Source organism: Bradyrhizobium sp. (genome assembly GCF_049519115.1).
GTDB lineage: Bacteria > Pseudomonadota > Alphaproteobacteria > Rhizobiales > Xanthobacteraceae > Bradyrhizobium.
Map to the genome: position 1 here is coordinate 1 of NZ_JBEKRB010000025.1, position 57671 is coordinate 57671.

Below are 57671 nucleotides of genomic sequence, written 5' to 3' on the forward strand. Positions count from 1 at the left end.
GAAGGCGCCGCGATGAAGGTCTGAGAAACATTGACTAAATTCCGTAATCTACCGGGATCTGATCAGTCCTGGCGGATCCAGGTGGACGAACCGACAGTGGCCATGGCCTAAAGCACCGAAAACTAGAAGGGTGTCGTCTTCCTGAGCCCTTGCCCGCCGCAAGCGGGATATTGGTGCAGCCGTTGCGAACGGCGGCCGAATGTGAGGTTGATCGTGCTCGTAAACCGAGCCGCGTCATGCAGTCGAGCTCAGACCTTGGATACCGAAATAGTCTCAGGAGCCTTACTCATGTGCACTTGAACCCCTCCCTTGACTCAATGCTTCCCATGTGAGGCCATTAGGGGGTCGAAACAGGCCAGTACCCCTTCCCAAGGTACTGGCCCAGGGGGCCAGTACCCCCTCACAAAAAAAGAACATATTGCGAACAAGGAACAAATGGTGTACATTTGCTTCCAACGCCGATTCCGCCCCGCAACGTTTGTCCCGCTCGCGAATCCTCGCCATAAGGAGCACCACTATGTCCGCTACTGCCCTGCGTATCGTCGAAGGATCCTCCATGGATAAGAGTAAGGCCCTGTCCGCTGCGCTGTCCCAGATCGAGCGGCAGTTCGGCAAGGGCTCGGTGATGAAGCTGGGCAAGAACGACCGCTCGATGGATGTCGAGACGATATCGTCCGGTTCGCTCGGGCTCGACATTGCGCTTGGCGTCGGCGGCCTGCCGAAGGGGCGGGTGGTTGAAATCTACGGGCCGGAATCCTCAGGCAAGACCACACTGGCGCTGCACACGGTGGCGGAGGGCCAGAAAAAGGGCGGCATCTGCGCCTTCATCGATGCCGAACACGCGCTCGATCCGGTCTATGCCCGCAAGCTCGGCGTCAATATCGACGAGCTCCTGATCTCGCAGCCCGACACCGGCGAGCAGGCGCTGGAAATCTGCGACACGCTGGTGCGATCCGGCGCGGTCGACGTGCTGGTGATCGACTCGGTGGCGGCGCTGGTGCCGAAGGCCGAACTCGAAGGCGAAATGGGCGATGCGTTGCCCGGCCTGCAGGCGCGGTTGATGAGCCAGGCGCTGCGCAAGCTCACCGCCTCGATCAACAAGTCCAACACAATGGTGATCTTCATCAACCAGATCCGGATGAAGATCGGTGTGATGTACGGTTCGCCGGAAACCACCACCGGCGGCAATGCGCTGAAATTCTACGCTTCGGTCCGTCTCGACATCCGCCGCATCGGCGCCATCAAGGAGCGCGACGAGGTGGTCGGCAACACCACCCGCGTCAAGGTGGTGAAGAACAAGCTCGCGCCGCCCTTCAAGCAGGTCGAGTTCGACATCATGTATGGCGAGGGCGTCTCCAAGATGGGCGAAATCCTCGACCTCGGCGTCAAGGCCGGCATCGTCGAAAAGTCCGGCGCCTGGTTCTCCTATGATAGCCAGCGGCTCGGCCAGGGCCGCGAAAACTCGAAAGCGTTCCTCAAGGCCAACCCCGATATGACCGCCAAGATCGAAGTCGCGATCCGCCAGAACTCAGGCCTGATAGCCGAGCAGATTTTGGCCGGTACGCCCGAGCGCGACGCCGACGGCGAGGAGCCGGCGGAGGAGTAACTTATCTTGTCCCGGATGCGGTGCACTACGAAGTAGTGCGCCGCTGATCCGGGACCCAGGTCTTCAATCAAAAATCTGATGTGGTGCTGCGCAGAGTTTGAGGCGTGGCTGGCGTGGACACGCCGTCCTTTGTTTACATGCTCGCGAGCAAACGGAACGGGACGCTATATGTTGGCGTCACCAATGATCTAGCGCGGCGAGTAGCACAGCATAAGGCCAAACTTGTTCCCGGGTTTACGCGCCAATACGGCGTCGACCTTCTCGTCTATTTCGAAATTTTCGATTCCACTCTTCAGGCTCGCGCGCGTGAACATTCATTGAAGCGCTGGCGTCGGAACTGGAAGATCGCTCTCATAGAGAAGCTAAACGCTGATTGGCGCGATTTGAGCGAAGAATTAAGCTTCTAGACTAGTAGAACGCGGAGATCGTGTCCCGGACGCGGCGCGGGTGTAGTGCGCTGCTGATCCGGGGCCCATTTTTTGATGTGACGTGGGTCCCGGCTCTGCGCAGCGGCATTGCATGCCGCATCGCGTCCGGGACACGAAGTTCTTTCTACTCCGCAGCCTCTGCATACGCGCTGACCGGCGGGCAGGAACAGACGAGGTTGCGGTCGCCATAGACGTTGTCGATCCGACCCACGGGGCACCAGTATTTGTCGCTGCGTGAGGTGCCAGCCGGGAAGCAGCCTTCGATGCGGCTATAGGAGCGGGCCCACCCATCATCCGCAATGTCATGCACCGTGTGGGGCGCGTGGCGGAGGGCCGAAGCCTCGACCGTGAGGCGCCCGGCTTCAACCTCGGAGATTTCGCGCCGGATCGCGATCATCGCCTCGCAAAACCGATCGAGCTCGGCCTTGGATTCGGATTCCGTCGGCTCGATCATCAAGGTGCCCGGCACCGGAAAACTCATGGTCGGCGCGTGGAAGCCGTAGTCGATCAGGCGTTTGGCGATGTCGTCGACGGTGACGCCGGCCGAAGTCTTCAGCGGCCGCGGATCGATGATGCATTCATGCGCAACGCGGCCCTTGGCGTTGCGGTAAAGCACCGGGAAATGGGCTTCCAGCCTGGCTGCGATGTAATTGGCGTTGAGGATGGCTACTTCGGTCGCGCGGGTCAGGCCTTCGCCGCCCATCATCAGAATGTAAATGTAGGAAATCGTGAGGATCGAGGCCGAACCGTAAGGCGCGGCTGACACCGGACCGACCGCGCTTTTCCCGTTTGCGGGATGACAAATCTGGGGATGACTTGGCAGGAACGGTTTGAGATGCGCCTTCACGCCGATCGGCCCCATGCCGGGTCCGCCGCCGCCATGCGGAATGCAGAACGTCTTGTGCAAATTGAGATGGCTGACATCGGCGCCGTATTCGCCGGGCCGCGCAAGGCCCACTTGTGCATTCAGGTTGGCGCCGTCGAGATAGACCTGCCCGCCATGGCTATGCACGATGTCGCAGATCTCGCGAATATGCTCCTCGAACACGCCATGGGTCGAGGGATAGGTGATCATCACGGCCGCGAGATTCTTCGAATGCTGCGCGGCCTTGGCGCGCAAGTCCGCCACATCGACATCGCCGCGCGCATCGCACGCCACCACCACGACCTCCATGCCGGCCATGTGGGCGGAGGCCGGATTGGTGCCGTGGGCAGACGAAGGGATCAGGCAGACGTTGCGATGACTTTCTCCCTGTGAGGCATGATAGCCGCGGATCGCGAGCAGTCCGGCATATTCGCCCTGCGCGCCGGAATTCGGCTGCAGCGAGATCGCGTCATAGCCGGTGATGTCTGCGAGCCATTCCTCCAATCGTGCAAACAACGCGTGATAACCTTGCGCCTGTTCGCGCGGCGCGAACGGATGCAGAGAGCCGAATTCGGCCCAGGTCAGCGGCATCATTTCGGTCGTGGCGTTCAGCTTCATGGTACAGGAACCGAGCGGAATCATCGCGCGGTCGAGCGCGAGATCGCGATCGCTCAGCTTGCGCATGTAGCGCAACAGTTCGGTCTCCGAGCGATAAGCGTGAAACACCGGATGGGTGAGGAAGGCGCTCGACCGCGCGAGCCCAATCGGGATAGTGTCACTGGCCTCGTGCGCGATCTCGGCATAGACGAGCTTGCCGCCGAAGGCGCGCCACACGGCCTCAACCGTCTCCACTGTCGTGGTCTCGTCGAGCGCGATGCCGAGCACGCCGTCAAGACTACCTTGGCCGATCCGCAAATTGATTTTTTCGGCGACCGCTCGCGCCACAATCTCGTTTTGTTTGACGCCGGCGTCGACCGACACCGTGTCGAAAAACGCCTTGGATTGCAGCTTGAAGCCGAGCTTGCGCAATCCCGCCGCCAATACAGCGGCGCGGCGATGCACAGTGCGCGCGATGTGAGTCAGTCCTTCCGGCCCGTGATAGACCGCATACATCGAGGCGATGATCGCGAGCAGCACCTGCGCCGTGCAGATGTTGGAGGTCGCCTTTTCGCGGCGGATGTGCTGTTCGCGGGTTTGCAGCGCCAGCCGATAGGCCGGTTGGCCGCGCGAATCCACCGACAGCCCCACCAGCCGCCCGGGCAGCGATCGTTTCAGCGCATCGCGCACCGCCATATAGGCCGCATGCGGGCCGCCATAGCCCATCGGCACGCCAAAGCGTTGCGCCGAGCCGATCGCGATGTCCGCGCCGAGTTCACTCGGAGCGGCCAACAGCGTCAGCGCCAACGGATCGGCGGCGACAATGGCGAGCGCACCCTTGGCGTGAAGCGCTGCAATCGCCGGACGCAGATCGCGAACCGCGCCCGAAGAGCCCGGATATTGCAACAGGCCGCCGAACACGTCTGCGCCATCGAGATCGGTTGCGGGATTGCCGACGATGAGCTTCCATCCCAACGGTTCGGCGCGGGTGCGGAGCACAGCGAGCGTCTGCGGATGCACGTCCGCATCGACAAAGAACGATTTGATTTGGCTTTGAGCGGCGCGCTCGGCGAGCGCCATGGCTTCTGCAGCCGCGGTTGCCTCATCGAGCAGCGAGGCATTGGCGACGTCAAGCCCGGTGAGATCGGCGATCATGGTCTGGAAGTTGAACAAGGCTTCCAGCCGGCCCTGACTGATTTCAGGCTGATAGGGCGTATAGGCCGTGTACCAGGCCGGGTTCTCCAGGATGTTGCGCTGGATCACCGCAGGGAGGATCGTGCCGGAATAGCCTTGGCCGATCAGCGAAGTGAAGACCTGATTCCTCAACGCCAACTCGCGCATATGGGCGAGTGCCTCGGTTTCGCTCAACGGGGTGCCTAAATCGAGCGGAGCTTGTTGCCGGATCGAGGCGGGCAGTGTCTCCGCCATTAGCGCTGAAAGGCTTGTGCTGCCTAAGGTCTGGAGCATCGCGGATACGTCGCGCGGCGCGGGGCCGATATGGCGCCGCGCGAAGGTCGTGGCGGGCTCGGCTAAAGGCTTGAGTGGCGCGGTCATCGGCATTCCTTCGCTATTAGGCGATGTGTTTCTGGTAGGCGGCTTCATCCATCAGGCCGCCTAGTTCGCTTCTGTCCGCAATCTTCAGCTTGAAGAACCAGGCCTTGCCGGCGGCGTCGGAATTGACCAGCGCGGGCTCGCCCGCGAGTTCGTTATTGACCTCCAGCACCTCGCCCGAAATCGGCGCATAGACGTCGGAGGCGGCCTTGACCGATTCCACCACGGCGGCGGCCTCCGCCTTCTTCAACGTGCGGCCGACCTTCGGCAGTTCGACGAATACGACGTCGCCGAGCTGGGATTGCGCGTAGTCCGTCACCCCGATGGTGGCGACGTCGCCTTCGATGCGGAGCCATTCGTGGTCGGTGGTGTAAAGCGTCGTCATGAAAGGTCCTCAGCGTTTATAGGTGTTGGGAACAAACGGCATTGGAGCTGTGCGCACGCCCAAGCGCTGGCCGCGCACTTCGGCGAATACCAGTTGATCGGGGGCGGCGAGGGACGACGGCAAATATCCCATCGCGACCGGCGCATTGAGGCTCACCCCGAAGCCGCCGGAAGTGACAGTGCCGATCGGCTGGGTTGATGTTTCATCGGCGAATAACGATGCGCCTTCGCGCACCGGCGCGCGGCCTTCGGGCTTCAAGCCGACCCGGCGGCGCGGCGCGCCGTGTTCGAACTGGCCAAGGATCGCGTCCGCGCCCGGAAATCCGCCGGGCCGCGCGCCGCCTTTGCGGCGGCTCTTTTGAATCGACCATTCCAGCGCGCCCTCGACCGGTGTCGTCGCGAGATCGAGATCGTGGCCGTAGAGACACAGCCCGGCCTCGAGCCTCAGGCTGTCGCGCGCCCCAAGCCCGATCGGCAATACATCGGTGTTCGCCAGCAATTCCCCGGCAAACCCTTCGGCGGCCTCTGCGGGTACGGAAATCTCAAAGCCGTCCTCGCCGGTATAGCCGGAGCGGGAAACGAAGCAGTCGATGCCGGCAAGCCGCCGCGGCCCGGCGTCCATGAATTTCATTGCCGGAATTGTGCCGTCGAACTCCGCGAGCACGGATTCTGCTTTCGGCCCCTGCAGGGCGATCAGCGCGCGCTGACGCAAAGGCTCGACGATGCAGACATCGGAGAGATGCTCCTTCAGAAGCGCTTCGTCCTCGGCCTTGCAGGCGGCGTTGACCACCAGAAACAGATGGTCACCAAAATTCGCCACCATCAGGTCGTCGAGAATGCCGCCGGCTTCATTGGTGAACAGGGCGTAACGCTGCCGCCCGGGGCTAAGCGCCAGAATGTCCTGCGGCACCAGCCATTCCAGGGCGTGGGCGGCGTCCTCGATCCGGCCCGACTTCGGCCGAAGCGCGATCTGGCCCATATGCGAGACGTCGAACAGGCCGGCGCAGTTGCGGGTGTGGAGGTGCTCTTTCAAGACCCCGGTTCCGTATTGTACCGGCATGTCGTAGCCGGCAAACGGCACCATTTTGCCGCCACGCGCGACGTGCAGCGCATAGAGCGGCGTTCGCTTCAGGGAAGGCGGGGAGATCGCAGCATCGGTCGCAAGCATCACAGAGCCCTCGCGGACTTGCCGAGGGATGATTCCCTCCAAATCCGAAAAAGCCCCATCTGTCGCTGTGCCTGAGAGTATTATCCCGTCGGCGGACACGCCGGGTTCAAACCGAAGTGCCTCTTTCCAGATGCATCAATGTCACGAGGGTCCTTTTGCCTGAGAGTTTCCGGGGCGGTTGCTCCTTCGGCGCCGGCCTTTCGGCCGATCTCTCCCGACGTGACTCAGCTTAGATAAGCGAAAAACGAAGGCTAGCCAAGCCTGTCAACGCAAGCGCGAGCGGCAATCAACGTCAAATGGTAGGCAATAGCCCCAAGCCTCTGATGCATTTGCACTGTTTCTGGACAGGGCTGGCCCCCTTGTCTAAAAGCGTTCTCGCCGAGTTCCCGAACCTATCTGCGATTGGACCCTATGAGCGGCGTTAACGAAATCAGGTCGACTTTCCTCAAGTTCTTTGCCGATAACGGCCACGAAATCGTGCCGTCGTCGCCGCTCGTGCCGCGCAACGACCCGACCCTGATGTTCACCAATGCCGGCATGGTGCAGTTCAAGAACGTCTTCACCGGCGTCGAGAAGCGGCCCTATCGGCGCGCCACCACTTCGCAGAAGTGCGTGCGCGCCGGCGGCAAGCACAACGACCTCGACAATGTCGGCTATACCGCGCGCCATCTCACCTTCTTCGAGATGCTCGGTAACTTCTCGTTCGGCGATTACTTCAAGGAACGCGCGATCGAACTCGCCTGGAATCTGATCACCAAAGAGTTCGGGCTGAAGAAGGACAAGCTGCTCGTCACCGTCTATCACAACGACGACGAAGCGTTCGGACTCTGGAAGAAAATTGCCGGCTTCTCCGAAGACCGCATCATCCGGATCGCGACCTCGGACAATTTCTGGCAGATGGGCGACACCGGTCCGTGCGGGCCGTGCTCGGAGATTTTCATCGACCGCGGCGAGCATATCTGGGGCGGCCCGCCGGGCAGCCCGGAAGAGGATGGCGACCGCTTCCTTGAATTCTGGAATCTCGTCTTCATGCAGTTCGAGCAGCTCGAGGGTGGGGTGCGTAATCCGCTGCCGCGCCCCTCGATCGACACCGGCATGGGTCTCGAGCGCATGGCCTGCATCCTGCAGGACGTCGAGAGCGTGTTCGAGACCGACACGTTTCGCCAACTGATCGATGCCACGGCATCCGTGCTTGGGCAGGGTCCAAAAGAAGCGACGATCGCCTCGTTCCGCGTCATCGCCGATCACCTGCGCGCCTCGTCGTTCCTGATTGCCGACGGTGTGCTGCCCTCGAACGAAGGCCGCGGCTACGTGCTGCGCCGGATCATGCGCCGCGCGATGCGGCATGCGCAGCTCTTGGGCGCGCGCGAGCCGCTGATGCATCGGCTGGTCTGGGCGCTGGTGCGGGAAATGGGTCAGGCTTATCCGGACCTGGTGCGCGCCGAAAAGCTGATCGAGGAAACGCTGCGGCTGGAGGAGGCCCGCTTCCGCAAGACGCTCGAACGGGGATTGGCGATCCTCGACGAGAAGAGCGCAGGTCTGAAAAAAGGCGATATGTTCGACGGCGACACGGCGTTTACGCTCTACGACACCTATGGCTTTCCGCTCGATCTCACCCAGGACGCGCTGAAGTCGCGCGGCATCAGCGTCGATCAGGCGTCGTTCACCGACGCGATGGATCGCCAGCGCCAGAAAGCACGTGCGGCCTGGGCGGGAAGCGGCGATACCGCGAGCGAAGCCATCTGGTTTCCGTTGCGCGAAAAACTCGGCGCCACCGAATTCCTCGGCTATGAGACCGAAACCGCCGAGGGCGTGGTCGGCGCGCTGGTGAAGGACGGCGCGGCGGTGGGCCAGCTCAAGTCGGGCGAGAGCGGCGCTATCGTGCTGAACCAGACGCCGTTCTACGCGGAATCCGGCGGCCAGGTCGGCGACACCGGCATGATGACCGGCGACGGCGTCAAGTTCCGCGTCACCGATACCCAGAAGATGGCCGGCGATCTCTTTGTCCATCTCGGCACTGTCGAACAGGGCACGCTGAAAGCCGGCACGGCGTTGCAGCTCGATGTTGATCATTCGCGGCGCGCCTCGATCCGCGCGCATCACTCGGCGACGCATGTGCTGCACGAGGCGTTGCGCCAAGTGCTTGGCGACCACATCGCGCAGCGCGGTTCGCTGGTCGCCCCGGATCGGCTGCGCTTCGATTTCGTTCACCAGAAGCCGATCACTCCGGAAGAACTCGCCCGCGTCGAGGACATCGCCAACGACGTAGTGCTGGAAAACGACGAAGTCACGACGCGGCTGATGGGGGTTGATGAGGCCCGCGAAGCCGGCGCCCGCGCGCTGTTCGGCGAAAAATATGGCGACGAGGTTCGCGTGGTCTCGATGGGCAAGACCGCGCGCGAGCATGGCGCCAACGCGCTCGGCTGGTCGGTCGAATTGTGCGGCGGCACCCATGTCAGGCGCACCGGCGATATCGGCTTGATCTCGATCACGGGTGAAAGCGCGGTGTCCTCAGGCGTGCGGCGCATCGAGGCCCTGACCGGAAACTATGCCCGCAAACATGCCAACGACATGATACAACTCGCCAAGACCGCGGCCTCCGAGCTGCGCACGCCGCTGGAAGAAATGCCGGCGCGGATAAACGCGTTGATGGACGAGCGCAAGAAGCTCGAACGCGAGTTGTCGGATGCGCGCAAGAAGCTCGCGATGGGCGGCGGCGCGTCGGCCTCGAACGGATCGGGGGCTGTGGGCGTGCGCGAGGTCGGCAACGTCAAGCTGATGGCGCGCGCGGTCGAAGGCATTGAGATGAAAGACCTCAAGAGCCTCGCCGACGACGGCAAGAAACAACTCGGCTCCGGCGTCGTCGCGATTGTCGGCGTCACGGAGGATGGCAAGGCCGGTGTCGTCGTCGGCGTCACCGCCGATCTTACGTCGCGCTATAACGCGGTCGATCTCGTGCGCGTCGCGTCTGAGGCGCTCGGCGGCAAGGGCGGCGGCGGCCGGCCCGACATGGCGCAGGCCGGTGGCCCCGACGGTGCCAAGGCCGACGCGGCGCTGGCGGCGATCGAAAAGGCGATGTCGGGGGCGTGAGGCGCGTGCGTTCCCCGGACGCAGCGCAGTGCGCACTCCGCGTTCACGCGGATCTATATGCTTCAAGCGCGGTGCGCTGCTGATCCGGGGTCCATAACTTCAGGATTTGGGTGGGTCCCGCATCTGCGGCGCAACGTTCGCTGCGCTGCGCGCGGGACACGAGAGCGTCACCCCTTCTTCAGAAACACATAATCCGCCGAGTAGGGCGCCGACTTGAAGGCGCCTGCCTTGTCGCAAGGGCCTGCGAAACTGCCGCCCTTGGTGTCGATCCGCTGCACGGTGGTGACGCCGGTCAGGACGCCGCTGCCGCGTGAGGAGACCACTTGCAGCTTCAGCCAGGCGATATCGTCGGCCGTTGCGCCCGGCGCGTTACCGATGACCTTGCCGACCACGGCGCTGCCGTCGATGTGTTCCCAGTTCGGTCCGGCGTAATGCCGGCCGACGGTTTTGCCGTCGACAAAGAGCGTCGCAATCGGTTCGCGGAATGCCCAGGCGAGCTTGCCGTCGGCGCCCGCCTTGCAATCGTAGACCTGCGCGCCTTCGGCGTGGAGCGTGATCACCACGCTCTCTCCCGGCGCCGCGATGGCCTCGGGAAGCGGGGTTTGTGCCTTCGCGCTCACGCTAGATGCCAGAAGAAGGGTGAGGGCGGCGCGCGCAAGAAACGACATGTCATACTCCAATTGGGCTCCATCCATTCGTCATTGCGAGCAGTTGAACGCCGAACAATCCAATGTTTTTCAACATTTGATCTGGGTTGCTTCGCTATCGCTCGCAACGACGTGAAGAGCACCTATGCCATCGCCTTGGTGAGGTTTTCCGCGACCTTGTCGAGGAAGCCGGTGGTCGAGAGCCAGCGCTGATCGGCGCCGACCAGGAGCGCGAGATCCTTGGTCATCGCGCCGGACTCGACGGTGTCGACGCAAACCTTCTCGAGCGTGGAGGCAAACTTCGCGAGCTTCTCGTTGTTGTCGAGCTTGGCGCGGTGGGCGAGGCCACGCGTCCAGGCAAAGATCGAGGCAATCGAGTTGGTCGAGGTTTCCTTGCCCTTCTGGTGTTCGCGGTAGTGCCGCGTCACGGTGCCGTGGGCGGCTTCGGCTTCCACCGTCTTACCGTCGGGCGTGAGCAGCACCGAGGTCATCAGGCCGAGCGAGCCGTAGCCCTGCGCCACCGTGTCGGACTGCACGTCGCCGTCGTAGTTCTTGCATGCCCAGACATAGCCGCCGGACCATTTCAGCGCGGCTGCCACCATGTCATCGATCAGCCGGTGTTCATAGGTGAGGCCCTTGGCGTCGAAGTCCTTCTTGAATTCGCGGTCGAACACGTCCTGGAAGATGTCCTTGAAGCGGCCGTCATAGACCTTGAGAATGGTGTTCTTGGTCGACAGGTACACCGGGTAGTTGCGCATCAAACCGTAATTCAACGAGGCGCGCGCGAAATCGATGATGGAGTCGTCGAGATTGTACATCTGCATGGCAACGCCGGCGCCCGGCGTCTTGAAGACTTCCCTCTCGATCACGGTGCCGTCTTCGCCGACGAACTTCATCGACAGCGTGCCCTTGCCGGGAAACTTGATGTCGGTGGCACGGTACTGGTCGCCATAGGCGTGACGGCCGATGATGATCGGCTTGGTCCAGCCCGGAACCAGCCGCGGCACGTTCTTGCAGATGATCGGTTCGCGGAAGATGCAGCCGCCGAGGATGTTGCGGATGGTGCCGTTCGGCGACTTCCACATTTCTTTCAGGTTGAATTCCTTTACCCGCGCTTCGTCCGGGGTGATGGTCGCGCATTTGACGCCGACGCCGACCTTCTTGATGGCGTTCGCGGCATCGACCGTGACCTGGTCGTTGGTCTGGTCGCGGTATTCCATCCCGAGGTCGAAATACATCAGGTCGATATCGAGGAACGGGTGAATCAGCGTGTCCTTGATGTACTGCCAGATGATCCGGGTCATCTCGTCGCCATCGAGTTCGACGACGGGGTTGGTCACCTTGATTTTTGCCATGGGAGGTCGGCCTTTTTGGATAGAGCGCCTTGAAATGGTGCGCGGAAACCGGATGGATTGATCCACGGGGCTATAGCACCGCCGCCGTCCGGGCGAAAGCCGAGGGGCTATGCAGTTTCAGCCCATCTTTTTGGCTTTCCGGTTTGGCGCGGAAGCGGGCTCCTTTCCCAGCGGTAACTCGGGGGAAGGACTGGGCGTGTCCCGCACGCGGCGCGACGCCATAAGCGCGTTTACGCGCGTCTTGGACGCGCTATGGCGTTGCGCCGCAGATGCGGACCCATTTTGCCGCGTAGGTCCCGGTTCTGCACAGCGTCGTTGGCACGCCGCAGTGCGCCCGGGACACGCAAGCCGGGCCAGGTAGCCGTCAAAACGCCGCCTGCGTGGCGGTGCCGGCCACCACATACCAAGTCACGAAGAGGCCGCAGATCAGGGCACCCGGCAAGCTCGACCCCGTCCGCCGCCAGGTGAACGTGGCGATCACAGCGCAGATCGCCAAGAGCGGCACGAACTGGATCGCCACGATCGTGGAGAGCGGCACGAAGCCGGGGTCCGGGATCGGATTGAACAGTTTTCCCGACAGCCACATCGTCAGGTATTGGGCGCCGACCAGCACGATGAAGCCGAGCGTCAATGCCAGAATGTTGGTTAGGTAAAGCGCCCCGCGCGAGGCACCGAGCGAGGAGAAATTGCGGTGCAGGACATGCAGCGCGATCACAAAAAACACCGTGAAAGGCAGGAGATAGATAAGGAAGATCAGGAATTGCTTCGCGCTCATCAGTTTCAAAGCGACGATCCAGAAGCGGAAGTCGATCTTGAAGGCGAGGTCGGAGAGCCAAAGGGCCACATAGCCCACCGCGACCGTCACCAGCGCAATTAGGATCGATGGCCCGATGATTCCGCTGCGCCTCGCTCGTTTTGGCGCAAAAGGCATCAGCGCCAATGCTGTCAGGCCGTTGATGATCGCCCAGACCAGAATCTGGTTGGTGATGCCTTGGGGCAGAAAGCGGGAGGCCGGGACGAAGGTGCCGCCGAGCGCGAAGGCCGGCGCCGGGATAAAGGCCGATAGCAGCAAGGCTGTGACCCAGCGGCCGCCCCGGCTGGTTTGGGCGGCCGTTTGCGGAGGCTGAGAACCGTCGGCGATCGTGGGCTGCCTCAGATGGGAAAAAAACGGCGCTTCAAGCAGCCCATCGAATACCCCGAGCAAGAGGACGACAAAGCCTGCCAGCGCGATCAGTGTGCCGAGTTCTTTCTGCAACCAGATCTGGTCATCGGAGGGGCGCGGCGTGCCGCCCTTCAAGGTGCGCGCAAAACAGTCGAGGCTGTAGCCGATGGCCTCATGCGACATGTGCTCGGCGGGATGGGTGATCGCGGGCGTATAAAGCACCCGCGCGGTGCCCTGCGCCGGATCGCCATACTCCTTGCCGGGCTCGACCGGTCCTTGCGTGCCGAACAGCGCCCACAGTTTCGGGCTTTGAGTGACGTCGCGGGCGTGTTCGACGCCCCACATCAACTCTGGGAATTCCTCAAACTGGGCAAACACCAGCGCGACATTGCGCGGCCAGGACGTGCCTTCGGCGGCAAACGGTTTGCCGGTGGAAGAGCCTTCCAGCACCATGGATTTATAGTCGTTGGGCATGGCGGTTGCGGCGGCCAGCACCGTCCAGCCGCCCATCGAATGGCCCTCAAGTCCGATATTGTCCTTGTCGACGAACGCGAGGCTGCGCAGGTAAGCGAGCCCGTCGGGCCCGCCAAAACCGTTGGCGAAGGCAGGTCCGTCGCTATAGCCGTGCCCGGTCTGGTCGAGCGCCAGCACCACATAGCCGCGGCGGGCGAATTCGATCGCAAAGCCGTCCTGGGTTTCGCGCGAGTTGATATAGCCGCGGACTGCGAGGATGCCGGGCGCGGCGCGCTGAGCGGTCGCATTTGCAGGCACGTAGAGCAGGGGCCTCATGGTGATGCCGTTGGCGCCCGGAAATCGCACATCGCGGATTTGAATGCCGCCGGAAGTCTGCGTCAGCCAGGCGAGCACGCCGCCGGCCAAAATCAGAATCAGCCCGATAATCGCCAGAGTCCATCTGCGATCCATGGTAGCCCTCCCTGTGTCGCCCCATATCGCCTCGGTCGTTCAAAGCCGGGTGCGTTTTTATTTCGGAAGAAAGCCTATCCGAAAGCAAAGGGCGCGCAAGCGGAGGTTGCGGTGCTCAACATGTCGGTTCAGACAAACGGCGGAATCGGCCGACTCAAGAAATTTCGTCAAACGGAATGTGAAGCGATCTGGACTCTCTCGATCCATCATTCCGGGGCGCGAGTGAAACGAGTGATCTAGGTGCGCAGTTGTGCATCTGAGAATCCATTGTGCCGCACGAATGGTGCAGGAATGGATTCCAGGCCTGCGCCTCCGCGCAAAATAGCTTCGCTATTTTGTCGCGACGGCGCATCCTGGAATGACAGATCGAGCAGTTGATCGCCCGACAGGATTTTGCGCCGCCTACGACCGAAACAATGCGAAGTAGATAACATACAGCCAGCCCAAAATTCCGTCGATGATTGCCCAGAGTATCGAATGGTTGTTGGCGTACGATATCGCAATGGCAAGTGCGCTACCAAAGCCCACGCCATACTTCGCACCCTCGACTCGAATTCCGTAGTAGCGATTATCGTTCATGTTGCTGGACTCTCTGCTAGGGCACAAACTCATAAATTTCGGTCATGTCCGCTTCGCTCCAATAACGACCATTTTTGTGCTGGCGCAGCAAACGACGCGAAGGCCAAGAGCCGACATGATGCGAGCACGATAGCTCGCGCTGCGGAGGGCACAGCTGAGCCCAGAAAGCAAGCTACCCCCGGCAAAAACGACAGCTATCTCTCGCGCCATTGAGCCGGTAATTTCACGACTTATAATGGCAATTAAGTGCCGGTGGAGGTTAGGCAACACTGCCCGCGATGACCGATTTTGCATGGGTCGATACTGGTGGCGAACACCGAGTTCTCCAGCCGCTGTGGGATGACGGCGAGCGCCTTTATTGCAGAACGTGGCGGAATAACGCGGAGGGTGTTCAGCAGGCGCTTATGGCCGTGTTGCCCGCTACTGAACAGCCCGCTCCCACCACCTTCAGTCGGCTAGCCCACGAATTCGCGCTCAAAGACTATCTGGACGGCGCCTGGGCGGCGCGACCGCTTGAACTCGTGCGCAGTCGCGGTCGAACTCTGCTCCTGCTTGAGTCTCAAAGTACCAGCACGCTGGATTCGTTGCTTGGCGAACCCCTGGACTTGGGAACGTTTCTGCGGCTGGCCCCAGCGATCACTCACGCCGTCGGCCGGTTACATGAGCGCGGTCTGGTCCACAAAGACATAAAACCCGCCAACATTCTTCTCGACCCCGTCACCGAGCAAGTCTGGTTGACCGGTTTCGGCATCGCCTCCCGACTTCCTCGCGAGCGTCAGGCACCCGGATCTCCCGAGACCATCGCCGGCACGCTCGCCTACATGGCGCCCGAACAGACCGGACGGATGAATCGGTCGGTTGATTCCCGTAGCGACCTCTACGCCCTTGGCGTCACCCTTTATCAAATGCTGATAGGAGAGCTGCCATTCACCGCGTCCGATCCCATGGAATGGGTCCATTGCCACATCGCCAGGACCCCGGTGCCGCCGCAGGAGCGGTTCAGGAACATCCCGGCGCCGATCTCTCAGATCGTCATGAAGCTCGTCGCCAAGACTGCCGAGGAGCGCTACCAGACCGCGGCCGGCGTCGAGCGTGATCTTCGACGGTGCCGCACGGAATGGGAAATGGTGGGCCGAATCGGCGACTTTCCGCTCGCGGAATACGACGCGCCGGATCGGCTCCTGATTCCCGAGAAACTATACGGCCGCTCGCGTGAGGTCGCCGCGCTCCTCAGCTCATTCAATCAAGTCGTCGCCACTGGCATGCCGGAACTTGTCCTCGTTTCCGGATATTCCGGCATCGGCAAGTCCTCGGTCGTGAATGAGCTTCACAAGGCCCTGGTTGCGCCGCGCGGCCTCTTCGCCTCCGGCAAATTCGATCAGTACAAGCGCGACATCCCATACGCCACGGTGGCGCAAGCCTTTCAAAGTCTCATCCGGCAGATTTTGAGCAAGAGCGAAGCTGAGCTTCAAGCCTGGCGGGACGCGCTTCGTGAGGCCCTCGGCCCGAATGGACTCCTGATTGTCGACCTCATCCCCGAGCTCGAACTCGTCATCGGCAAACAGCCGCCGGTCTTCGACCTGTCGCCGCAAGATGCGCAGCGCCGTTTCCAGACGACGCTACGGCGATTCATCGCCGTCTTCGCGCGTCCGGAACACCCACTGACGCTCTTCCTCGACGATCTGCAATGGCTCGATGCCGCCACGCTCGATCTGCTCGAAGATCTTCTGACGCAAGGGGATATCAGGCATTTGCTGCTGATCGGCGCCTATCGCGACAACGAGGTCGACGCAGCGCACCCGCTGATGCGCAAGCTCAATGCGATTCGTCGAGCAGGCGCGGCGGTGCAGGATATCGTGTTGGCGCCTTTGACCTCTGACGACCTCACACAGTTCATCTCGGATTCCCTACGCTGTCAGGCCGAACCCGCAATGCCGCTCGTCAGGTTGGTGTACGAAAAGACCGGCGGCAATCCATATTTTGCTATTCAGTTTCTGTCCGCGCTCGCGGATGAAGCGCTGCTGGTCTTCGATGACGCGGATACGCGATGGATTTACGACCTCGGTCGCATCCAGGCCAAACGCTACACCGACAACGTCGCCGATCTCATGGTCAGCAAGCTCAATCGCCTCCCGGGTGAAACGCAGGCGGCACTTCGCCAGCTTGCCTGCGTCGGCGCCAGTGCTGCGTTCGCCCTGCTTGGAGCGGTTTCCCAGACATCGCAGGAAGAGCTTCATGAAAGCCTCTGGGAGGCTGTTCGATCCGGGCTCGTGCTGCGCTCGGAGAACGCCTATGCGTTTCAGCATGACCGTGTCCAAGAGGCGGCCTATTCGCTCATTCCCGAGGACACACGCGCCGGAGCCCATCTCCGGACCGGGCGATTGCTCCTGGCAGATACGCCACCCGAAAAACGCGATGAAATCATTTTCGATATCGTCAATCAGTTTAACCGTGGCGCCGAACTCATTACTTCAGAGAGTGAGCGCATCGAGCTGGCTGAGCTCAATCTCGCCGCAGGCAAGCGGGCCAAAGCTTCCACAGCTTACGCCTCCGCACTCCAGTATTTCGTCGCAGGCGAAATACCTTTGACAAACGAATGTTGGGAGCGTCGCCACGAACTCATCTTCGAGTTGGAATTGAATCGCGCCGAATGCGAATTTTTGACCGGCCAATTATCCGTCGCGGACGACCGACTAGGTGCATTATCGAATCGCGCGGCGACAATGGTCGAACAGGCCAGTGTCGTGTGCTTGCACGCGGATCTCTGCACACTCATGGACCGCAGTGACCGTGCAGTCGCCGTGTGTCTCAACTACCTCAGGCAAGTTGGTGTCGATTGGTCACCTCATCCGAAAGATGAGGAAGCGCGAGACGAATACGAGCGCGTGCGGTCCCTGCTGGGGGGCCGCACAATCGAGGTTCTCATCGATTCACCGTTGATGCAGGACCCCGCATCCCTGGCGACCATCGAGGTTCTGAGTAAGCTCATGGTGCCAGCCCAGTTTACCGATGCAAACCTGACCTGGCTGACGAGCTGCAAGGCCGTCAGTCTGAGCCTCGAGCGCGGAAACTGCGACGCATCATGTTTTGCCTACGTCACGCTCGGGAGCCAGACCGGACAACGCTTCAATGACTACGACGCCGGATTTCGTTTCGCCAAAGTCGGCTACGAGCTCATCGAACGACGCGGGCTCAAACGGTTCGAGGCCGGGACGTCTCTTCGCTTTGCAGCAGTCGTGGCATGGATGAAACACGTGCGAGATTGCCGCGATCCGCTGCGCCGCGCTTTCGAAACAGCAAGCCGGATCGGGGACCTCACAATTGGAGCCTATGCGTGCAACCGTCTGAACACGATATTTCTTTTCGCCGGCGAGCCGCTACCTGAGGCGGAGAGCGAAGCCCAACATTCCCTGGCGTTTGCGCAGGCCGCGAGGTTTGGACTTGTCATCGCTATCGTCACCGGGCAGCTGGCGCTGATTCGAATGCTCCGCGGAATGACGCTGAAATTCGGTTGCTTTGACGACGGGCGCGTCAATGAGCTTGTTATCGAATCCCATTTGTCAAGCAGCCCGGCCTTGACCTTCGCTGCGTTTTGTTACTGGGTCCGGAAATTGCAGGCCCGCTACCTTGCGGGCGATTATGGGGCGGCCATGGACGCCGCCTCGAAGGTGCAACCGCTGCTCTGGACCTCATCGTACTTGTTGGAAGAAGCCGAATATCACTTTTACAGCGCACTCTCCCACGCGGCTTCCCACGAACTCGCGGAGCCTCACGAGCGCCAGCCGCATCTGGACGCTTTGGCCTCGCATCACAGGAAACTGCAGAGTTGGACAGACAACTGTCCGGAGAATTTCGAGAACCGTGCCGCTCTGGTCGGCGCCGAGATCGCCCGTTTGGATGGCCGGACGCTCGATGCCGAGCGCCTCTACGAGCAGGCAATCCGCTCATCACGCGCAAACGGCTTCGTCCACAACGAGGCCATCGCCTATGAGCGCGCTTCCGCCTTCTACCGCGATCGCGGGTTGGACGAATTCGCCGATCTTTATTTGCGCAACGCCCGCTACGGATACCTGCGTTGGGGAGCTGACGGCAAGGTACGGCAACTTGAGGCGCTCTATCCGCAACTGGTCATGGCCGATCCGCGCCGCGGGACGAGCGAGGCGACGCCGCCCGGTCAACAGCTCGACGTCACCGCCATAGTCAAGGCGTCACAGGCGCTGTCGAGCGAGATGCTGCTGCCTCGATTGATCGAGCGGCTCATGACCATCGCCCTACAAAATGCGGGCGCCGATCGCGGTCTGCTGATCTTGCCCCACGAGAGTGGTTATCGCGTCGAGGCAGAGGCGCGGATGGAGGGTGAGCACACTGTCCTGCTTGACGAGATTTCCGCTGGCCCGATGGCCCCCGAAAGCATCATTCGCTACGTCATGAGGACGCAAGAGAGTGTGATCCTCGACGACGCGGCCAAGCCGAATCTCTTCGCCAAGGATCCGCATTTTGATCTTCGGCGACCGCGATCGATCCTTTGCGTTCCGCTTGTTCGCCAGGGGGCGCTGGTCGCGTTGCTCTACTTGGAGAACGCACTGGCGTCACACGTCTTCACACCGGATCGCGCGAGGCTCCTTGAGCTTTTGGCGGCGCAAGCCGCGATCTCGCTGGAAAACGCGCGCCTTTATAGCGATCTTCAAGAACGAGAAGCGAAAGTCAGACGCCTTATCGACTCGAATATTATCGGGATATGCATCTACAGTCGTCTTGACCGTCGCATTTCGGAGGCCAACGACGCTTTTCTCGGCATGTTAGGATATAGCCGCGATGATTTTGTTTCGCGCGGCCTAACATTCAGCAGTTTGTCGCCTCCTGAATGGGCCGAAGACGACCAACGGCGCTTGGCAGATTTGGCTTCTACCGGAACCTGGAAACCGAGTGAGAAGGAATTCTTTCGGAAAGACGGCAGCCGCGTGCCGGTGCTGATCGGTTCGGCGACCTTTGACGAAAGCCGGCGCCAGGGCGTTGCCTTCGTCGTCGACCTGACCGAGCGCAAGCGCGCTGAAACGGAACTAGCCCATGCTAACCGCGTCGCGACCATGGGCCAACTCTCGGCCTCCATTGCCCATGAAGTCAACCAACCCATCGCTGCCACGTTGATGAATGCGGGCACTGCTGCGCGCTGGCTCGCGCGCCAGCCGCCAAATCTGGAAGAGGCCAGACAGGCAATCGAGCATATTGTCAAAGACGGCAAGCGGGCGGCCGATATCGTGAGCCGGATTCGCGATTTCTCCAAAAAGGCGCCGGCACAGCAGGGAAGCCAGGAGATAAACGAAGCCATTTTGGAGATCATGAGCTTAACCCGGGTCGCAACGTCACAGCATGGCGTTCTGGTGAAGATGCAGCTGTCAGAAGGGCTGCCGCATATTTTTGGGGACAGGGTTCAATTGCAGCAGGTGATCCTCAACCTGATCATGAACGCCATTGAAGCGATGAGCGAGGTCACCGAGGGACCACGCGAGTTGCTGATCAGCACTAGTGAGGCGGAGGTGAGCGGTGTGCTCGTTGCCGTCAGCGATTCCGGTCCCGGCCTGCCTCACGCCAATCCCGAGCGTCTGTTTGAAGCGTTCTACACGACCAAGGCCAGCGGCTTGGGGATGGGCTTGTCGATCTGCCGCTCGATCATCCAGAACCATGGCGGGCGGCTCTGGGCGGCGCCAAACGAACCTCGCGGCGCGGTCTTTTCCATCTTGCTCCCGGTCGGAGAAAAGCCGGTTGAGAACGCCGGGCCGCCCACCGCCTAGAGCTTATTCGGTTTTCATTGAATCAAAACCGGGCTCTAGGTTTTGTTTTGACGCGTTTTCTTCACGCGAACCGGTTTCCACTTCGCTCGAAAACGCTCTAGGTCATTCGCAATGAAGGCCGAACGACTGCGCGATGTCGGCTAAAGGGTCATTCACGTCTGTTCGGCATAAGACGGGCACGTCCGCTTTACCCCCAATTGCGATCAAAAGCCGACATCCGACAACGACGCGATCACGTGCTTGCCTTGTTGGTCATATCAGCGTTGACAATAACACCATGGGATTATTGCGGATTTGCTTGCATCGGTTAATCGGCTTTGTGTTCGCGACTGCCGCTTTTACGCAGGATGCAAGCAAGAGGAACGGCCATGCGCTTTTCACGCCGACGGTTTATGACCCTCACCGGTGGATTTGCTGCTCTACCGAGCTTTTCTCATTTGGCATCGGCGCAAACCTATCCGACGCGGCCAGTCCGCATTATTGTAGGCTATGGTCCCGGTGGCGTAGCTGACATACTCGCACGTCTCTTGGGCCAAGCTCTGTCAGAACGCCTCGGCCAACCGTTTATTGTTGAGAACAGGCCCGGCGCGGCAACTAATCTGGCTACTGAAGCGGTCGTTCGTGCGCCGGCGGACGGCTACACGCTTCTTCTGGCGAACTTAACGAACGCGATTAATACCACTCTCTACCAGGATCTCAGATTCGACTTCACCACTGACATTTCGCCCGTTGCGGGCATCGCCCAAGCACCCCTGGTCATGGAAGTGAACCCCTCGTTTCCAGCCAAAACCGTTCCTGAGTTCATCGCTTACGCCAAAGCTAATCCCGGCAAGGTTACCGTCGCCACCTCCGGTGTTGGATCTCCGCCGCATATCGCGGAGGAGTTGTTCAGGATTATGGCGGGAGTGCAATTGTATGCAGTACCCTACAGCGCTGGGTCAGCGCCGGCGCTGACTGATCTAATGGCAGGCCGGGTAGACGTAACCTTCGACCCCCTTCTCACGTCGATCGGATATATCAGGAGCGAAAAACTTCGCGCGTTAGCCGTGACGACAGCGATTCGTGCCGAGATGCTGCCGAACGTCCCGGCGGTCGCAGAATTCACCCCAGGTTATGAAGCAAACACTTGGGTTGGAATCGGAGCTCCAAAGAACACACCGACCGAAATTATTGATCGTCTAAACAAAGAGATTAATGCGGCCCTTGCCGATCCGAACATGAAGTCCCGTCTTGCCGATCTTGGCGGCTCCACGTTTGCAACTTCGGCGGCCGAATTCCGAACATTCATCGCGAAGGATACTGACAAATGGGCGAACGTTATCCGTACTGCCGGCATCAAAATAAACTGATGCAAGTCTTTAACGGTTATTTGAAATGAATGTCCGCAGCCCGAACCGAGGCATCGCCGATTTTGCTGATCCGCCCGGAGCGGTCGGTCTCGCCGGACTGGTATTTCTTTGGTGTCAGCCCGAACAGCGGTCCTGCCCGCTTTGACGATCGAAACCGCGCCGGAACAGCGGTCCTGCCCGCTTTGACGATCGAAACCGCGCCGCCGAGCAGGCGGCGCATGCGCGAAATTGTCTTGGATTATCAACGCATCCGTCATAACGAAGGCTACTTGGTTCACCTCGTCCCGCGAGACGGAGAGGGGAGCTATATCGCGATTTGAAGATGAAACGTTGATGTCAGGCACCGACAAGACCAAAGCACCCCCCGACCTGACCGGCCCCGTCGTCATTCTGGTCGAGCCGCAGCTTGGCGAGAACATCGGCATGGCCGCGCGTGCGATGGGGAATTTTGCGCTCTCGCGGCTTCGCATCGTCAAGCCCCGCGACGGCTGGCCGAACATTGCAGCCCAGCGCGCGGCCGCTGGCGCCGACCATATTCTGGAAGGTGCGGAATTGTTCGACACCGTCGAAGCGGCCGTGGCTGATTGCTCGCTGTTGTTTGCCACCACGGCGCGCGCCCACGATCAGGCCAAGCCCGTGGTCGGTCCGGACGTGGCCGCGACCGAGATGGGGGGTCAAATTAAAAGCGGCGGAACGGTCGGCATCCTGTTTGGCCGCGAGCGCGCTGGGCTCCTGAACGAGGAAGTGGCGCTTGCCAACCGCATCATCACCTTTCCGGTCAATCCCGGCTTTGCTTCGCTCAATCTGGCGCAAGCCGTGCTTCTGGTCGGCTATGAATGGTTCAAGCTGTCGACAGCCAATACGTTGCCGTTTGCGATGCCCGAACGCTCCGAACCGGCGTCGCAATTTCAGATCCAGGCGTTCTTCGACAATCTCGTACGCGAACTCGACAAGGTCGAATTCCTGCGGCCCGCGGAAAAGCGCGACACCATGCTGGTGAACCTGCGCAACATCTTCACCCGGATGGAGCCGACCAAGCAGGATATGCACACGCTGCACGGTGTGGTGATGGCGATCGCGGAGGGACGAAAAGGTCCGGCCAAAGGCGGCGTGCTCGATGGCGAACAGGCCATGCGGTTGCGCGCGCTGCTCGCCGAGCACGGGCAGGGCACGCCTCCCACCGAGGGCGCAAGCACCGTGCGCGGGCTGGCGCGGCTGTTACGGCGCAACCCGACCGACGCCGAACGCATGCTGTGGCAGTCGCTGACAAGGGATCGCCGCTTTGCCGGGCTGTTCAAGCGGCAGACGCCGGTCGGCCGCCATATCCCGGATTTCGTCTCCTTCGTGCACCGGATCGTGATCGAGCTCACTAACGCAGCTGAGTCCGAGGCCATCGTGAAGGATCGCGCCGAGCGGCAGACCTGGCTCGAGGCGCGTGATTACCGGGTGCTACATATCGCTGTCGCCGACGTCGAGCGCGATCTCGAAGCCGAACTCGATCGGCTTCAACAGTTGCTGCCGGAGGGCGCCTGAATACCTTTTTAGAGGCTTGCGCTGAATTTCTGTCGGTTGCCAGGATTAAGGGGGCCGGATTAGGGTTTCTCACCAAGGAAACAATAACAACGTCCCGGGAGAACTTTACATGCGTCGCCACAGACTGGCGCTACTTGCTGTCGTTCCTTTTTTTGCCACACCAGATTTGGCGCAGTCGCAAACGCCACCCTCCGGCGTCCTCGAAGTGCCGGCCAAGACGATTCCAGTGCCGGGCGACGTCAGCCCGCAACTGGCGAAGATCATCGGCGCGCCGCTGCGGTCGAACTGGGACATCCATCCGAAAACTGGCGAAGAGTGGAAGCCGGTGGCCGACGCCGGCGCCGCAACACTTTCCAAGCTGGTGCCGGGCATGATGGAACGGCTGAAGGTCAAGGTCGAGAAGACCACGATCGACGGCGTGCGCGCCTTTATTCTTACCCCGGAAACCATCGCGCCGGAAAACAGGAATCGCCAGCTCATCCACATGCATGGCGGCTGTTACGTCCTCAATTCCGGCGAAGCGAGCCTGCCGGAAGCGCTGTTCATGGCCGGCTTCGGCCACATCAAGGTGGTCTCGGTCGAATACCGCATGCCGCCGGAAGCCTATTTTCCGGCCGCGCTCGATGACGGGGTCACCGTCTACAAGGCGCTGCTGAAATCCATGCCGCCGAAGAACCTGGCGTTCTTCGGCACCTCGGCCGGCGGCGCGCTGGTGCTGGAAATGGGGTTGAAGGTGAAAGAACTCGGCCTGCCGATGCCGGGCGCGATCGCGGCCGGAACGCCGATGTCGGATGTGACCAAGGTCGGCGATACCTTCAAGACCAACGCCATGCTGGATAACGTGCTGGTTTCGCCCGACGGCTTCTGCGACGACGGCGCCATCGTCTATGCCAACGGGCACGACATGAAAGATCCCCTGCTATCGCCGGTCTATGGCGACATGCATGGATTTCCGCCGACCATCCTTACCAGCGGCACGCGCGACCTGCTCTTGAGCAATACGGTTCGCGTTCACCGCAAGCTTCGTCAGGCCGGTGTTGAAGCCGCACTTCAAGTCTATGAGGGGATGGCGCACGCGCATTACATCCGCGACGACACCGCGCCGGAGTCGAAGGAAGTATTCGAGGAAATCGCGGGCTTCTTTGACAAGCACCTCGACAAATGAATCGAGGGCGCGGCGAGGGCGGCGTTCACGCCGCCCCGCTCTAGACGGCGGCGAGTTGTTCGCCGGCGCTCTCGGCGCGCTTCGGCTTTTTCGGCTTCGAAGGCACGAACAGCGAGACCGCGACAAGACCCGCGGTGTCGGCGACGGCCGGATCACGCGAGACCATGGCTGCTACGATCGCGCCGTCCATCAGCAGACCGAGCTGATGCGCCAGCATATGCGGCTCGGCTGCGCCCATCTCGCCGGCGAGCTTCTCGATATAGCCGAGAACGACCTTCTTGTGCCGCATCGCAATCGCGCGAAGTTGTTTCTGATCCTTGTCGTGTTCGCCGACGGCGTTGATGAAGGGACAGCCGTAGAAGCGTTCCTGACGGAACCAGTCTTTCAGGGCCGGGAAAATCCGCGCGAGTTTCGCTTGCGGGCTGCCGCCGCCGGCCTCGACAGCGCCGATGAACCATTCACGCCACTGCTTGCCTTCGGTCTCGAGCACGACGTGCACGAGGTTGTTCTTTGAGCCGAACAATTTGTAGAGCGTGGTCTTCGCGGTTCCAGCCTCGTTGATGATGGCGTCGATACCGGTGGCGTTGATGCCGTTCTTGCAGAACAGATACGTCGCTGCACTCAGCAAGCGCCCGCGCGCGGACTCGTCATCGCCGGCGTCGTGAGGACCGGCTGCGCGTTTCTTTGAAGATGACTTTCCCATGGCCTCACTTAATCCGACTGGCCCGTCCGGTTCAAGTTGCATCTTGGCTGCGCGCAAATTGATCGCAACGGACGCGCAGATGCATCGCGATTGGGCAGAAGGCTACTGATCGGTTTCCAGGCAGATTCGGCTAAGCGGCTTTACGGCTTCGCGTTTTCCCTCGCGCCTCTTCTGGCACGCTTCGTGCAGTAAACAGACCGTTCGGTATCCTCGCGCCCATGGAGAAAACAAATGACCGCGGCCGCTCCAAAAACAGTGCTCACAGGTTGCCTCGCCCCCATCGACAGGAACGGGTTGGAACAACTCATCGTCAACGGCAAGGCGAACCCGAAGGTCATCAAGACCTTGAAATGCAAGACGGTCGCCGAAGGCAAGTTCCGTCATGCCAACTACATCCGCAACCTTGCACCTTATATCGTCGACGAACCGCCGGGCCTTCTCGGCGACGATACCGCGCCGAACCCCTCCGAGGCTTCGCTCGCGGCGCTCGGTTCCTGCCTTGCCGTCGGCCTGCATGCCAATGCCGTGCATCGCGGCTGGACCGTGAACAAGCTCGAACTGGAACTCGAGGGCGATCTCAACATCACTGCCGTCTGGGGCACCGGTGACGTCAGCGAGAAGCCGGTCGGCTTTACGGATGTTCGGGTCAAGGTCGACATGGAATGCGAAGGCGTTCCGAAGTGCGAGATCGATGCGCTCGTCGACCACGTCAAGAAGTGGTCACCGGTCGCCAACACCTTCACTCGCCCGGTCAATCTGGAGGTCAGCGCGTCTTGAGAGCGTGGTCCGGAAAAGTGGGCACCGGTCCCTTGCGACAAACGCGGAAGCGTTTGCGGGAGATCACGCTCAAGCAAAAAGATAGAGCGAGATGACGATCTAACGACAGCACGTCTCGCTCTAGAGATTTGGCGAAAACCGGCAGAGGTGGAGGGGCTTGTGGGTTCAGTGGCTTTAAACCGGCACGTTATTGAAGACGACTTACCCTCGGCATCGATCGCCGAACAGGTCGCGACGATTGCGCGCAAGAACCTTGGACCCATGGCGGCCGCTATCGACGCCGGCACGGTCTATCCGGACGAACTGCTTCATCGCCTCGGCGATGTCGGCGCCTGGGGCAGCCATGTTCCAAAGAATGGCGCGGCCGATCTGCGCTGCGCCATTCACTCCATCTCCGCCCTCGGTGAAGTGTGCGGCGCGACCGCCTTCATGGCCTGGTGCCAGAACACGCTCGTCTGGTACGCGGCCAATTCGAACAATCCGGCATTGATCGCGAAATTCGGCGACAAGTTTGCGACTGGACAGATACTCGGCGGCACCGGCCTCTCCAACCCGATGAAGAGCTTCTTCGGGATCGAGAAGCTGAAATTGAAGGGACGCAAGGTCGACGGCGGCTACATCGTCAAGGGCGCGCTGCCCTGGGTGTCGAACCTCGGGCCGGGTCATTTCTTTGGCACCATTTTCGAGCGCGAGGACGACGGCGGCCAGGTGATGTTCCTCGCTGATTGTTCCGATCCGGCAATCACCTTGCAGCCGTGCAAGCCGTTCCTCGCCATGGATGGCACCGGTACCTATGGCGTGCAGTTCCGCGAGGTCTTCGTGCCTGACGATCTCATTCTCGCCGATCCGGCGGGTCCGTTCGTGAAGAAAATTCGCGCCGGATTCATCCTGCTACAGGTCGGCATGGCCACCGGGCTGATCCGCGACTGCATCGCCATCATGAACGAGGTCGATCCGCCGCTCGGCCATGTCAATCGATATCTGCCGCAGCAACCGGTCAACTTCCAGGAATTGCTCGCCGAGCTCGAACGTGAAGCGATGGCGCTCGCGGCCGATCCCTACAACGAAGAGGACAGCTACTGGCGCAAGGTGGTCGCGCTTCGGCTGCGCGCGGGTGAAGCGAGCGTCGCGGCCGCGCATGCCGCCATGCTTCATTGCGGCGCGCGGGGCTATCTCATGAGCCACCGCGCCCAGCGCCGGCTTCGTGAATCCTATTTCGTCGCCATCGTTACGCCCGCCACCAAGCAGCTACGGAAGATGCTGGCGGACATGTGAGGTTTTTCGACCCCAACCAAAACTTGCACTTGTAAAAAAGGAGAGGCTGCCATGACGGACGTTCTGATTTCTGCCAGCGAACTCGCCGAACTCACGGGGAAAGAGCCGTGTGTGGTTATCGACACCCGCAATCCCGATGCCTATGCCGCGGGACATCTGCCCAGTGCGGTGAACGTGCATGAGATCTTCACCTTTCTCGCGACCTCGACGCCCGAGGGCATTCACGAGCTGAAGACGAAATTCGCCGACGCGTTCGGCAAGGCTGGGCTTTCCGGCAAGGAAACCGCCGTCATCTACGAACAATCGATGAATTCAGGCTTCGGCCAGTCTTGTCGCGGCTACTACCTCCTCACCATGCTCGGCTATCCCAAGATCAAGGTGCTGCATGGCGGATACGACGCCTGGGTCGGCAAGGGTCTGCCGACCACGACCGCGGTGCCTTCGCCCAAGCCGGCCTCGTTCTCGATCGTGCCCGAAGCCAGTGACATCCTGATCGACGCCAAGACCATGCTGGCCGCCGTCGGCAAGCCCGGCATCGCGCTGCTCGACGTGCGCGACATCGATGAGTGGATCGGCGAAAGCTCTTCGCCCTATGGCAAGGATTTCTGCCCGCGCAAGGGCCGCATCCCCGGCGCAGTCTGGCTCGAATGGTACCGCATGATGAAGCCGACCGCCGAAGGGCCGCGCTTCAAGTCGAAGAACGAAATCCTGGCCGAATGCGCCACCGTCGGCATCACCCAGAGCACCCCGGTCTACCTTTACTGCTTCAAGGGCGCGCGGGCTTCGAACACTTTCCTGGCGCTGAAGAACGCCGGCGTGAAGGATGTGCGGATGTATTTCGGCTCCTGGAACGAATGGTCGCGCGACCCCTCGCTGCCGATCGAGGAAGGCCTGCCGATCGAGTCCAAGCTGACCGAAAAGGCGGCATAGAACCTGCATGTTTTTTCATCGCCCGGCCGTATCCGCGGCCGGGCGATGAACTTGATGGTGTGGCGGGATGCCGCACCTTTCAAAGCGCCAGGAAATGCAGGCATGTCCACCTTTGACGATCCCTTCGATTCCGACCGTCCGCTGTCACTGACCGGCTGCGCGTGCGGCCAGCACCGCTCTAACGCCGAACACGATCACGCGGCGCTTGCCCTGCGATGTGAGCCGGTCGGGGGCCAGGAGACGAGCCAAGAGACAAGCGAACAAAAACGTTATGAGAGCGTCGTTGCGTCAGCGGTGATGCGCGCGATGTTTCCGAAAGATGCCGCGCGCCGGGCGTTCCTGAAATCGGTTGGCGCCGCTACGGCGCTTGCCGCGATCTCGCAATTCTTCCCGCTGAAGACGGCGACCGAAGCGTTTGCCGACGCGGGCACGCCGGAGAAGAAGGACCTCAAGGTCGGCTTCATCCCGATCACCTGTGCAACGCCGATCATCATGGCGGCGCCGCTCGGCTTCTATGCCAAGCACGGTTTGAACGTCGAAGTGGTCAAGACCGCCGGCTGGGCCGTGGTCCGCGATAAGACCATCAATAAGGAATACGACGCCGCCCACATGCTGGCGCCGATGCCGATCGCAATTTCACTGGGGCTAGGCGCGCAGGCGATTCCTTTTGCGGTGCCTGCGATCGAGAACATCAACGGTCAGGGCATTACGCTGGCGATCAAGCACAGGGACAAGCGCGATCCGAAGGAATGGAAGGGCATGAAGTTCGCCATTCCCTTCGACTACTCCATGCACAATTATCTGTTGCGCTATTATCTCGCCGAACACGGACTCGATCCCGATATCGACGTGCAGCTTCGCTCGGTGCCGCCGCCGGAAATGGTCGCCAACCTCCGCGCCGAGAACATCGACGGCTTCCTTGCGCCCGACAATATCTGCCAGCGCGCGATCTATGACGGCGTCGGCTTCATGCACATCCTGTCCAAGGAGATCTGGGACGGTCATCCCTGTTGTAGCTTCGCGGCCAGCCGGGAATTCATCACGACGTCGCCGAACAGCTTCACCGCGCTGACGCGCGCTATTCTGGACGCGACCGCCTACGCCTCGAAAGCGGAGAACCGCAAGCAGATCGCGGAGGCGATTGCGCCGGCCAACTACATCAATGCGCCGGTCACGGTGCTGGAGCAGGTGCTGACCGGGACCTATGCCGACGGGCTGGGGGGCATCAAGACTGATCCCAGGCGCGTCGATTTCGACCCGTTCCCGTGGCAGTCCTTCGCGGTCTGGATGCTGACGCAGATGAAGCGCTGGGGCCAGATCAAGGGCGATGTCGATTACAAAGTAATCGCCGAGCAGGTTTACCTCGCGACCGACACCCGCAAGACGATGACGGAAATGGGCATGGCGCCGCCGGCCGTCGCCTACAAGTCCTTTGCGGTGATGGGCAAGACCTTCGATCCGGCAACCCCGGAGGACTATCTCAACAGCTTCAAGATCAGGAAGTCGTCGTGAGCAGATCGGCTTGCGTGTCCCGGACGCGATGCAGCGCGCAGCACACCGTGCGTAGCGATGCCTCGCAGAGCCGGGGTCCAATAGGACATGATAGGTTCCGGTTCAGCAGCGCACCACTTCGCCCAGCTTCGTGCTGCGCAGCGCCCGGGACACGGGACGCGTGGAGGATTGAATGACCTTATCCCTCCGCCTCCGTGCCGCGATCATTTCGGTCGCGCTGTTTTTAGCTTTCATTGGCGCCTGGCATCTGGCGACCCGCTCTAACGCCGCGGTCGGCACTATGAGTCCGGAATACGCCAAGCTGATGGGGCTAACCGCAACGCAGGGCAAATCGGCGATGCCGGGCCCGTTCGAGGTCGGCGCCAAGCTGTGGGAGCACCTCGAGCGGCCGTTCTACGATAACGGCCCGAACGACAAGGGGCTCGGTATCCAGCTCGGCTACTCGATCGCGCGCGTCGGTCTCGGCTACCTTCTGGCCGTGCTCGTCGCGATTCCGCTCGGCTTCCTGATCGGCATGTCGCCTTTGATAAGCCAGGCGCTCGATCCGTTCATCCAGGTGTTGAAACCGATCTCGCCGCTCGCTTGGATGCCGCTCGCGCTGTACACCATCAAGGATTCCGGCCTGTCCGCGATCTTTGTGATCTTCATCTGCTCGATCTGGCCGATGCTGCTCAATACCGCCTTCGGTGTCGCCGCCGTGCGCAAGGAGTGGATCAATGTCGCGCGTACGCTCGAGGTCGGCACCTTGCGGCGGGCTTTCACCGTGATCCTGCCTGCAGCGGCGCCGACGATTCTGACCGGCATGCGGATTTCGATCGGGATCGCCTGGCTCGTGATCGTCGCGGCCGAGATGCTGGTCGGTGGCACCGGCATCGGCTACTTCGTCTGGAACGAGTGGAACAACCTCTCGATCACCAACGTGATCATCGCCATTCTCCTGATCGGTCTCGTCGGCATGCTGCTCGATCAGATCCTCGCGCGCTTCACCCGCATGGTGACGTTCCCGGAATGATGCGATGACCGACAAATTCATTTCTATCGAGGCGATTGCCAAGCGATACAAGGCGCCTTCCGGTGGCGAAGTCGCGGTGTTCGAAAATCTGTGGCTGTCGATTGAGCGCGGCGAATTCGCGTGTGTGATCGGGCATTCCGGCTGCGGCAAGACCACCGTGCTCAACATTCTCGCCGGGCTCGATACGCCGAGCGAAGGCGCGGTCATCGTCGACGGCGAGGCCATTCAAGGCACGAGCCTCGACCGGGCGGTGATCTTCCAGAGCCATGCGTTGTTGCCGTGGCGCACGGTGATGGGCAACGTCGCCTATGCCGTGACCTCGAAATGGCGCGACTGGGACCGCGCCAAGGCGAGGGCGCACGCGCAGACATTCATCGATCTCGTGGGTCTCACCGGTTCGGAGCACAAGCGCCCTTCTGAGCTTTCCGGCGGCATGAAGCAGCGCGTCGGGATTGCGCGCGCGCTCTCGATCACGCCGAAGATCATGCTGATGGACGAACCGTTCTCGGCGCTCGACGCGTTGACGCGCGGTACCTTGCAGGACGAAGTCCGGCGCATTTGCCTGGAGACCGGGCAGACCGCGTTCATGATCACGCACGATGTCGACGAGGCGATCTATCTCGCCGACAAGATCTTCCTTATGACCAATGGTCCAGGCGCGGTGTTGGCTGAGATTGTCGAGAACCCACTTCCGAAGGATCGCGGCCGAACCGATCTGCATCGGCATCCCTATTACTATGCGGTGCGAAACCACATCGTCGATTTTCTGGTAAGCCGCAGCAAGAGTTTTGCGACCGATACGCCCGATCACGATCCGCGACACGTGCCGGTGGTGCAGATCGCCAAATCGGGCCTCGCGATCGCCGCAAGCTCGGAAGGTTTGCCGGACGCGCCAAAAACGACGACACGGCCGAGCCTGTCGCGGCCGCTCTAGACTGCGGCATGGAAGGTAACTTCCGGCGGCGGCCGAGGATGACAACTTTGCAAAGGGAGTGACACATGAAACGATCTGACCTCACTGAAAAGCTGCTCGACATCAAGCGCGAGAAGGGCTGGACCTGGAAATACATTTGCGAACAGATCGGCGGCTATTCGGAGGTGCTGATCGTCGGCGCCTGCCTCGGCCAGATGAAGCTGACCAAGCCGCAAGCTGCAAATGCGGCCGAACTGTTCGGGCTTTCGAAGTCGGAAACAGCAATGCTTAACGAAGTCCCGATGCGCGGCATACCGATGCCGCCGACCGATCCCCTGATCTATCGCTTCTTTGAACTGGTGATGGTCAACGGCCCGGCTTGGAAAGCGCTGATCGAGGAAGAATATGGCGACGGCATCATGTCGGCTATCGATTTCGACATGGTGATGGAGCGCCTGCCCAATCCGAAAGGCGATCGGGTCAAGTTCACGATGTCGGGCAAGTTCCTGCCGTATAAATATTACGGCGCCAGCGGCAACGTGCCCGAATACGGCTTCAAGGAGGGGTAATGGCCGCGAACGCGTCGCGCAGCTCTTTGATCGGCGCCATTTCCGGGACGAAGGTGAAGGATCCGTTGTCTTTCATCTCTCGGGCGCAGCGCAAGAAAGCCGCGAGCGCGACGCGTGACAGCGCGCCGCCGACGCTGATGCGCTTGACGCCGGCGTCGGAGAGTTGCTCGACGGTCAGCGTCGGATCGGCAAACCCCATCACCAGGTTGAAGGGCTTCTTCAACGCCGACACCACCGTCTTGATGGTGGCGAGATCGTAGAGACCGGGCGCATACAGCACGTCGGCGCCGGCGGCCTCGAACGCCTGAAGACGCTTGATGGTGTCGTCGATATCCTTGCGGCCGTGAAGGAAATTCTCGGAGCGTGCCGTTAGCGTGAAGGGAATTGGCAGCGAGCGCGCAACTTCAACGGCGGCCTGCACGCGCTCCAGCGCCAGCGAAAAATCGTAGATCGGGCTTTGCGGATTTTTGGTCGAATCCTCGATCGAGCCGCCGACGGCGCCGGTTTCCGCGGCGAGCCGGATCGCTTCGGAAGCAAGATTCGGCGTGTCTGCGCCGCAATTCTCGAGGTCGACGCTGACCGGCAGGCCGGTCGCCGCAACAATCTCGCGGGCGTTCCGCAAAATCATCTCGATGCTGACTGTCGCCCGGCCAAGCATGTTGGCAACGCCGAGACTTGTGGTGGCCAGTGCCTCAAACCCCATTGCGGCAAGCAGCTTTGCCGTGCCGGCGTCCCAGGGGTTCGGGATGATGAATGTGCCGGGCCGCTCATGCAGCGCGCGAAACAGTTGTGCATTTTCGAGTTGACTTCGCATGTCGCCTTCGTCCTCGCCGATTCCTGTTGTCAGTGACGGATAGAACGCTTCGCTTCATCAGACAAATTTGTTATTTCTCTTTCTCTCATTCGTTTTTTGCATGGAGAGGAAAGTGGACAGCGAGGCGCTCAGCACCTTCTTGACGATTTACCGAAGCGGCGGTGTCTCCAACGCCGCGAAAATCCTGCACCGCTCGCAACCCGCAATCTCGCGCCGCATCGCACTGCTGGAAGACGAACTCGGCGTGCCCTTGTTCGAGCGCATCGCGGGCCGCACGGTGCTCAGCGATGCCGGCCGGGTGATGGTGCCCTATGCCGAGCGAGCGGTTGCGGCGACCCGGGATGCGGAAAATGCGGTTCGCTCGCTGGTCCGCTCGAATTCCGGTCCGGTAGCGCTGGCGGTGGTTGGAACGCTGGCGGGAGGCGGTCTTGCCACCATCATGAAACGCTTCACCCGCGAGCACCCCGATGTCGCTCTCACCCTGCGGACCGCCCGCAGCGCGGAAGTCAGCGATCTGATCCGGCGCGGCGAAGCGACGATTGGCCTTCGGTATGATTTCGACCGGTCGACCGATCTCGACCATGAGCGGCTCTTTGCCGAACGGCTTCAGGTCGTGTGCGCGCCCGATCATCCGCGTGCCAGCGGCCGCACCAGGAAATTGGCCGAACTCCGCAACGAGCGTTGGATCGCCTTTCCCGAAGTGCCCGGTCGCCGCGAAATCACGGCTTCGCATGTGTTCGCCCTGTTCCAGACCCACGGGCTGGGGGAGATCGACTGGACACCGGTCGACAGCCTGACCGCCCAAAGGCGCCTGATCGAATCCGGCTTCGGGATCGCGCTGCTCGCGCAAAGCATGGTGGCAGACGAACTCAAGGCATCCAATATCGCAACGATCGACGTTGGCGATCTCTCCGCCAGTCACGACATCGTGGCCGTAACGCGCCGGGGCGGATTCCTCAGTGCTGCGTCGCGTCATCTTCTTGATATGATCCGCGCGCATTACTCGGCGGACAAGATCGCAACCGTCAAGCGTGCGCGCGGTCAGGTGGCGAAACGGCAAATGGCATCGCCTCGTGCCCGCCGCGGATGCGCGACCTGTTCCACTGGGTAATTCGCCGTGAAGCGGAACGCGCGATTGCAACGCATGTGCTTCGCTAATTTGCAATCCGGGGTTGCTAAGACGTCTCTCGTGAACCGTTTTCGATCCCGGAGTATTCAATGGCTTCCCTTAAAAGCGCGCTTGTTGTGAGCGTGGCCCTGTTGCTAGCTTCCCCGGTCGTCGCGCAGAATCGGATTATTGTCGAGCAGGGAAATAATCCTCCGCGCCAGGAAAACATGGTGCGCGTTCAGAACAACATCACTTTTTTCATCCCCGGGCCGACAGGTGATGGCGACGAAGCGCAAAAGCTGCGCGACAAGGCGCAGCGCTCGGTTTACGAAATGGCCGGTCGTCAATGCGATCTTCTTCGGGAAATTCTCGCCAAGGATTGCCGGATGGAATCGGTCAACGTCAATGTCAACGCCAATAACCGGCAGTTCAATCAGCAGCAGACCGAAGGCCTGAACGTCAACGGCACGATGAGCCTGCAAATTACCCTGAAATAGGCGCCACCGCGCAAAAACCTCATGATGAGGAGCGCGCTTTAGCGCGCGCCTCGAACCATGGGCTGCGAACCTCATCCTTCGAGACGCGGCCAAGACGCCGGTCCTCAGGATGAGGGACGGCGGTCTGCCTATATTCCGGCCTTCAGCTGGGCGATGGCCTGCGTCAGCAGTTCGCCCATGTGCGAGCCGATCTCGGCCTCCGTAACGCCCTTGGCCGAAAGGTCGTGCCCAAGGCGGGCCATGACCGCCTTGTCGCCGCCTTCGGCAAAAGCGCCCGCGACCGCCTCTCTCGCGTAGGCGGTGGCCGCGTCGCCGGTGATTCCGAGCTTCTCCGCCGCCCACAGGCCGAGCAGGCGGTTGCGCCTCGCCTCCGCCTTGAATTTCAACTCCTCGTCGAGGGCAAATTTCTTCTCAAAGGCTTCCTCGCGTTTGTCGAAGGTGGTCATGGCGAAAGTTCCTCCCGGGCGGCCGTCTGGTCCTGTCGCTGGCGCGTTGCGGCGAGACGCCCTGATACCTAAATAATAGCGTGAATTCAGCGGGTCGCGAGCGCCAAACGATCGAGGTTAATACGGTAAAACTCACCCCTTCCAGGGCCGGATCGATTGTACTGGATAGGCCAATCGGATAGGTTCGATTCTAGGCTCGGTTCTCGTTCCGTTTCTTAGTCCCTGGCCTTCACGGCAGCTCCGTCGTGGGTCGTCCCTCTTGGCATCCGGAGCACACCAAAAGCATGGATTTCAACAACACACGGTACATCCCAATGAGCCGTCGACGCCGCATTTATGAAGGCAAGGCCAAGGTTCTTTATGAGGGTCCGGAGCCGGGAACCCTGATCCAGCACTTCAAGGACGATGCGACCGCGTTCAACAAGCAAAAACACCAGGTGATCGAGGGCAAGGGTGTCCTCAACAACCGGATTTCGGAATACCTGTTCCAGCACCTCAATGACATCGGGGTGCCGACCCACTTCATCCGCCGTCTCAACATGCGCGAGCAACTGATTCGCGAAGTGGAGATTGTGCCGCTCGAAGTCGTGGTGCGGAACGTGGCGGCGGGATCGCTGTCGCAGCGCCTTGGCATCGAGGAAGGGACCCAGTTGCCGCGCTCGATCATCGAGTTCTATTACAAGAACGATCAGCTCAACGACCCCATGGTCTCCGAAGAGCACATCACGGCGTTCGGCTGGGCCACGCCGCAGGAGATCGACGACATCATGGCGCTGGCGATCCGCGTCAACGATTTCCTCACCGGTCTCTTCCTCGGCATCGGTATCCGTCTGGTCGATTTCAAGATGGAATGTGGCCGTCTGTTTGAGAACGAAATGATGCGGATCATCGTCGCCGACGAGATCTCGCCGGATTCCTGCCGGCTGTGGGACATCAAGTCGAACGAGAAACTCGACAAGGATCGTTTCCGCAGGGATCTCGGCGGCCTGCTTGAGGCCTATACCGAAGTGGCCAAACGCCTCGGCATCCTGATGGAAAACGAGCGGCCGGCGGGCTCAGGCCCGGTGCTGGTCAAGGGGTGAGGGCGTTCACGTGAAAGCGCGCGTCACCGTTACTCTGAAGTCCGGCATTCTCGATCCGCAAGGCAAGGCCATCGAAGGCGCGCTGAAGTCGCTCGGCGTCGATGGCGTTGCCAGTGTCCGCCAGGGCAAGGTGTTCGACATCGAGCTTTCCGGCGCCGATAAAGCCAAGGCGGAAGCGGCGTTGAAAGACGCCGCCGACAAGCTGCTCGCCAACACCGTGATCGAGAATTACCGGGTTGAGGTTCTGGGCTAGCGATCGATGAAATCCGCCGTTCTCCTCTTTCCCGGAATCAATCGCGAGCGCGACATGGCGCGCGCGCTGAAGCTTGCCTCCGGCAACGAGACCGCGGTGGTCTGGCACGCCGAGACGTCGCTGCCCGCGGGGACCGACCTCGTTGTCGTGCCCGGCGGATTTTCCTACGGCGATTACCTGCGCTGCGGAGCGATTGCGGCGCGCGCGCCTGTGATGGACGCGGTGCGCGCCTTTGCCGCCAAAGGCGGCCTCGTGCTTGGCGTTTGCAACGGCTTTCAGATTCTCTGCGAAGCAGGGCTGTTGCCCGGCGTCCTCATGCGCAACGCACGGCTCAAGTTCATCTGCAAGGACGTGCATCTGCGGGTCGAGCGTTCGGATACGCCGTTCACCCGCGGTTACAATGCCGGTCAGGTCATTCGGGTGCCGGTCGCCCATGGCGAAGGTAATTACGAGGCCGATGAAGAGACGCTGAAACGCATCGAAGGCGAGGGGCGGGTGCTCTACCGTTATTGCTCGGCGGATGGCGACGTCGGCGAGCCCGCCAATATCAACGGCGCGGCGCATTCGATTGCCGGCATTGTCAGCGAGCGCGGCAACGTGCTCGGCATGATGCCGCATCCGGAAAACCACGTCGAAGACATCATGGGCTGCACCGACGGGCGCGGCCTGTTCGCAGGCCTTGTCGCCCATGTGGAGCGCGCGGCGTGAGCGCTGCGGAAGTGAATTTCCTGATTTTCGGCAATAATCCGTCTACGCATTGCGCTGTGCTCTCTCCCCCCTTGTGGGGGAGAGTTGGAGAGGGGGGTATCGCGAACTCTGGCATTTGTGGCCTACCCCTCTCCCTAACCCTCCCCCACAAGGGGGGAGCGAACAGAGATGCGTTCGGGGCGAGAGCGTCAGCATATGCAAACTAACCAGCCGCAAATCACCCCGGAACTCGTCGCCGCCCACGGTCTCAAGCCCGACGAATATGAGCGCATTCTCAAGCTGATCGGGCGGGTGCCGACGTTCACGGAGCTCGGGATTTTCTCGGCGATGTGGAACGAGCATTGCTCGTACAAATCCTCGCGTATCCATCTGCGCGGCCTGCCAACCAAAGCGCCCTGGGTGATCCAGGGGCCGGGCGAAAATGCCGGCGTCATCGATATCGGCGATGGCCAGGCGGTGGTCTTCAAGATGGAGAGCCACAACCATCCGAGCTATATCGAGCCTTATCAAGGCGCGACCACCGGCGTCGGCGGCATCCTGCGCGATGTCTTCACCATGGGCGCGCGGCCCATTGCGTGTCTCAACGCGCTCTCCTTCGGCGCGCCGGAACATCCCAAGACGCGTCATTTGGTTTCGGGCGTGGTCGCCGGCGTCGGCGGTTATGGCAATTCGTTCGGCGTGCCGACCGTCGGCGGGCAAATGCGTTTCCACACCCGCTACGACGGCAACATCCTGGTCAATGCGATGGCGGTGGGCCTCGCCGACACCGACAAGATTTTCTACGCGGCGGCCTCCGGCGTGAACATGCCGATCGTCTATCTCGGCTCCAAGACGGGGCGCGACGGCATCCACGGCGCCTCGATGGCCTCGGCCGAGTTCGACGACGACTCCGCCGAAAAGCGACCGACGGTGCAGGTCGGCGATCCCTTTGCCGAAAAGCTTCTGCTGGAAGCATGTCTCGAAATCATGGCGGCCGATTGCGTGATCGCGATCCAGGACATGGGTGCGGCGGGGCTGACCTGTTCCGCGGTCGAGATGGGCGCCAAGGGCGATCTCGGCGTCGATCTCGATCTCGATGCCGTGCCGACCCGTGAAACCGGCATGAGCGCCTATGAGATGATGCTCTCGGAAAGCCAGGAGCGCATGCTCATGGTGCTCAAGCCCGAGAAGGAAAAAGAGGCCGAAGCGATCTTCCGCAAATGGGGGCTCGATTTCGCGGTGGTCGGTCACACCACGCCGAGCAAGCGCTTTGTCGTCAAGCACGGCGGCGACGTGATGGCGGACCTGCCGATCAAGGAGCTTGGCGACGAGGCCCCGCTCTACGACCGTCCGCATGTGGCGCAAGACGCCAAACCAGTGATTGCCGCCCGCGAAGTGAAGCCGCCGATGGGCATTTCGGAAGCGTTGCAAAAGCTGATCGCCACGCCTGAGCTGTGTTCGAAACGCTGGGTGTGGGAGCAATACGACCACGTCATCCTCGGCAATACCGTGCAGCGGCCGGGCGGCGATGCCGCCGTGGTGCGCGTAGAGGACGGTCCGAAGGGGCTGGCGCTCACCGTCGATGTCACGCCGCGCTATTGCGAGGCCGATCCGTTTGAGGGCGGCAAGCAGGCGGTCGCCGAAGCCTGGCGCAACATCACCGCCGTTGGCGGACGGCCGCTGGCGATCACCGATAACCTCAATTTCGGCAACCCGGAGCGGCCCGAGATCATGGGCCAGTTCGTTGGCTGCCTGAAAGGCATCTCGGAAGCCTGCCGCGCGCTTGACTTCCCCGTCGTCTCCGGCAACGTCTCGCTCTACAACGAGACCAACGGCCGTGGCATCCTGCCGACGCCCTCGATCGGCGGTGTGGGTCTCCTGGACGATTTCACCAAATCCGCCACGCTCGCGTTCAAGGCCGAGGGCGAGGCCATCCTGTTGATCGGCGACACGCAAGGCTGGCTCGGCCAATCCGTGTATCTGCGCGACATCTGCGGGCGCGAAGAGGGCGCGCCGCCGCCGGTGGACCTTGCGGCCGAAAAGCGCAATGGCGACGTGGTGCGCGGGATGATCCGCGCGGGCACGGCGACCGCGGCGCACGACATTTCCGACGGCGGACTTCTGATCGCGCTCGCCGAGATGGCGATCGCAAGCGGCATCGGCGCGCGGCTGCTGGCCGCGCCCGGCTCGATCGTGCCGCATGCGTTCTGGTTCGGCGAGGACCAGGCGCGCTATGTCGTCACCGTCCCTGCCGAACAGGCGGGCCTCGTGCTCGCCAAGATGAAGGGCGCAAGCGTGCCTTGCATGCGGATCGGGAGCACGGGCGGAGACGCGATCGCCATTGCCGGCGAGGATCCGGTTTCGGTGGCCGCGCTGCAGGACGGCTTTGAAAGCTGGTTGCCCGCTTATATGGCCGGCAAAGCCCCTCGATAGCGTTTTTGAGCGAAGTGGAAACCGGTTCGCGTGAAGAAAACGCGTCAAATAAAAGACTAGAGCACCTGCGCGACGCCCGGAATTTTGCGTAAAGCGCCGGTCGCGGCCCAGCTCATGGCGAGCGTTAGGACAAAGACGATCAGCGCTTTCAGGATCGCGGTTTCCTGCATGGCCGGCGCCAGCGCGTGGCCGAACAGGGCATATTGCAACCAGAGCAGCGGGAGATAGTGAATCAGGAAGATTCCAAACGAGCTTTCCCTTAAAGAGTCGAGAATGCTCCGGCCGCGGCTTTCGAATTTCAGAAACAGCGCAAGCAGATTGAGTGTCTGCGAGGCGCTGAAGCAGGCGAAGAAGAAGGCATGCGCGGTGTCCCACCAAGGCGGCGGATTATCGGGATCGCCTAAGAATTCGCGCTTGTAATAGATAAGCCCGATCAGGCCGACGAAGGTTACGACCGTCGCCAAAAGCCATGCCGGCCATCGCCGCGCCAGTTCGCCGTCTTCGGATAAAAGGCCGAGGTGGCTGGGCACTGAGCCGATGCCGACGCCGACGAAGAAATAGAGGGCGTACAGCAGAATTCGGTCCGCCTGGATGGCAAGCGGGCCCAACGTGAACCATCGCCCGATGCCGAAATAAAGATCCAAGGGAACGTAGACGACGACGGACGCGGCGAGCAACGCCCAGAAGGCGAGAGCAGGACGATTGCAGCTTGCGATCGACAGACGCCCGATGGCTTCCACCATGCCGGGCGCGACGCGATAGACCACCACCGCCAGCATGTCGAACGCAAGCAATACGGCGAGGAACCAGATCGGGCCGCTTTCCCAGGGGCCGACTGTCACGGTTTTCACCAAATACGCGCCGAAGCCTTCGCCTGAGTTGCGAAGCGCGACGGCATAGTAAGCGATCGGCATCAGGATCGTGGCGCCGACCGCGAACGGCAGTCCGAGGCGCAACCAGCGTCCACGCAGGAAGGCGGCTACTCCCTTGCGTTGCAGGCTGGGCCAGGTGAACAGCCCCGAGAGCAGAAACATCGCCACCATCATGAAGCTGTCGTTGAAGGTCACGAGCCCATCGAAACCCAGGAACGACTGCCGGTCGGTATGGCCGTAATAAGTGTAGGGGATGACCGAGTGGTGGATCAGCACCAGAAGAATGACGAAGGACCGCGCGCGGTCGAACGCGGCGTTGCGTCCTCTCGCTTTGGATGGGGCCGCCTTGGATAAAACCTCGGCTGCCGTGGGCGGGGCCAAATTGACCGACATGGCAATTCCAGCTGGCGTCGATGAAATCTTGCCGTCCGGCGGATGATTGAGCAAGAGCGCGGCGCCGCAACCCCGCCGGGCGTCGGTGCATGCGGACGGTTCTCGCAAAGGGAACCAACAGCGAGGCGGGAACGTTGGGCGTGCGAGATACAGGCGTTCCGGCGAACCCCCTGGAGGATTCGGACGGCGTGGAGGATTAAATGACGCTTCTGAAGTGGGCGCTTATTTTCTTCGTGGTGTCGGTGATCGCCGGCGTCCTCGGCTTTACCGGCCTATCCGCGGCCTCGGCGGATATCGCCCGGTTTCTGTTCTACGTGTTCGTGGTGATCTTCCTGGTCCTGCTGATCCTCGGCCTGACGATCTTCCGGGTGTAGTTGCCCGCTGCGGCTTTTGCAGTCATTCCCGGATGGTGCGTAAGCACCAGATGGGAACCTCGAGATTCTCCGATGTGTGAGGGCACATCGTAGTTCGATGTTTGACATCGCCCCGGAATGACGTCCGAAAAACTCAGGCCACTTCCTCGATCTTGACCTTGTCAGGATAGAAGGCGAGGTGCCCGGAAATCTCGGTCATGGCCGGAAACGGATTTTCATAGGTCCAGATCGCATCGGCGATGATCTTGCCGTCGGCATTGATGCTAAAATAATTCGCATCTCCCTTGTAGGGACAATGCGTCACCCGCTCGCTGCGCGAAAGCACCGCCATATTCGCATCCTTGCGCGGTAGATAACTGACCGCGGGATAGCTCGCTTCCTTCAGCGTGAGGACATTGGTCGAATCGGCAATCACGACGTCGCCTACGGAAACGCGCACGCGCCGCGGATTTGCCTTGATCGTGATCGGATGGTCGGGGCCTGGTAATTTCATGGTTGCCGCCTCTTGAGCCCGCGTCGCGGCGGGCCTTGCTGTGATCTGACGCCCAATATAGTGCGAGAAGGCGTGACCCAGAAGGCCATTCGCGCTAAGTTGAAGCACTTCAGCCCACTGAGCGGGCCGAAGGGGCGAGGGTAAAAGGAGAAATCTGGAATGCCGATGGACGCCCACGATATCGAATCGATGATCAAGGCTGCGATTCCCGACGCCGAGGTGACGATCCGGGATCTTGCCGGTGACGGCGATCACTACGCGGCCACCGTGATTTCGGAATCGTTTCGCGGCAAGTCGCGTGTCCAGCAGCACCAGCTCGTCTATCAATCGCTTCGGGGCCAGATGGGTGGGGTGCTCCACGCGCTGGCGCTGCAGACCGGCGTGCCGGAATGACCGGGCCGATCCGCCAAGGCACGACATAAGCGGTAGAGCAGCGGCATGCCGTGGGATACCGAGCGCGGGCCGTTGTTTCGCCCCATCGTGCCGAACCAGCACAGCCGGGTCACTTACGCCGAATTGCTGTTCGATCTCGTGTTCGTATTTGCGGTAACGCAGGTATCGCACACGCTGCTGTCGCATTTCACCCCGCTCGGCGCGGTGGAAACCACGTTGCTGCTGCTCAGCGTATGGTGGGTCTGGGTTTACACGTCCTGGGTCACCAACTGGCTCAACCCCGAACTGACGCCGGTGCGCGTGCTTCTGTTCCTGTTGATGCTGGGCGGGCTCGTGCTGTCGACCTCGATCCCGCTGGCTTTTGATTCCCGTGGATTGTGGTTCGCGATCGCCTATGCCGCGATGCAGGTCGGCCGCACCGTATTCTGGCTGGTATCGACACCGCCGGCGCGCACCGCCGCCCGGATGAACGCCATCCGCATCCTGGTCTGGCTGTCGGTCTCGGCGGTGTTCTGGATCGCCGGTGGACTGTCAGAAAGCCGGGAAAGGCTCTTGCTGTGGGCGGTGGCGCTGGGGATCGAATACGTCTCGCCGGCGGTGCGGTTCTGGATTCCCAAATACGGCGCATCGTCAATGGCCGACTGGTATGTCGAGGGTGGTCATCTCGCCGAGCGCTGCGCCGGCTTCATCATCATCGCGCTTGGCGAATCCATCGTCGTGACCGGCGCGACCTTCGCCGACCTGAGATGGACAAGCGAGGTCGTCGCGGCGTTCCTGTCGGCCTTCGTGGCGGCGCTGGCGATGTGGTGGCTTTATTTCCACAAGGGTGCGGAGGCCGGCTCCGAACTGATCTCGAGTTCAAACGAGCCGGGGCGGCTGGCGCGGCTCGCCTACACCTATCTGCATCTGCCGATCGTTGCCGGGATTATTCTATCGGCCGTTGCCGACGACCTCGTGCTCCAGCATCCCGCCGGGCATTCCGACGTCAGGGTGCTTGTGAGCACGATTGGCGGCCCGATGCTGTTCTTGATCGGCGCCATCCTGTTCAAGCACGCCATACGCGGGTGGCTTCAACTGTCCCATGGCGTCGGCATCATCGCGCTCGGTGTGCTTGGCTGGTTTGGCGCCGAGTTGTCACCATTGATGCTGTCGATCGCGACCACGCTGCTGATGGTGATCGTCGCGGCCTGGGAATCGCTCTCGCTGCGGTCGAACGCTGTCCGCTCCAAGACTCGGTCGGAAGAACCTCGATCGCAAGAACCTCAGTCGGAAGCCACCAACGCGTGAACCGAGAACAGGCCGGCTTCGTCCGTCCAGGATTCAAGCAATGTCCAGCCTGAGACGCGCGCGAGCAGGGCGAAACGGTCGATCGAGTATTTATAGCTGCTCTCGGTATGGATGCTTTCGCCGGGTCGGAATGAGAATTTCTGGCCGAGCACCTCGGCGGTCAGGGCTTTTTTGCTGATCAGATGCATCTCGATGCGATGACGGTCGCGGTTATAGATCGCGCGATGGATGAATGCGCCGACGTCGAAATCGCCGCCGAGCTCACGGTTGATCCGGTGCAGCACATTGAGGTTGAAGCGTGCCGTGACGCCGGCGGTGTCGTTATAGGCGTCGTAAAGGGTCCGCTCGTCTTTCTCGAGATCGACGCCGATCACCATTCGTGCGCCTTTGCCCAAGATCGCGCGCGCGCTCTTCAGAAAATTGCAGGCTTCGCCCGGTTCGAAATTGCCAAGCGTCGAACCCGGGAAAAAGCCGACCTTCGGCATCTCGCGCACCGCTTCCGGCAGCTCGAACGGCGCGGTGAAGTCCGCGGTAACCGGGTGAATGGCAAGACCGGGATAATCGACGCGCAGGGTTTGCGCCTGGGCGTTGAGGAATTCACCCGATATGTCCACGGGAACGTAGGCGCCAAGCCGGCATTCGCCGAGCAACAGCCGCACCTTGGTGGTCGAGCCGGCGCCGAATTCAACCAGCGCCGCGCCCGCAGGGACCATCGCCGAAATCGCACCGCCTTGCTGGCGCAGGATCGAAAGCTCGGTGCGGGTCGGGTAATATTCCGGCAGAAGCGTGATCTGTTCGAACAGCTCCGAGCCGGTTGAATCATAGAAATATTTCGGCGACAGCCGCTTCGGGGCGCGCGACAGATCGCCGATCACGTCGCGGGCAAATACCGATGTCGGCTCGTCGAGGCGGTGCGCTTCGGACAACGCGGCGGCGTGCACATTCATGACAATCTCCCGGACGCGCTTTTCCGGCGCGCTATTAAAAAGAATTCTCAAAAGCGCGAGACCGCGCTTTTAGCTGTGTTTAAGCATGATCTTTTCGGAAAACCGGTTCCCACTTTTCCGGATCATGCGTTAGTAGTCAGCCAGCCGCAGGCCCGTGAACTGCCAGCGGTGGTGCGGATAGAAGAAGTTGCGGTAGCTGACACGGCAGTGACCACCGGGCGTTGCCAGCGATGAGCCGCGCAATACCAGCTGGTTGACCATGAACTTGCCGTTGTATTCGCCGAGCGCGCCCTCGATCGCGCGATAGCCGGGGTAGGGTGAATAGGCACTGCGCGTCCATTGCCAGACGATGCCGAAGGCATCGTTGAGAACGCCGGCGCGAGCCGCGACTTCCCACTCCATCTCGGTCGGCAAATGCTTGCCGCGCCAGCGCGCAAAGGCGTCGGCCTCGTAATAGCTGATGTGGCAGACCGCAGCTTCCGGATCGACCGGCTTCAGGCCGGCGAGCGTCATGATGTGCCACTTGCCGTCGATCTCGCGCCAATGACCGGGCGCCTGCCATGCTTCCGCGCTGGCGGCCGCAAAGCCGTCCATCAGCCAGAGCGTGGGCGTGGTGTAGCCGCCATCCGCCATGAAGGCGATCCATTCGGCATTGGTGACGAGGTGGCGCGAAAGCCGAACCGGGCCCACCAGCGCGCGGTGGACCGGCTTTTCATTGTCGAAATGAAAGCTGTCACCGGGGTGGCCGATCGAGTGGATGCCTTCGTTGAGGCTGATCCAGTCTTCGCCGGAGCCGCTTGCGGCCGGGAAATGCCACGACGGGTCGTAGGCCGGCGGTATCGGGTTTTGCGCAAAGGCGTGCAGGATGTCGGTCCACATCAATTCCTGATGCTGCTGCTCGTGGTTGAGGCCGACCTCGACCAGCGGCGCGATCGCGGTCAGTTGGTCGTCGGCGGCCTCACGGAAGAACTTCACCACCGCCGCATCGACGTGACGGCGATAGGCCGTGATCTCCTCAGCGGAGGGCCGGGTCAAATCGCCGCGCCGGGAGCGGGCGTGACGGGGCCCTGCGCTGACGTAATAGGAATTGAACAGGAAGGCGTAGTCGGGATGGTAGGGCACATATCCCGGGCTGTGCTCGCCCAGCAGAAACTGCTCGAAAAACCAGGTGGTATGGGCGCGGTGCCATTTGGCCGGGCTTGCGTCCGGCATGGACTGGATCAGCTGATCCTCGGGGCTTAGGGGAGCCGCGCGACGTTCGGTCTCGTTTCGCACCGCGAGAAAAGCCTCGACCAGGTCATCGGCGAGGCTGATTTTTTCCGAAAATAACGACGCGGGAGCGGCGGCAATGGCGGATACGGTATTCGTCACTGGAGTACTCCGGGTCGCGAGAAGGAGAACGCTAGCCTCAAGGGCTGGTTCCCTGAGAACAGCCTGTCCTAGATAGGAGTTCCCTTTCGGGAAAAAAGCCTCCAAAGGCGTTATCGGTATGACCAAAGGTGTGATTGGCGGCAGCGCCAGCCCGCCCTTTTCACAGCTGGGAATGCCCCGCGGCATGCCAGCCTCCCGCCAATTTGCTTTGGATGCACAATTGTTTGGGATACATATATGGAGTCGCCGGGGGCGGGCTGGCGTAAGCCGCCGGATGGCCCGGCCCGAGTGGGGTGCATCACCCGCCCAAAAGGAAGACGATATGAGCATCGAACAATTCATCGACAATGAAGTGAAGTCGAACGACGTCGTGCTGTTCATGAAGGGCACGCCGCAATTTCCGCAGTGCGGGTTCTCCGGCCAGGTCGTTCAGATCCTCGATCACATCGGGGTCGGCTATAAGGGCCTCAACGTTCTTGAATCGGCCGACCTCCGCAACGGCATCAAGACCTACTCCAACTGGCCGACCATTCCCCAGCTCTATGTGAAGGGCGAGTTCGTCGGCGGCTGCGACATCATCCGCGAGATGTTCCAGGCCGGCGAGTTGCAGCAGCTGTTCGCCGACAAGGGCGTGCCGGCTACGACTGCCGCCTGAACTTGACCGCACGGTTGATCGGCGACGCTCGGCTCGAAGTCGTCGTCGCCGATATCACGACCCTGCGCGTCGATGCCATCGTCAATGCCGCCAAAACGTCGCTTCTCGGAGGTGGCGGGGTCGATGGCGCGATCCACCGGGCCGCAGGGCCGGCGCTACTCGATGAATGCCGCATGCTGGGCGGCTGCGAAACCGGCAACGCCAAGATCACCAAAGGCTACCGGTTGCCGGCGAAGCACGTGATCCATGCGGTTGGCCCAGTATGGCACGGCGGCGATCACGGCGAGGGTCAGCTGCTTGCCTCCTGTTACGCCAGCGCCATTGCGCTTTGCCGCGTCAACGAACTGATCTCAATTGCCTTTCCGGCGATCTCCACCGGCGTCTTTTGTTTTCCCGCCGATCGCGCAGCCCATATTGCGGTTTCAACCACAGTCGATGCGCTGAAAGCCGCGCCCACCCTCCGCCGCGTGATCTTCTGCTGCTTTTCAAAAGAAAGCGCAGCCTTGCACGAACGGGCTTTAGCCGCTCTCGGCAAGCCTTGTGCCGATTGAGCCAGCGATTACACTTTGCCGACCCTGGCAGGCGGCGGAAGTGATTATGAAATTTCGTAAGTTCGGCGACCGCCTTTGGCGATTCTACCTCGCTGCGGCGCTCGTGCTGTTCTGGGCAGCGATCCCGGCTAATATGGCTGTCGCGGAATCGCCGCGCCCGGTGTCGCGTCCGGTATCCTCCGGCTTTTCGGCGGAAGGGCTCGCGCACGTCAGCGAATACATGCGCAACGAGGTCGCAACCGGCAAGATTCCCGGCGCCGTTCTTCTGATCCAGCAGCACGGCAAGCCGGTACTGCTCGAGAATTTCGGGGTGATGGATGTCGACAGCCGGCGTCCGATGCGGTCGGATGCGATCTTCCGGCTCTATTCGATGTCGAAGCCAATCACCTCCGTCGCCGCCATGATGCTGGTGGACGACGGCAAGATGTCGCTCGACGATCCGCTGTCGAAATTCATTCCGGCCTTTGCCGAGACCAAGGCCGCCGTCGAAAAGCGCGATGCCGATGGCAAGGTGACCCTTGAGACCGAACCTCTCGTGCGTCCGATCCAAATTCTTGACCTGCTCCGTCACACCTCGGGCATCACCTATGAATTTTACGGCGACACGTTGGTTCGCAAGCTCTATGCCAACAGCGACCTCTTCGAGGGCGACTTCGACAACGCGCAGTTCGCCGAAAGGCTCGCGAAATTTCCGCTCGCCGAACAGCCGGGGACGCTGTGGGATTATGGCCATTCGACTGACGTGCTGGGCCGCGTCATCGAAGTCGTTTCGGGAAAGTCGCTGTTTGAATTCGAACGCGAGCGTCTGCTTAAGCCCCTCGGCATGCGTGATACGGGCTTTAGCGTCGATGATTCCAAGCGGGATCGCGTGGTTGAACCGCTGCCCGGCGATCGCTTTAAGGGCTCCATCGCCGGTCTTGGCGATCCGATCCTGCGGCGGCGCTGGCAGTCCGGCGGGGCAGGGATGGTAGGCTCCGCCTTCGATTATGCACGCTTCGCGCAAATGTTGCTCAATGGCGGCGTGTTCGACGGCCGGCGTTACCTGAAGGCGGAGACGGTGAGGCTGATGACGTCAGACCATGTGCCGCCCGAGACAAAGATCGCCCGCGATCACTTCTACTTTCCGAGCGACGACAGCGGCTTCGGCCTCGGCTTTGCGGTGCGGACGGTGGCTACACCGCCGCTGCCGGCGGGAGAATATCGTTGGGATGGCGTCGGCGGCACCTTCTTCTTCGTCGATCCCAACGACGATCTGTTTGCGCTCTGCATGATGCAGTCGCCATCACAGCGCCAACGTATCCAGAACGAATTGAAGGCGCTGATCTATCAGGCGCTGAAAAAATAGGGTGGGCGCGGCGATGTCGACCCAGCAAACGGCGAAGGTCGCAGGCAGTCCCTCTCTCCGGCTGTTTGAACCGGCTTGCTGGCTCGGGCTCGCCGTCTATCTGACGCTGGTAATTGGTTTTGCCTGGAATCCGAACCCGCTGGCGCAAGCGCTGGCGGCGATCGGGATCCTCGCCGCCTTGGTCCATGCGGCTTTATTTTACGGCTGGAAGGATGGGTTGGCGCTGTTTGCGATCTGCGTCGTCATCACCTTTGTCATGGAAAATATCGGCGCCACGACCGGATTTCCGTTCGGCCATTATCATTTCGAGGTCGGCGCAAAGCTGCCGCATGTCGGCGTCATCCCGGTTATCGTTGGGCCGCTGTGGTTCGGCATGGGATATTTCTCCTGGCATGTCGCCGCGGTTCTGCTCGGGGCGGACGGGCGTCCGGGCCGGACATTCGAACGCCTTGCATTGCCGCCTGTGGCCGCCTTCGTGATGACGCAGTGGGACGTGGTGATGGAGCCGGCGGAATCCACGATCGCAAAGGCCTGGATCTGGCATGACGGCGGAGCCCATTTCGGCGTGCCGCTGTCGAACTATGCCGGCTGGCTGTTGACCACGTGGCTGTTCTATCAGGCCTTTGCCATCTATCTCGGCCGCCGGGCCGGCCTGCCGGTGCCGTCGGCCACATGGGGGCGGACGCTGCGGCTGGTCGCGATCGCCTTTTATCTAAGTTCAGGCCTCACCCATCTGACGCCGTGGCTGATCGGCCAGAGCGGCGAGGTCGTGGATGCGGCGGGCCAGCTCTGGCGCATCAGTGATCTCAGGGCAACTACCGTCGTCATCATGCTGTTCACGATGTTCTTCACGTCCGTGCTGGCGGCCTCGCGGCTTGCGACGGACAGAACCGGTCGCTGAAAAAGGTCCGCCGCTTATGCTTTCCGCACGATCTCGCGCACGTGGCCCAGCATTTCCTCGATCATGGCCGAGGTAACATCCAGATGCGTGCAGGCGCGGATGCGGCCATCCATCACGGCGATCTGCACGCCGCGCTTGTTCAAGGCGGCGACCATGTCGGTGGCCGTGAGGCCGGCGCCATCGGGACGGAAGAACACGAGATTGGTTTCGGGCTCTTGCACCTCAATACCCTGGATCTGCGACAGGCCCCGCGCCAGCGCGCGGGCATTGGCGTGGTCTTCCGCCAACCGGTCGACATGATGGTCGAGCGCGTAGGTGCAGGCGGCCGCGCAAATGCCGGCCTGCCGCATCGAGCCGCCGAGCCGCTGCTTCCAGCGCCAGACCTCGTCGATGAAGTCGCGCGTGCCGGCCAGCGCCGCGCCGATCGGGGCGCCCAGGCCCTTCGAAAAATCGATCCAGGCCGAATCCCAGCCCGCGGTCATGTCGCGTGCGCCAATGCCGCTGGCAACCGTGGCGTTCAACAGCCGCGCGCCGTCCATATGGGTGGCAAGCGGGCCAGCCTTGGCCTCCGACTTGGCGATTTTGACGACCTCGTCGAGATCGGCCTTCTTCCAGATGGTGCCGCCGCCGATATTGGCAGTCTGCTCGGCGCTCACCAGCGTCTGCGGCGGCTGGTAGCGCGTGCGCGGATGAAGTGCTGCGCGAAAAGTGTCGGGCGCGAACTTTCCATCGGCGCCGGTGAGCGGCGTGATCTGGAATCCGCCAAGGGCTGCATGGGTGCCGCCTTCGCGGGCGATGATATGGGCGGAGACGTGCGCCAGGATTTCATCGCCGGGCCGGCAATACACCAGCGTCGCCGTTACATTGCACATGGTGCCCGACGGCAGGAAGACCGCGGCTTCCTTGCCCATGAGATCGGCGACGCGGTCGCAGAGCAGATTGACGGAGGGATCATCGCCGACCTGCTCGTCGCCTACTTCGGCGCGCGCCATCGCTTCGCGCATTCCCGCCGTCGGGCGGGTTTGCGTGTCCGACAACAGGTTGATGCGGATCGGAGGCGCCTTGGGGTCGCGGCGGGCAGGGGTGTAGTAGGTCATTGGACGATGTCTCTCAGAGTAGTCTTACGGGCTAGTCCGTCGGACTATGTTGTTATTTCGAGATTGAAGTGTCCGGCGATCTTACCGAAACAAAAAGGCCCCGGCAAAACCGGGGCCTTCGATAGCTGTCAGCACTGAAATCACATCAGCGCGAATAGAATTCGACGATCAGATGCGGCTCCATCTGCACCGCGAACGGTACGTCCGACAGCGCGGGCACGCGAACGAACTTCGCGGTCATCTTGCCATGGTCGACTTCCAGGAAATCCGGCGTGTCGCGCTCGGGAAGCTGGCTCGCTTCAAGGACATGCGTCAGTTGCTTGGAAGATTCCTTGACCTCGATGAGGTCGCCGACCTTCAGCTTGTAGCTGGAGATGTTGACCTTGCGGCCGTTCACCTTGACGTGGCCGTGATTGATGAACTGGCGGGCGGCAAACATCGTGGCAACGAACTTGGCGCGGTACACGACCGTGTCGAGACGGCGCTCCAGAAGGCCGATCAGGTTCTCACCGGTGTCGCCCTTCATGCGTCCGGCCTCGACATAGATGCCGTGAAACTGGCGCTCGCTGATATTGGCGTAATACCCCTTCAGCTTCTGCTTGGCGCGCAACTGCACGCCGAAGTCGGAAAGCTTGCCCTTGCGCCGCTGGCCATGCTGGCCGGGGCCATATTCGCGGCGATTCACGGGGCTCTTCGGGCGGCCCCAGATATTCTGGCCCATACGGCGATCGATCTTGTATTTCGCCTCACTGCGCTTTGTCATCGCGTCCTCTTTAAGTAACGGTTGGGTTTGAGGAAACGCGCCCTCCTGTGCGCCGGGAATTCCCCGGTGCCGACAGGTCCATGCCCCAAGCTTGAGGATGGACCGCGGGTCGCGAAACGCATCGCGGGCCGAAAACGGCCCGCGAGCAGGGCGGTTTCTAGGCAGAAACGGCTCACCTGTCAATGCGAATGGGCTGGCCCGGCGGGCGGTGCTTTCAGGGGCCTTTTAGACGGCCAGCGCCAGTATTTCGGCGGAAATCTCGGTATTCAGCACCTGTTCCAGCCGGGACATTGCCCGGGTGATGACCACGGCGTCCGTAACCCGGTGATCCCAGCGCAGGATGACGTCAATCCGGTTATCCGGCCCGGCCATGCCATAGCTGACCAGGAACGGGCTCGGGCTGATCGCGTGAAGCGCGCCGGGCCCGTAGGCTGCGACCGAGGTCACGCCGAAACTTCCGAAATTGTTGGCGCACATCCGCCCGACATTGAGGCCGAGCCACCAGCTGAAGCGGCGGAGCGGCAGCGGCAGACGGCTCGCCAGCAGGATTTTGCGGAACGCCGGGATATCTTCGATCGATGCGGTCTTGGCGCGGCGGATCTGCGCGTCGATCTCGGCGAGCGGATGCTCCTCGGGGGCGGGGATCTTCTCGGGCAGGATGCAGTCCTCACCGTCCTCGACCCGCGCCACCGCGACCATTGCAACGCTGCGCGGCAGTTCGAAGAAATGCGGCCAGGGCAGCTTGACGTAGAGCGTCCGCAGCACCGGCTCTTCCTTGGCGACGATCGCAAACGCCTTGACGAATACGGCCGCCCAGCCGGGCGGAGATTTGGCTTTCGCGCGCGCCGCCATAAAGGGGCCGATATCGAGCGAGCGCGAGAACGAAATAAAGGGCACGCGCATCGACGCATGCATCAGGTCGACAATGAAGCGGCGCGGCAATGAGATTTTTCGCTTCGTTCCGCGCATCGCTTTCGCTCGGTTTCCTTCGGTGAGACCCCGGCTTTTCTCGCACGCGAGTTTATGGAGCGCCAGATGAACCGGACATAAACATATGAAAAATATATGGAAATGTACCCTTACGCCGGCATGCGGCCGCCGAAAAATGGCATGAGCGCCTCGCTCAGCCGGTGCGGCCGTCCCGAGGTGAAGATCATGTGGGCCCCGGCCTCGTCCGCCTTGCCGCGCGTTTCCGGCAATAGATTCATCACACGCCGGGCGATCGCAGGCGCCGGGTCAATCCAGTTGACCGGCCAGGGCGCCAACTGATTCAGCCGATCCAGCAACAGCGGATAGTGCGTGCAGGCGAGCACGATGGTGTCGGTGCGCTTTGCGATGTCCTCGCCGGCGCCGACGAAACAAGGTTCTAGTTCGGCCAGGATCGCCTCATCGCTGACCACGCCGCCGCGGAGCGCCGTCTCAGCGAGCGTTGCGAGCTCTGCCGAGCCGACCAGCGTCACCTCGCATCCTCTAGCGAAATCGCGGATCAGGGCCTTGGTATATTCGCGCGCAACCGTGCCCTTGGTGCCGAGCACCGAGACGCGTTTGGTTTTCGAGGCTGCGCAGGCTGGCTTGATCGCCGGGACGGTGCCGACAAAGGGCACTGAATAGCACTCGCGCAAATGCGGCATCACGAGCGTCGAGGCGGTGTTGCAGGCGATCACCACGAGGTCGGGATGATGCGCGGCTATCAATTCGCCCATCAGCGGCACCAGTCGGGCGATGACTTCTTCCTCGCCGCGAGGGCCGTAGGGAAAAAAAGCGTCATCAGCGACGTATAAATGACGCGCATCGTCGCGTGCCCGCACGACCTCGCGCAATACCGTGAGGCCGCCAAGGCCGGTATCAAAGACAAGTATCGTCGGAGGTATCTTCACGAAAACCATCGTAGCCGATCCCGCGTTACCTTTCAGTTGCTTTTGCGATCGATTGGCATCGGGAATAACTCCGGCTTTGCATAGGTTCTAAGAGGAAGCTGCCAAATCGGGCACGACGAAAACCATCGTTTTAATGTAGTCAGTACAAATTCAAAACCGCGGGATAACGGATGATACGGAATACGACTTCGAGCTGGGGCAGTGTCGCTCGCGCCTTTCACTGGATTGTTGGCCTCACCATCATCGGCATGCTGGCATACGGCTGGTGGATGAACCACATCCCGGCGCGGCCGGATCGTTTTTTCTACCGTTCGATCCATGCCGATATCGGCTACGTGCTGCTTGTCCTCATCGCCCTTCGCCTGATCTGGCGCGCGATCAACCCCACGCCGGCCCTGCCGGCCGATACGCCCCGCTGGAACCGGATTGCGGCTGCGACCAGCCACGGCGCGCTCTATCTCGTCGCTATCTTGGTGATCATGCTCGGCTGGGCGCATTCAGGAGCTCGGCCGCAGGGTGACTATGGGAGCTTTTTCGGTCTGTTCCACGTGCCGCAGTTCACCTCACCCGACAAGGCCACCGCCGATGCCTTTGAGGACCGGCACATTTACGCCGCCTATGTGCTGCTGGCGCTGATCGTCATTCACCTCGGCGCCGCCGCCTGGCACCACTACATCAAATGCGATCGCGTGGCCGCGCGGATGGTGGACGGAAAGGCGGGCTGAAGCTTTTCTTCAGGCCTTGCCGAACACGCGCGTGAAGATCGTGTCGACGTGCTTGAGGTGATAGCCGAGGTCGAATTGCTCTTCGATCTCGGCGTCGGTCAGGTACTTTTTGACGTCGGCGTCCTTCTTCAGCAGCGACTGGAAGTCGCCTTGGCCGCGCCACACCGGCATCGCGTTGCGCTGCACGAGTTTGTAGGCGTCCTCTCGGCTCGCACCCTTTTGCGTCAGCGCGATCAGAAGCCGCTGTGAATGGACGAGCCCGCCGAGGCGATCGAGGTTCTTCTGCATGTTTTCGGGATAGATCAAAAGCTTCTCGACGAGGCCGGCGAGGCGATTGAGCGCGAAATCCAGTGTCACCGTGGCATCCGGTGCGATCATGCGTTCGGCGGAGGAGTGCGAGATGTCGCGCTCATGCCAGAGCACGACATTCTCCATCGCCGGCGTTACATACGCCCGCACCATGCGCGACAGGCCGGAGAGATTTTCCGACAGCACCGGGTTGCGCTTGTGCGGCATCGCCGAAGAGCCCTTCTGGCCCTCGGAGAAGAATTCTTCAGCCTCCAGCACTTCGGTGCGCTGCAGATGGCGGATTTCGGTGGCGAGACGTTCGACGGAGGAGGCGATCACCCCCAGCGTCGCAAAATACATCGCATGGCGGTCGCGTGGGATCACCTGCGTCGAGATCGGCTCGGGACGCAAACCCATCGCTTTCGCGACGTGCTCCTCTACCCGCGGATCGATCTGGGCAAAGGTGCCAACCGCACCCGAAATCGCGCAGGTCGCAACTTCGTGGCGGGCGGCGATCAGCCGGTCGCGGGCGCGGGAAAATTCAGCATAGGCGTAGGCAAGTTTCAGCCCAAAGGTCACAGGCTCGGCATGGATGCCGTGCGAGCGGCCGATGGTCGGCGTCATCTTGTGTTCGAAGGCGCGCTTCTTCAGCGCAGCGAGCACCTTGTCAATGTCGTCGACCAGAAGGTCGGCCGCGCGGGTCAATTGCACATTGAGGCAGGTGTCGAGCACATCCGAGGACGTCATGCCCTGGTGGACGAAACGCGCCTCGGGGCCGACGATCTCGGCCAGATGGGTGAGGAAGGCGATGACGTCGTGCTTGGTTTCCCGCTCGATCTCGTCAATCCGCGCCACATCGAAGATGACGTCGCGCGCCTTGGTCCAGACCACCTTGGCGGCCTCTTTGGGGATGACGCCTAATTCCGCCAAGGCGTCAGCCGCATGCGCCTCGATCTCGAACCAGATCTTGAAGCGCGTCTGGGCCTCCCAGATCGCAGCCATTTCCGGGCGGGTATAGCGGGGGATCATTGGCGACTCTGGGGTTTTTAAGGGGTTAGGGGCGCTTTAGCAGAGCGGGCGAGGGGTTACAAACGGCCCGCCCGGGGACGGCCGAAGACCTTGTGGACACCTAAAATCACAGAATATTGACTGACAGATATTGAAATCTGTCAGCGAGATGCCCTATATACGTCGTGACGCCTCAGCTTGAGGTGTTCCCTGTGAGGGCCGCACCGGCGGCAACAGGGTCCGAAAGAGGACTTCGCTATGACATTCGAAATTTTGCACCTGACCACCCAAATCCAACGCTGGCTCAATCAACGGATCGCCCAGCATCTGGCCGACCAGGCCGAACGACTAGCCCGCTAACCCCAAGGGATGGCTAGCCGTATATAGGTCAAGCTGACGCCAGCAGGAGTGCGCAGATGAACGAGAATGTGGTTTTGACCCCCGAACGCATTCTGCAAGTCACTGAGGACGTTCTGCGGCGGTATGGTTTGGCCAAGGCCACCGTGGTTGACGTCGCGCGTGCGCTGGATGTGAGCCACGGCAGCGTCTACCGGCACTTCCCGAGCAAGGCCTCCTTGCGCGAGGCGGTCGCCAAACGCTGGCTGGAACGCGTGAGCGGGCCGCTTGCCAAAATCGCTGAAGGTTCGGAGCCGGCGCCTGCCAGGCTCGATCGCTGGCTGCGCGGCCTGTTTGCCGCGAAGCAAAAACGGTTTCTGGAAGATCCGGAAATGTTTGCGACTTACCTTACGCTGGCGCGTGAGGCCTGCAAATCGGTCAACGGGCATAAAGCGTGCCTGACCGATCAGTTGGAGTTGATCCTGGCCGATGGCGTCAAGCACGGCTCCTTCGAGATTGCCGACACCAAAGCCACCGCAAAAGCGATTTTCGACGCCGTCACCCGCTTCCACCATCCCGCCCATTCCGACGAATGGAGCGATCCGCAGTTGCCCGAGCGGATCGACGTGCTGATTGCACTGCTTTTGAGAGGAGTTGAGTCCCGGCGCACGCATTAGGGGTCTGTTCCCGATTTTTCCAGATATAGCCGATTTGCTGGCTGCTTATCCCCAGTAGTTTGATATCCGTCAAAAGCGGAGTTGGAGCCAGCCGGTAAGCTCGGCTGGTGTCGCGGTTCTGACATTCGTATCTTATCGCGGCGTCCACTTTTACGAATGTCAGAACCAAAGGGACACCAGCAACTATATCGTTCCAGTGCGGGTTTGACACTGACGTTCCTTCGAAGAACTCGCGGCAACACTGAAAGGAACGTCAGTGTCGCCACACTGTGAGGCGGTGCGTGCGGCTGGCATTCTTTGCGGACATTCACGCCAACCGGCAGGCATTCGCGGCATGTCTTGATGCCGCTCGTGCTGGTGGCGCCGAGCGCTTCATTTGCCTCGGCGACTATGTCGGCTATGGCGCCGATCCCGAGTGGACGGTTGAGACGGTGATGGGGCTCGTCGAGCAGGGGGCCCTTGCGGTGCGCGGCAACCATGACACGGCCATTTGTTCGTCGGCCGAAAGCATGAATGCCGAGGCCCAGGCCGCGATCGAATGGACACGTGGCCGCTTGAGCGCGCCCGAGCGAAAGTTTCTTTCCGAGCTGCCGTTGACGCGCGACGAAGACGATCGCCTCTACGTGCATTCCGACGCCAGCCAGCCAGCCAAGTGGCGTTATGTTCGATCGACCGCGGATGCCGGGCGAAGCCTGATCGCGACCGATGCGCACATCACCTTTTGCGGCCATATCCACCGGCCGGCGCTTTATTCGATGTCGGTTACCGGGAAGATGACGAGCTTCGTTCCGATTTCCGGCGTTAATGTGCAGCTGTTGCCGGGCCGGCGCTGGCTCGCCGTTATTGGCTCGGTCGGCCAGCCGCGCGACGGCGATCCGGCGGCATGCTTTGCGATGTTCGACACAATCTCCCGCGAAATCACCTACTGCCGCGTTCCCTATGACGTCGACGCAGCGGCCGCGCGCATTCGCGAGAACGGTTTGCCGTCATTGCTCGCCGATCGCCTCTTTGTCGGGAGATAGAGCGATGGCAAAATTTGTGGTTCAGCCCGGCGCCGAACTCGACGGTTTCACGCTCGGCGAATGCGTTCACCGCGGCGGCATGGCGACGCTGTGGAGCGTCAGCCGGGCGGATATCGCTGCACCCCTGCTAATGAAGATCCCCAGGGTTTCGGAAGGCGAAGATCCCGCCGCCATCGTCAGTTTCGAGATGGAGCAGATGATCCTGCCGAAACTGAAGGGTATTCACGTGCCGCATTGTTACGCGACCGGCGACTTTGCGCACCAGGCCTATGCCGTGATCGAACGTATTCCGGGCACGACGCTCTACAGCCGTCTCGGTGAGTTGCCGCTCCCTTATGAAGAGGCGCGCGAGGTTGCGCTCAGGATCGCAACCGCGCTCTCCGACCTGCACCGGCAGAACGTCATTCATCACGACATCAAGCCCTCGAGTATCCTGTTTCGCCCCTCGGGCGAAGCGGTGCTGATCGACTTCGGCCTGTCGCATCACAACCAGTTGCCTGATCTGTTGCAGGAAGAATTCCGCGTGCCTTACGGCACCGCGCCCTATATGGCGCCGGAGCGGCTGCTCGGCGTCCGCGACGATCCGCGCAGCGACCTGTTTTCGCTCGGCGTGCTTTTATACTTTTTCACCACCGGCGTGCGGCCCTTTGGCGAGAGCGAAACGATGGCGGGGATGCGGCGGCGGTTGTGGCGCGATCCCTATCCGCCGCGCCAATTGAAACCGGACTATCCGCCCTGGTTGCAGGAAATCGTGCTGCGTTGTCTTGAGATCGATCCGGTGTGGCGATATCCGACGGCGTCGCAATTGGCGTTCGAACTGGCGCATCCCGACCAGATCAAGCTGACCGTACGCGCCGAGCGGATCAAGCGCGATCCGCTTTCCACCGTCTGGCGCCGCCGCTTCAACGGCAATCTGATCGAGCCGCGCGGCAAATCCGCCGTTGCGGCGCAGCTTGCCTCAAGCCCGATCGTCGCGGTCGCCATTGACGTGACCGAAGGGTCAAGCGAACTGAACGAAGCGCTACGTGTCACGGTCGGGCGCATCCTCAAGACCTTGCCGTCGGCACGGCTCGCCTGCCTGAATGTGCTC

The 57671-nt window shown here is 61.4% G+C and carries 49 protein-coding genes, 1 pseudogene and 1 riboswitch (1 of these 51 running past the window's edge); of the genes and pseudogenes, 31 read left to right on the plus strand and 19 right to left on the minus strand.

Annotation, left to right across the window (positions count from 1 at the left end; translation table 11 throughout):
• Positions 1-517: 517 nt before the first annotated feature.
• Positions 518-1606: a recombinase RecA gene (gene recA, locus ABSE61_RS19215; protein WP_423872715.1), complete on the plus strand. Its 1089-nt coding sequence runs from the start codon at positions 518-520 to the stop codon at positions 1604-1606.
• 113 nt (positions 1607-1719) lie between these two features.
• A complete protein-coding gene (locus ABSE61_RS19220) occupies positions 1720-2013 on the plus strand; it encodes a GIY-YIG nuclease family protein (RefSeq protein ID WP_423872801.1) in 294 nt (97 codons plus the stop codon).
• A gap of 145 nt (positions 2014-2158) precedes the next feature.
• Here ABSE61_RS19220 and gcvP read toward each other — a convergent pair whose 3' ends face one another.
• Genes gcvP through gcvT form a run of 3 tightly spaced genes read right to left on the minus strand, consistent with a single transcriptional unit; the run spans position 2159 to position 6599 of the window.
• Positions 2159-5050 carry an aminomethyl-transferring glycine dehydrogenase gene (gcvP, locus tag ABSE61_RS19225; RefSeq protein WP_423872716.1) on the minus strand — a complete coding sequence of 964 codons (2892 nt, stop codon included), beginning with the start codon at positions 5048-5050 and terminating at the stop codon, positions 2159-2161.
• 16 nt (positions 5051-5066) lie between these two features.
• On the minus strand, positions 5067-5432 hold the full coding sequence (gene gcvH / locus ABSE61_RS19230) for a glycine cleavage system protein GcvH (protein WP_423872717.1): 366 nt from the start codon (positions 5430-5432) through the stop codon (positions 5067-5069).
• Positions 5433-5441: 9 nt separating this feature from the next.
• Positions 5442-6599 carry a glycine cleavage system aminomethyltransferase GcvT gene (gene gcvT / locus ABSE61_RS19235; RefSeq protein WP_423872718.1) on the minus strand — a complete coding sequence of 386 codons (1158 nt, stop codon included), beginning with the start codon at positions 6597-6599 and terminating at the stop codon, positions 5442-5444.
• Positions 6600-6736: 137 nt separating this feature from the next.
• A riboswitch (glycine riboswitch) is annotated at positions 6737-6826 on the minus strand.
• Positions 6827-7010: 184 nt separating this feature from the next.
• Between gcvT and alaS the strand changes: the two genes are divergently transcribed.
• On the plus strand, positions 7011-9689 hold the full coding sequence (gene alaS, locus ABSE61_RS19240; RefSeq protein ID WP_423872719.1) for an alanine--tRNA ligase: 2679 nt from the start codon (positions 7011-7013) through the stop codon (positions 9687-9689).
• Positions 9690-9856: 167 nt separating this feature from the next.
• On the opposite strand, the gene ABSE61_RS19245 is transcribed toward alaS, so the two are convergent.
• The 3 genes from ABSE61_RS19245 to ABSE61_RS19255 all read right to left on the minus strand — a co-directional run bounded on the left by ABSE61_RS19245 (position 9857) and on the right by ABSE61_RS19255 (position 13777).
• Complete coding sequence (locus tag ABSE61_RS19245) at positions 9857-10357, minus strand: DUF3455 domain-containing protein (RefSeq protein ID WP_423872720.1); 501 nt, start codon at positions 10355-10357, stop codon at positions 9857-9859.
• Positions 10358-10479: 122 nt separating this feature from the next.
• The gene (locus tag ABSE61_RS19250) at positions 10480-11691 is read right to left on the minus strand and encodes an NADP-dependent isocitrate dehydrogenase (protein WP_423872721.1); all 1212 of its coding nucleotides are present in this window, start codon (positions 11689-11691) and stop codon (positions 10480-10482) included.
• A gap of 364 nt (positions 11692-12055) precedes the next feature.
• Positions 12056-13777 (minus strand): alpha/beta hydrolase family protein, encoded by a 1722-nt coding sequence (locus ABSE61_RS19255; protein ID WP_423872722.1) that lies wholly within the window; start codon positions 13775-13777, stop codon positions 12056-12058.
• A gap of 857 nt (positions 13778-14634) precedes the next feature.
• Here ABSE61_RS19255 and ABSE61_RS19260 point away from each other — a divergent pair.
• Positions 14635-20148 (plus strand): trifunctional serine/threonine-protein kinase/ATP-binding protein/sensor histidine kinase, encoded by a 5514-nt coding sequence (locus tag ABSE61_RS19260; RefSeq protein ID WP_423872723.1) that lies wholly within the window; start codon positions 14635-14637, stop codon positions 20146-20148.
• A 368-nt stretch (positions 20149-20516) separates the two neighbouring features.
• Positions 20517-21497 carry a Bug family tripartite tricarboxylate transporter substrate binding protein gene (locus tag ABSE61_RS19265; protein WP_423872724.1) on the plus strand — a complete coding sequence of 327 codons (981 nt, stop codon included), beginning with the start codon at positions 20517-20519 and terminating at the stop codon, positions 21495-21497.
• Between the two features lie 34 nt (positions 21498-21531).
• Here the strand turns inward: ABSE61_RS19265 and ABSE61_RS19270 are convergent.
• Positions 21532-21660 (minus strand): annotated as a pseudogene (locus ABSE61_RS19270) (transposase); the annotation flags it as partial.
• Between the two features lie 170 nt (positions 21661-21830).
• On the opposite strand from ABSE61_RS19270, the gene ABSE61_RS19275 reads away from it, so the two are divergent.
• Positions 21831-23030, plus strand: coding sequence for a TrmJ/YjtD family RNA methyltransferase (locus ABSE61_RS19275; protein ID WP_423872725.1), 1200 nt, complete (start codon positions 21831-21833; stop codon positions 23028-23030).
• A gap of 109 nt (positions 23031-23139) precedes the next feature.
• Complete coding sequence (locus ABSE61_RS19280) at positions 23140-24195, plus strand: alpha/beta hydrolase (RefSeq protein ID WP_423872726.1); 1056 nt, start codon at positions 23140-23142, stop codon at positions 24193-24195.
• A gap of 40 nt (positions 24196-24235) precedes the next feature.
• Here ABSE61_RS19280 and ABSE61_RS19285 read toward each other — a convergent pair whose 3' ends face one another.
• Positions 24236-24898: a TetR/AcrR family transcriptional regulator gene (locus tag ABSE61_RS19285; RefSeq protein WP_423872727.1), complete on the minus strand. Its 663-nt coding sequence runs from the start codon at positions 24896-24898 to the stop codon at positions 24236-24238.
• Positions 24899-25129: 231 nt separating this feature from the next.
• Between ABSE61_RS19285 and ABSE61_RS19290 the strand changes: the two genes are divergently transcribed.
• From ABSE61_RS19290 to cynS, 7 genes are all read left to right on the plus strand, one after another.
• On the plus strand, positions 25130-25675 hold the full coding sequence (locus tag ABSE61_RS19290; RefSeq protein WP_423872728.1) for an OsmC family protein: 546 nt from the start codon (positions 25130-25132) through the stop codon (positions 25673-25675).
• Between the two features lie 159 nt (positions 25676-25834).
• The gene (locus ABSE61_RS19295; RefSeq protein WP_423872729.1) at positions 25835-26950 is read left to right on the plus strand and encodes an acyl-CoA dehydrogenase family protein; all 1116 of its coding nucleotides are present in this window, start codon (positions 25835-25837) and stop codon (positions 26948-26950) included.
• 51 nt (positions 26951-27001) lie between these two features.
• Positions 27002-27880 (plus strand): sulfurtransferase, encoded by an 879-nt coding sequence (locus ABSE61_RS19300; protein WP_423872730.1) that lies wholly within the window; start codon positions 27002-27004, stop codon positions 27878-27880.
• Positions 27881-27982: 102 nt separating this feature from the next.
• Positions 27983-29392 (plus strand): CmpA/NrtA family ABC transporter substrate-binding protein, encoded by a 1410-nt coding sequence (locus ABSE61_RS19305; protein ID WP_423872731.1) that lies wholly within the window; start codon positions 27983-27985, stop codon positions 29390-29392.
• A 172-nt stretch (positions 29393-29564) separates the two neighbouring features.
• The gene (ntrB, locus tag ABSE61_RS19310; RefSeq protein ID WP_423872732.1) at positions 29565-30404 is read left to right on the plus strand and encodes a nitrate ABC transporter permease; all 840 of its coding nucleotides are present in this window, start codon (positions 29565-29567) and stop codon (positions 30402-30404) included.
• A 4-nt stretch (positions 30405-30408) separates the two neighbouring features.
• Positions 30409-31338 (plus strand): ABC transporter ATP-binding protein, encoded by a 930-nt coding sequence (locus ABSE61_RS19315; RefSeq protein ID WP_423872733.1) that lies wholly within the window; start codon positions 30409-30411, stop codon positions 31336-31338.
• A 65-nt stretch (positions 31339-31403) separates the two neighbouring features.
• Complete coding sequence (gene cynS, locus ABSE61_RS19320) at positions 31404-31886, plus strand: cyanase (protein WP_423872734.1); 483 nt, start codon at positions 31404-31406, stop codon at positions 31884-31886.
• On the opposite strand, the gene ABSE61_RS19325 is transcribed toward cynS, so the two are convergent.
• Positions 31873-32700 carry an isocitrate lyase/PEP mutase family protein gene (locus tag ABSE61_RS19325; RefSeq protein WP_423872735.1) on the minus strand — a complete coding sequence of 276 codons (828 nt, stop codon included), beginning with the start codon at positions 32698-32700 and terminating at the stop codon, positions 31873-31875. The genes cynS and ABSE61_RS19325 overlap by 14 nt on opposite strands.
• Before the next feature lie 112 nt (positions 32701-32812).
• Here ABSE61_RS19325 and ABSE61_RS19330 point away from each other — a divergent pair, with 112 nt between their 5' ends.
• Positions 32813-33811, plus strand: a complete 999-nt coding sequence (locus tag ABSE61_RS19330) for a LysR family transcriptional regulator (protein WP_423872736.1) — start codon at positions 32813-32815, stop codon at positions 33809-33811.
• A 134-nt stretch (positions 33812-33945) separates the two neighbouring features.
• Positions 33946-34305, plus strand: coding sequence for a hypothetical protein (locus ABSE61_RS19335; protein WP_423872737.1), 360 nt, complete (start codon positions 33946-33948; stop codon positions 34303-34305).
• Between the two features lie 128 nt (positions 34306-34433).
• Here the strand turns inward: ABSE61_RS19335 and ABSE61_RS19340 are convergent, their stop codons facing one another.
• Positions 34434-34751 (minus strand): DUF1476 domain-containing protein, encoded by a 318-nt coding sequence (locus tag ABSE61_RS19340; protein ID WP_423872738.1) that lies wholly within the window; start codon positions 34749-34751, stop codon positions 34434-34436.
• Positions 34752-35065: 314 nt separating this feature from the next.
• Here ABSE61_RS19340 and purC point away from each other — a divergent pair, with 314 nt between their 5' ends.
• The 4 genes from purC to purL all read left to right on the plus strand — a co-directional run bounded on the left by purC (position 35066) and on the right by purL (position 39206).
• The gene (gene purC / locus ABSE61_RS19345; RefSeq protein ID WP_156898738.1) at positions 35066-35833 is read left to right on the plus strand and encodes a phosphoribosylaminoimidazolesuccinocarboxamide synthase; all 768 of its coding nucleotides are present in this window, start codon (positions 35066-35068) and stop codon (positions 35831-35833) included.
• Between the two features lie 10 nt (positions 35834-35843).
• Positions 35844-36086, plus strand: a complete 243-nt coding sequence (gene purS / locus ABSE61_RS19350) for a phosphoribosylformylglycinamidine synthase subunit PurS (RefSeq protein WP_334516485.1) — start codon at positions 35844-35846, stop codon at positions 36084-36086.
• 6 nt (positions 36087-36092) lie between these two features.
• Entirely contained in the window at positions 36093-36794 is a 702-nt protein-coding gene (purQ, locus tag ABSE61_RS19355; protein WP_423872739.1) for a phosphoribosylformylglycinamidine synthase subunit PurQ, read from the plus strand.
• Positions 36795-36989: 195 nt separating this feature from the next.
• Positions 36990-39206, plus strand: coding sequence for a phosphoribosylformylglycinamidine synthase subunit PurL (gene purL, locus ABSE61_RS19360; protein ID WP_423872802.1), 2217 nt, complete (start codon positions 36990-36992; stop codon positions 39204-39206).
• Positions 39207-39262: 56 nt separating this feature from the next.
• On the opposite strand, the gene ABSE61_RS19365 is transcribed toward purL, so the two are convergent.
• The gene (locus ABSE61_RS19365; protein ID WP_423872740.1) at positions 39263-40471 is read right to left on the minus strand and encodes an acyltransferase family protein; all 1209 of its coding nucleotides are present in this window, start codon (positions 40469-40471) and stop codon (positions 39263-39265) included.
• 200 nt (positions 40472-40671) lie between these two features.
• Between ABSE61_RS19365 and ABSE61_RS19370 the strand changes: the two genes are divergently transcribed.
• On the plus strand, positions 40672-40845 hold the full coding sequence (locus ABSE61_RS19370) for a DUF1328 domain-containing protein (RefSeq protein WP_423872741.1): 174 nt from the start codon (positions 40672-40674) through the stop codon (positions 40843-40845).
• 133 nt (positions 40846-40978) lie between these two features.
• Here ABSE61_RS19370 and ABSE61_RS19375 read toward each other — a convergent pair whose 3' ends face one another.
• Entirely contained in the window at positions 40979-41338 is a 360-nt protein-coding gene (locus tag ABSE61_RS19375) for a DUF427 domain-containing protein (RefSeq protein ID WP_423872742.1), read from the minus strand.
• A gap of 159 nt (positions 41339-41497) precedes the next feature.
• On the opposite strand from ABSE61_RS19375, the gene ABSE61_RS19380 reads away from it, so the two are divergent.
• The gene (locus ABSE61_RS19380; protein ID WP_072822577.1) at positions 41498-41731 is read left to right on the plus strand and encodes a BolA family protein; all 234 of its coding nucleotides are present in this window, start codon (positions 41498-41500) and stop codon (positions 41729-41731) included.
• A gap of 45 nt (positions 41732-41776) precedes the next feature.
• Complete coding sequence (locus ABSE61_RS19385) at positions 41777-43018, plus strand: low temperature requirement protein A (RefSeq protein ID WP_423872743.1); 1242 nt, start codon at positions 41777-41779, stop codon at positions 43016-43018.
• Here the strand turns inward: ABSE61_RS19385 and egtD are convergent.
• A complete protein-coding gene (gene egtD, locus ABSE61_RS19390) occupies positions 42994-43965 on the minus strand; it encodes an L-histidine N(alpha)-methyltransferase (protein ID WP_423872744.1) in 972 nt (323 codons plus the stop codon). The two genes, ABSE61_RS19385 and egtD, sit on opposite strands and share 25 nt — an antisense overlap.
• Before the next feature lie 129 nt (positions 43966-44094).
• Entirely contained in the window at positions 44095-45336 is a 1242-nt protein-coding gene (gene egtB, locus ABSE61_RS19395) for an ergothioneine biosynthesis protein EgtB (protein WP_423872745.1), read from the minus strand.
• A gap of 322 nt (positions 45337-45658) precedes the next feature.
• On the opposite strand from egtB, the gene grxD reads away from it, so the two are divergent.
• From grxD to ABSE61_RS19415, 4 genes are read left to right on the plus strand one after another with little or no spacing between them, the layout of a single operon-like run.
• Positions 45659-45991: a Grx4 family monothiol glutaredoxin gene (gene grxD / locus ABSE61_RS19400; RefSeq protein ID WP_423872746.1), complete on the plus strand. Its 333-nt coding sequence runs from the start codon at positions 45659-45661 to the stop codon at positions 45989-45991.
• A gap of 2 nt (positions 45992-45993) precedes the next feature.
• Positions 45994-46542 carry an O-acetyl-ADP-ribose deacetylase gene (locus ABSE61_RS19405; RefSeq protein ID WP_423872747.1) on the plus strand — a complete coding sequence of 183 codons (549 nt, stop codon included), beginning with the start codon at positions 45994-45996 and terminating at the stop codon, positions 46540-46542.
• Between the two features lie 46 nt (positions 46543-46588).
• A complete protein-coding gene (locus ABSE61_RS19410; RefSeq protein WP_423872748.1) occupies positions 46589-47887 on the plus strand; it encodes a serine hydrolase domain-containing protein in 1299 nt (432 codons plus the stop codon).
• A gap of 13 nt (positions 47888-47900) precedes the next feature.
• On the plus strand, positions 47901-48788 hold the full coding sequence (locus ABSE61_RS19415; protein ID WP_423872749.1) for a carotenoid biosynthesis protein: 888 nt from the start codon (positions 47901-47903) through the stop codon (positions 48786-48788).
• Between the two features lie 14 nt (positions 48789-48802).
• On the opposite strand, the gene ABSE61_RS19420 is transcribed toward ABSE61_RS19415, so the two are convergent.
• From ABSE61_RS19420 to murI, 4 genes are all read right to left on the minus strand, one after another.
• On the minus strand, positions 48803-49885 hold the full coding sequence (locus ABSE61_RS19420) for a threonine aldolase family protein (protein WP_423872750.1): 1083 nt from the start codon (positions 49883-49885) through the stop codon (positions 48803-48805).
• A gap of 145 nt (positions 49886-50030) precedes the next feature.
• Positions 50031-50648 (minus strand): 30S ribosomal protein S4, encoded by a 618-nt coding sequence (gene rpsD, locus ABSE61_RS19425; protein WP_423872751.1) that lies wholly within the window; start codon positions 50646-50648, stop codon positions 50031-50033.
• A gap of 225 nt (positions 50649-50873) precedes the next feature.
• Entirely contained in the window at positions 50874-51617 is a 744-nt protein-coding gene (locus ABSE61_RS19430) for an acyltransferase (protein WP_423872752.1), read from the minus strand.
• A gap of 110 nt (positions 51618-51727) precedes the next feature.
• Positions 51728-52534 carry a glutamate racemase gene (gene murI / locus ABSE61_RS19435; protein WP_423872753.1) on the minus strand — a complete coding sequence of 269 codons (807 nt, stop codon included), beginning with the start codon at positions 52532-52534 and terminating at the stop codon, positions 51728-51730.
• 161 nt (positions 52535-52695) lie between these two features.
• Here murI and ABSE61_RS19440 point away from each other — a divergent pair, with 161 nt between their 5' ends.
• Entirely contained in the window at positions 52696-53250 is a 555-nt protein-coding gene (locus ABSE61_RS19440; RefSeq protein ID WP_423872754.1) for a cytochrome b, read from the plus strand.
• A gap of 9 nt (positions 53251-53259) precedes the next feature.
• Here ABSE61_RS19440 and purB read toward each other — a convergent pair whose 3' ends face one another.
• Positions 53260-54567 (minus strand): adenylosuccinate lyase, encoded by a 1308-nt coding sequence (purB, locus tag ABSE61_RS19445; protein ID WP_423872755.1) that lies wholly within the window; start codon positions 54565-54567, stop codon positions 53260-53262.
• Between the two features lie 395 nt (positions 54568-54962).
• Between purB and ABSE61_RS19450 the strand changes: the two genes are divergently transcribed.
• From ABSE61_RS19450 to ABSE61_RS19460, 3 genes are all read left to right on the plus strand, one after another.
• The gene (locus ABSE61_RS19450; RefSeq protein WP_423872756.1) at positions 54963-55559 is read left to right on the plus strand and encodes a TetR/AcrR family transcriptional regulator; all 597 of its coding nucleotides are present in this window, start codon (positions 54963-54965) and stop codon (positions 55557-55559) included.
• 281 nt (positions 55560-55840) lie between these two features.
• A complete protein-coding gene (locus tag ABSE61_RS19455; RefSeq protein ID WP_423872757.1) occupies positions 55841-56581 on the plus strand; it encodes a metallophosphoesterase family protein in 741 nt (246 codons plus the stop codon).
• 4 nt (positions 56582-56585) lie between these two features.
• A protein-coding gene (locus tag ABSE61_RS19460; protein ID WP_423872758.1) for a serine/threonine protein kinase crosses the window boundary here: on the plus strand, positions 56586-57671 show its 5' portion. 369 nt of this gene lie beyond the right edge of the window; 1086 of the gene's 1455 nt are visible here — the first part of the coding sequence; it begins with the start codon at positions 56586-56588; its stop codon lies off the right edge, out of view.

What these genes read in the sequence shown, in the direction of transcription:
- recA (WP_423872715.1), top strand. Translation starts at nt 518, where the DNA reads ATGTCCGCTACTGCCCTGCGTATCGTCGAAGGATCCTCCATGGATAAG.
- gcvP (WP_423872716.1), bottom strand. Translation starts at nt 5,050, where the DNA reads ATGACCGCGCCACTCAAGCCTTTAGCCGAGCCCGCCACGACCTTCGCG.
- gcvH (WP_423872717.1), bottom strand. Translation starts at nt 5,432, where the DNA reads ATGACGACGCTTTACACCACCGACCACGAATGGCTCCGCATCGAAGGC.
- gcvT (WP_423872718.1), bottom strand. Translation starts at nt 6,599, where the DNA reads ATGCTTGCGACCGATGCTGCGATCTCCCCGCCTTCCCTGAAGCGAACG.
- alaS (WP_423872719.1), top strand. Translation starts at nt 7,011, where the DNA reads ATGAGCGGCGTTAACGAAATCAGGTCGACTTTCCTCAAGTTCTTTGCC.
- ABSE61_RS19245 (WP_423872720.1), bottom strand. Translation starts at nt 10,357, where the DNA reads ATGTCGTTTCTTGCGCGCGCCGCCCTCACCCTTCTTCTGGCATCTAGC.
- ABSE61_RS19250 (WP_423872721.1), bottom strand. Translation starts at nt 11,691, where the DNA reads ATGGCAAAAATCAAGGTGACCAACCCCGTCGTCGAACTCGATGGCGAC.
- ABSE61_RS19255 (WP_423872722.1), bottom strand. Translation starts at nt 13,777, where the DNA reads ATGGATCGCAGATGGACTCTGGCGATTATCGGGCTGATTCTGATTTTG.
- ABSE61_RS19260 (WP_423872723.1), top strand. Translation starts at nt 14,635, where the DNA reads ATGACCGATTTTGCATGGGTCGATACTGGTGGCGAACACCGAGTTCTC.
- ABSE61_RS19265 (WP_423872724.1), top strand. Translation starts at nt 20,517, where the DNA reads ATGCGCTTTTCACGCCGACGGTTTATGACCCTCACCGGTGGATTTGCT.
- ABSE61_RS19275 (WP_423872725.1), top strand. Translation starts at nt 21,831, where the DNA reads ATGTCAGGCACCGACAAGACCAAAGCACCCCCCGACCTGACCGGCCCC.
- ABSE61_RS19280 (WP_423872726.1), top strand. Translation starts at nt 23,140, where the DNA reads ATGCGTCGCCACAGACTGGCGCTACTTGCTGTCGTTCCTTTTTTTGCC.
- ABSE61_RS19285 (WP_423872727.1), bottom strand. Translation starts at nt 24,898, where the DNA reads ATGGGAAAGTCATCTTCAAAGAAACGCGCAGCCGGTCCTCACGACGCC.
- ABSE61_RS19290 (WP_423872728.1), top strand. Translation starts at nt 25,130, where the DNA reads ATGACCGCGGCCGCTCCAAAAACAGTGCTCACAGGTTGCCTCGCCCCC.
- ABSE61_RS19300 (WP_423872730.1), top strand. Translation starts at nt 27,002, where the DNA reads ATGACGGACGTTCTGATTTCTGCCAGCGAACTCGCCGAACTCACGGGG.
- ABSE61_RS19305 (WP_423872731.1), top strand. Translation starts at nt 27,983, where the DNA reads ATGTCCACCTTTGACGATCCCTTCGATTCCGACCGTCCGCTGTCACTG.
- ntrB (WP_423872732.1), top strand. Translation starts at nt 29,565, where the DNA reads ATGACCTTATCCCTCCGCCTCCGTGCCGCGATCATTTCGGTCGCGCTG.
- ABSE61_RS19315 (WP_423872733.1), top strand. Translation starts at nt 30,409, where the DNA reads ATGACCGACAAATTCATTTCTATCGAGGCGATTGCCAAGCGATACAAG.
- cynS (WP_423872734.1), top strand. Translation starts at nt 31,404, where the DNA reads ATGAAACGATCTGACCTCACTGAAAAGCTGCTCGACATCAAGCGCGAG.
- ABSE61_RS19325 (WP_423872735.1), bottom strand. Translation starts at nt 32,700, where the DNA reads ATGCGAAGTCAACTCGAAAATGCACAACTGTTTCGCGCGCTGCATGAG.
- ABSE61_RS19340 (WP_423872738.1), bottom strand. Translation starts at nt 34,751, where the DNA reads ATGACCACCTTCGACAAACGCGAGGAAGCCTTTGAGAAGAAATTTGCC.
- purC (WP_156898738.1), top strand. Translation starts at nt 35,066, where the DNA reads ATGAGCCGTCGACGCCGCATTTATGAAGGCAAGGCCAAGGTTCTTTAT.
- purQ (WP_423872739.1), top strand. Translation starts at nt 36,093, where the DNA reads ATGAAATCCGCCGTTCTCCTCTTTCCCGGAATCAATCGCGAGCGCGAC.
- purL (WP_423872802.1), top strand. Translation starts at nt 36,990, where the DNA reads ATGCAAACTAACCAGCCGCAAATCACCCCGGAACTCGTCGCCGCCCAC.
- ABSE61_RS19365 (WP_423872740.1), bottom strand. Translation starts at nt 40,471, where the DNA reads ATGTCGGTCAATTTGGCCCCGCCCACGGCAGCCGAGGTTTTATCCAAG.
- ABSE61_RS19370 (WP_423872741.1), top strand. Translation starts at nt 40,672, where the DNA reads ATGACGCTTCTGAAGTGGGCGCTTATTTTCTTCGTGGTGTCGGTGATC.
- ABSE61_RS19375 (WP_423872742.1), bottom strand. Translation starts at nt 41,338, where the DNA reads ATGAAATTACCAGGCCCCGACCATCCGATCACGATCAAGGCAAATCCG.
- ABSE61_RS19380 (WP_072822577.1), top strand. Translation starts at nt 41,498, where the DNA reads ATGCCGATGGACGCCCACGATATCGAATCGATGATCAAGGCTGCGATT.
- ABSE61_RS19385 (WP_423872743.1), top strand. Translation starts at nt 41,777, where the DNA reads ATGCCGTGGGATACCGAGCGCGGGCCGTTGTTTCGCCCCATCGTGCCG.
- egtD (WP_423872744.1), bottom strand. Translation starts at nt 43,965, where the DNA reads ATGAATGTGCACGCCGCCGCGTTGTCCGAAGCGCACCGCCTCGACGAG.
- grxD (WP_423872746.1), top strand. Translation starts at nt 45,659, where the DNA reads ATGAGCATCGAACAATTCATCGACAATGAAGTGAAGTCGAACGACGTC.
- ABSE61_RS19410 (WP_423872748.1), top strand. Translation starts at nt 46,589, where the DNA reads ATGAAATTTCGTAAGTTCGGCGACCGCCTTTGGCGATTCTACCTCGCT.
- ABSE61_RS19415 (WP_423872749.1), top strand. Translation starts at nt 47,901, where the DNA reads ATGTCGACCCAGCAAACGGCGAAGGTCGCAGGCAGTCCCTCTCTCCGG.
- ABSE61_RS19420 (WP_423872750.1), bottom strand. Translation starts at nt 49,885, where the DNA reads ATGACCTACTACACCCCTGCCCGCCGCGACCCCAAGGCGCCTCCGATC.
- rpsD (WP_423872751.1), bottom strand. Translation starts at nt 50,648, where the DNA reads ATGACAAAGCGCAGTGAGGCGAAATACAAGATCGATCGCCGTATGGGC.
- ABSE61_RS19430 (WP_423872752.1), bottom strand. Translation starts at nt 51,617, where the DNA reads ATGCGCGGAACGAAGCGAAAAATCTCATTGCCGCGCCGCTTCATTGTC.
- murI (WP_423872753.1), bottom strand. Translation starts at nt 52,534, where the DNA reads ATGGTTTTCGTGAAGATACCTCCGACGATACTTGTCTTTGATACCGGC.
- ABSE61_RS19440 (WP_423872754.1), top strand. Translation starts at nt 52,696, where the DNA reads ATGATACGGAATACGACTTCGAGCTGGGGCAGTGTCGCTCGCGCCTTT.
- purB (WP_423872755.1), bottom strand. Translation starts at nt 54,567, where the DNA reads ATGATCCCCCGCTATACCCGCCCGGAAATGGCTGCGATCTGGGAGGCC.
- ABSE61_RS19450 (WP_423872756.1), top strand. Translation starts at nt 54,963, where the DNA reads ATGAACGAGAATGTGGTTTTGACCCCCGAACGCATTCTGCAAGTCACT.